The sequence below is a fragment of the Anoxybacillus andreesenii genome (assembly GCF_030813005.1).
Taxonomy (GTDB): Bacteria; Bacillota; Bacilli; order Bacillales; family Cytobacillaceae; genus Robertmurraya; species Robertmurraya andreesenii.
Window position 1 is genome coordinate 230,686 of sequence record NZ_JAUSTU010000002.1, and the last position, 57,671, is coordinate 288,356.

A 57,671-nucleotide genomic window follows, 5' to 3' on the forward strand; every position below is an offset into this window, starting at 1 on the left:
AGCGCTTCGGTCTGTGGAAGGCAGCTGGATCAATCCCTCCGGAAAGAGTACGGCCGCTTGGCGGAATCACAAGGTTATAAGCACGAGCAAGTCTTGTAATACTATCCATTAGGATGATGACATCGCGCTTATGCTCAACAAGTCTCATCGCGCGATCCAGCACAAGCTCAGCCACTTTAATATGGTTTTCTGGAACCTCATCAAACGTGGAGCTGACCACATCTCCCGCAACTGAACGCTCGATATCCGTTACTTCCTCAGGACGTTCATCGATTAGAAGAACAATTAGCTCTGCTTCTGGATGGTTGGTGGTAATGCTGTTGGCAATTTGCTTTAACAGGACGGTCTTCCCTGCTTTGGGCGGCGCCACAATTAGACCACGCTGACCAAAGCCAACGGGAGCAATTAAGTCCATAATTCTTGTAGACATATGATTTGGAGTCGTTTCAAGCTTCATTTGTCTGTCAGGATATAGAGGAGTTAACGCTGGGAAGTGGACACGTTCCTTTGCTGATTCGGGGTCATCTCCGTTAACGGCTTCCACATGAAGCAAACCAAAATAGCGTTCGTTCTCTTTTGGCGGGCGCACCTTACCAGAAACCTTATCACCATTTCTCAAATCGAATCTTCTAATTTGTGAAGCGGAAATGTAAATATCCTCAGAGCTCGGGGAGTAATTAATCGGTCGTAGGAAGCCAAAGCCTTCGGATTGAATAATTTCGAGTACTCCTTCCATAAAGAAATACCCTTCCTGTTCCGCACGTGCTTTTAAAATAGCAAAAATTAATTCTTTTTTCGTTAATTTACTATAATATGAAACTCGGTACGTCTTTGCAAGTTCATATAGTTCCTTTAATTTCAAATTCTCTAAACTTGAGATTGTCAGTTCCATTTTTACACCACTCTTTAAATTTTTGTAAAGATATACTATTTTCAACTATGTGAACGCTCTTTTCCTCTACGGAAAATAGGGAAGAATACTTTTTGAGGCTAACTGAAGTATGGGAAGAAAAATTGAATTGTGATTATGATAAAAAACAATCTCTATTGTACCCTTTTTCCCAAATATTAATCAAGGCTCTTTTCAATAAGTTTTTTGGATTTAAAATAGGAGGGGTGTAAGAGGGGCCTAACCCTAGTATATTAAATAGTTGATTTATGTACCGCCTTATACGTGTACATTCACTAAGTTATTCGTACCGAATAAAACCCGTTCACGTACACATATAAGGCTAAGAATCAACACTATACTAACTTAGGCTCCTTTTTTCTCTATCTAATCTTTAATCACTAAATGAGGTTTCTTTTTTAAGCTGTGGCGCCCTTCTACAAATCGAACCGTTCCCGATTTCGCTCGCATAACTAAGGAATGGGTGGATCCGTATGAGCCCTTAAATTGGACTCCTCTTAATAATTCGCCGTCTGTCACACCCGTTGCCGCAAAAATAGCGTCGTCCCCTTTAACCAAGTCCTCCATGAGCAGCACTTTGTTCACATCAAGGCCCATTTTTATGCAGCGTTCGATTTCCTCATCATTTTGAGGAAGAAGCTTCCCTTGAATTTCCCCGCCAAGACATTTTAATGCGACAGCAGATAGAACTCCTTCTGGAGCCCCGCCCGAGCCAAATAAAATATCCACTCCGGTGTGATCAAAGGCCGTGTTAATGGCACCTGCTACATCACCATCATTGATAAGCTTGATGCGAGCGCCTGCTTCACGAAGCTCAGCGATAATCTCCTCATGCCGTGGTCGGTTTAAAACAGTCGCTACCACATCTTCAATGTCCTTATTCTTCGCTTTGGCCACTGCTTTTAAATTGTCTGTTACCGATGCATTAATATCAATTTGCCCTACCGCTTCTGGACCTACGGCAATTTTGTACATATACATATCCGGGGCATGAAGAAGATTCCCATGATCCGCTACCGCAATAACCGCAAGCGCATTCCAGCCACCTGAAGCAACAATATTGGTTCCTTCTAGCGGATCAACGGCCACATCCACCCTTGGTCCATAGCCTGTACCAAGCTTCTCCCCAATATAAAGCATCGGAGCCTCGTCCATTTCTCCTTCCCCGATGACAACCGTTCCTTTCATTGGAACAGTGTCAAATACATTCCTCATTGCTGATGTAGCAGCATCATCTGCTTCATCCTTTTTTCCTCTCCCCATCCATCGTGCGGAAGCTAATGCGGCCCCTTCGGTTACGCGAACTAGCTCCATCGTTAAACTTCTTTCCATCGGTGTTCCTCCCCAAAAACTATGTTAGGCTTGTTTCAACTGCTCCATCTCTTCTTGTGTGAGAGCCTCTCTCCAAATGGTAGCGCCCAGTCCCTCTAATTTCTCCACTAGGTGACTATAGCCTCTATCAATATGCTCAACGCCGGTTACTTCTGTTATGCCCTCTGCCATTAATCCTGCAATGACTAATGCCGCTCCTGCGCGTAAATCACTTGCCTTCACTTTGGCTCCTTGAAGCTGAACAGGCCCGCTAATAATCGCGGAGCGCCCTTCTACCTTAATATTGGCGTTCATTCTTCGTAATTCATCAATATGCTTGAAGCGAGCACTGTAGATCGTATCCGTCACAACACTTGTCCCATCTGACTTCGTTAGAAGGGATGTAAAAGGCTGTTGCAAATCGGTTGGAAATCCAGGATAAACGAGGGTCTTAATATCTACTGCTTTAAGGGCAGCCGACTTCCCAACAAAAATTTGATCATCCTGCGCTTCAATCGGAACTCCCATTTCTCGAAGCTTGGCTATTAGCGATTCCATATGCTGAGGAATCACGTTATCTATAAGAATGCCTTCTCCAATAGCAGCACCTAGGATTAGGAATGTCCCAGCTTCAATCCGGTCCGGTATGATCGTATGTTTGCATCCATGAAGTTCGTCCACACCTTCTATCCGGATCACATCGGTTCCGGCCCCTTTTATTTTAGCACCCATATTCGTTAAAAGGGTAGCTACATCAATAATTTCCGGCTCTTTTGCGGCATTTTCAATAATCGTTTTCCCTTTTGCACGAACAGCTGCTAGCATAATATTAATCGTTGCGCCAACACTAACAACATCGAGATAAATTCTTGCACCGACAAGCTCGTCCGCTCTTAAATAAATCGCTCCCTGCTCATTTGTCACCTTTGCCCCAAGCGCCTCAAAACCCTTAATATGTTGATCAATCGGTCTTGGGCCTAAGTGGCAGCCGCCTGGCAGCCCAATTACTGCCTTCTTAAATCTACCAAGCATAGCCCCCATTAAATAATAGGAGGCACGCAGCTTTTTGACCTTTCCGTTCGGCAATGGCATGGATATCATTGAGGAGGGATCAACAGTCATTTCACCATTTGAAAATTGGACTGCCCCTCCAAGTTCCTCAAGCAACCCTTTTAATAACTCAACATCAGAAATTTCTGGCAAACCTTCAATCGTGACGGGTGAGTCAGCCAAAATAGTTGCTGGAATCAGTGCGACTGCACTATTTTTGGCCCCACTTATCCGCACAGTTCCCTTTAAAGGGTAGCCGCCTGCGATTTTAAGCTTTTCCATCTCTGACTCCCTTCTTAACCTTGATGTCCAGTGAAAAATTATATTCCCAATAGAATTTATCCCATTCATAATAGAATTACGGCATAATATCCCTATTTATATAGTTTACACGAAAAACTATAATCCATGTATCATTATTAGGAAAAGTTCAAAATCAGCCTAAATACCTATATTTCCCTACCCGCGATTATTCCAATCTGCCAAGAATGCCTCAATTCCCTTGTCTGTTAATGGGTGATTAAATAACTGCATAAGCACCTTATATGGAATCGTAGCAATATGAGCACCTCTTAAAGCTGCTTCGGTCACATGCTGGGGATGTCTAATGGATGCTGCAATAATTTCTGTTTCAATGCTGTGGATAGTGAAGATATCTGAGATTTTGGAGATTAATTCTAGGCCATCATGTCCGATATCGTCTAATCTACCTAGAAATGGTGAGACAAAGGAGGCTCCTGCTCTTGCAGCAAGCAAAGCTTGGTTCGCATTAAAAATTAGGGTTACATTGGTTTTGATCCCTTCCTTGGAAAAAACAGAAACTGCCTTCAGACCCTCTGGAGTCATCGGTACCTTGATCGTAATATTTGGAGCAATTTTGGCTAGTTCTCTTCCTTCACGCAGCATTCCCTCTGCATCAAGCGCAATGACCTCGGCGCTGACAGAACCCGGGACAAGTGCCGTAATTTCGCGTAAACGGTCTTCAAAAGTGACATTCTTCTCCTTCGCCACTAATGATGGATTGGTCGTAACCCCCGCAACCACTCCTAAAGCATAAGCCTCTTTGATTTCGTCCATATTGGCTGTATCAATAAAAAATTTCATTTCCCTTCATCCTCCTAAATTTTTTGTTCACAAGCAACTATGTTTGAGAGAAAAGCCAAATTCATAAATGCACTGAAACCGCCTCTAATGGAAAGGCGGTTTCGGTTTTAATGTATCGAGTCATTTGGGTTCAGAACCTCTTCTTACTTATTATTAAGCTTTTCCAGAGGATCCGAATTCACGCATTTTGCCAATGACGGTTTCTTTAATGGCTTCACGAGCAGGACCTAAGTATTTTCGTGGATCATACATGTTCGAGTCTGCAGCCAATACTTCACGAACCTTTTTCGCAGAAGCAATTTGGTTTTCTGTATTAACATTGATTTTCGCCGTACCTAATGAAACGGCTTTTTGAATATCCTTTGTTGGAATACCTGTTCCACCATGAAGAACTAAAGGTAACCCAGTTATTTGGCCAATCTCTTCCATTTCCTTGAAGCCAAGCTTTGGCTCGCCCTTATATGGACCATGAACAGAGCCAAGTGCTGGTGCAAGGCAATCAATGCCAGTGCGCTTAACAAGCTCTTCACATTCCTTTGGATCGGCATAGATCACGCCATCAGCTACAACGTCATCCTCTTGTCCACCTACTGTGCCTAATTCAGCCTCTACTGAAACTCCTTTTGCATGAGCATACTCCACTACTTTTGATGTAGTCTCCACATTTTTCTCAAAAGGATCATGGGAAGCATCAATCATTACTGAAGTGAAGCCAGCATCAATTGCCTCTTTACATTTTTCAAAGCTTGAACCATGGTCTAAATGAATAGCCACAGGAACCGTAATTTTATAATCTTCTAATAGTCCTTCGACCATTTTGACAACCGTTTTGAAGCCACCCATATAACGTCCAGCACCCTCGGAAACACCAAGGATAACAGGTGATTTCTCTTCCTCAGCAGCCTGCAGAATGGCTTGCGTAAACTCTAGGTTATTTATATTAAATTGACCTACCGCATAGCCACCTTCTTTTGCCTGAATAAGCATTTCTTTCATTGATACTAAAGGCATTCTATTTCCTCCTTCTTCATGGTCTATTCTTCTTAAGCATGGCAAAGATTCCTTAAAAGTGTTCCCAGAACAAAAATGAATATGTAAGAAAAATCCACAGCTTTAAGAGAATGATCCCAAACATAATTTTAACAAATTGAAAAAAGAAATGCTAATTAGGTATATCAATTTCACCAATTCTTAAAAAATCTCTATTTTATGAATTGCGTCCACTTAAATTAGCTTATCCTCTCAGCAATATATTTTTTGACAGCATCCCTTATATCATCAATATCAAAAGGCTTAGCAAAATGCGCCAAGGCACCTAAGTTCTTAGCTTCCTGGATCATATCCAACTCACCGTAAGCAGTCATAATAATAACCCGTATATCCTGATTGATAAGCTTCATTCTTTTTAAAATCTCAATTCCGTCCATTCCAGGAATTTTCATATCAAGCAATACTAAATCAGGGCAATTCTTTGTGACAATATCCAACGCCTGAATGCCATTTGCAGCTTGATATGTATCATACCCTTCTTTTTGTAAAACTTCATTCAGCAAAATCCGAATGCCAAACTGGTCATCAACGATCAATACTTTCCCCTTCATTTGAAACCACCTCTTCCTTAACATCGAATGAACTTTGGTGCTATGATTTTTTAGAAGGCTCTATATGTATATGTATCATTTCCCGTAACTTCCCAATCACTAATTCGCTTTGCCTTCTCAATAATCCTTCATTTTAAAAGTTATTTTTTTACTTCTGCTAATTTTACCTTTTTATTAGGCTTCCCTTATAATGAGGGGGCAAAGATAGGAAGGAGCTATACCATGTTAAAAATGTTTTCTACTCAATTATCCGGCTTGTTTAAAAAAATTCAGGAACAGGAGGAATTCTCCTTTGAAGATGGGGCAAGACTCATTGCTCAAGCTGCTGTTGGGGATGGAAGTGTTTATTTATTTGGCGAAGATGAAATGGGGGCTGTCATCAGTGAAGCTTTATATAGTGCAGAGCCTTTTGAAAAGGTAAAGCGATGGGATGGACAGGATGAAAGTCTCACCTCAGCGGACCGAGTGATTATTTTTTCACGTTACTCCCATGATGATGCGGCAGTTTCGGCAGGAAAGTGGCTGATAGAGCGAGAAATTCCCTTTGTGTCCGTCTCCACGCACATCACAACGGAGAAAGATAATCTAGTCCATCTCGCAGATGTCCATATTGACCTTCATCTAAAGAGGGCTCTTCTTCCAGATGATGAAGGAAATCGATTTGGCTACCCTGCTTCCATGGCGGCGCTCTTTGTCTATTATGGCCTAAAGTTTACGCTCGAGGAAATTATGGAGGACTATTAAAGAATGCCTGATTATGATACCGCCTTCTGTGTATGTGTTCGCTACGTTATTCGTACCGAATAAAACCCGCTCACAGCATACACAGAAGGCTATATCAATCTTCGACAATATAGACAAAAAATAAGGACTGTCTCATCATCTCGAGACAGTCCTTTTAATTTTATTATTTCTTAGCCTTTAATGATGCTTCGACAAAGTCTCTAAATAATGGCTGTGGTCTTGTTGGTCTAGATGTGAATTCTGGATGGAATTGGGACGCAACAAACCATGGATGATCAACCAATTCAATAATTTCGACTAAGCGTCCATCAGGGCTTGTACCAGAGAAAACAAATCCTGCCTTTTCCATCTCCTGACGATAGTGATTATTAAACTCGTAACGATGACGATGGCGCTCGTAGATCACTTCATCCTCATATGCCGCATAGGCCTTGGATCCTTCCACTAATTTACAAGGGTATAAGCCAAGTCGAAGTGTTCCACCTAAATCTTCTACATCCTTCTGCTCAGGAAGTAGGTCAATGATCGGATGAGTGGTTTTCGGATCAATTTCGGCTGAATGGGCATCCTTATAACCCAAGACATTGCGTGCATATTCAATCGATGCTAATTGCATTCCTAGACAAATTCCAAGGAAAGGCACTTTGTTTTCCCGAGCATATTGGGTCGCAAAAATCTTCCCTTCGATTCCACGATCGCCAAATCCCCCTGGGACAAGGATGCCATCTGCATCACCAAGAAGCTCCTTCACGTTGCCTTCATTGACCTCTTCGGAATTGATCCATTTAATATCGATATCCGAATCAAATTGATAGCCTGCATGCTTCAAGGCTTCAACAACAGAAATATATGCATCCTGAAGCTCGACATACTTTCCAACGAGGGCAATTCTAGTCGTTTTCGATAAGCTCTGAACCTTGTTAACTAACGCTGTCCATTCCGTCATGTCTGCTTCAGGAGCTTGGATTTTTAGATGGTCCAAAACAATTTGATCCATATGCTGTTCCTGTAAAGTAAGTGGAATGGAATATAAAGTGTCTGCATCGGGACATTCAATAACCGCATTCGCATCAATATCGCAGAAGAGAGCAATCTTATCCTTCATATCGTCCGGCATCGGCATTTCTGTACGCACGACGATGATGTTTGGCTGAATTCCTAGACTTCTTAACTCCTTCACACTATGCTGTGTAGGCTTTGTCTTCATTTCTCCAGCTGCCTTAATATAAGGAACTAATGTACAGTGAATATACATAACATTATCGCGGCCGATATCGCTCTTAATTTGACGAATGGCTTCTAAGAATGGCAGTGATTCAATATCCCCTACGGTTCCACCAATTTCTGTGATCACCACATCAACGTTTGTTTCCTGTCCTGCACGGAAGACCCGTTCCTTGATTTCATTGGTAATATGAGGGATGACCTGCACCGTTCCACCAAGATAATCACCACGACGTTCCTTTTGAAGGACGGTAGAATAGATTTTTCCAGTGGTTACATTACTGAACTTCGATACATTGATATCGACGAAGCGCTCATAATGTCCTAAGTCAAGGTCTGTTTCCGCTCCGTCATCCGTTACGAATACTTCTCCATGCTGATAAGGGCTCATCGTTCCTGGATCCACGTTAATATATGGATCAAATTTTTGGATCGTGACACTTAAGCCCCTATTTTTTAATAATCTACCAAGGGATGCTGCCGTTATCCCTTTTCCAAGTGATGAAACGACGCCACCAGTTACAAAAATATATTTTGTCATGTTCATTTTCCCCCTCTAAAGTAAGTTTTCTCATATTTGCTTCATTCCATAAGGCTGTTTTCATACGGAAGGTGGTTTTGATTACTCTAATGTTCCTGAGAAAAGAGCCTTCCATAAAAAAAGCCTTAAAATCATCCATTTCATGTTAGGGGAGTCAAACGCACTTACTCTTCACCTAGTTTTCTCTATTAGACAAAATAAAAACGCTCCTCTTACAAGAAATGTAAGGGAGCGCTAATTATGATCCAACTCGTTCCTTTTTTAAGGAGCCCAAAAATGATTCTACAAGCCTCTTCTAAAAAAGTCAAGAACCTAACAATTATAAATCCTCGTCCTCATCTGCTTCAAAATCATTATCTTCTTCAAGCTCTTCGAATTCATCTTCTTCATCATCAAGAAGATCATCCTCTAAATCCTCTTCTAACTCTTCGTCTTCAAAGTCCTCGTCTTCATCTAATTCTTCAATCTCTTCTTCATCATCAAGAAGATCGTCATAGTCGAGTTCTTCTTCATCCACATCCTCGAAATCGATATCCTCATCTTCATCAAGGACCTTCTTCGCCTTCTTCTTCTTCGGCTTTGTTTGGGTCACAACTTCTTCTTCGGTTTGGTCCACTGGATACCAAACTCTTAGACCCCATCGGTTTTCTCCTAATGAAAGAAAACGGCCATCAATATTTAAGTCTGTATAGAACTGAGCAATCTTCGAACGAACCTCTTCCTCGCTTAACCCAAGGCTAGCCGCTATTTCGTCCAAAATTTCTTTGAATGCTGCTGGTTGTTTTTGACTATTAAGAATTTCATAAGCTAATTCTATTAATGACATTTCTTTCAATTGTTCTTGTGTGAACTGGTTAAGACTCAATTTCAGCACTTCCTTTCACCATCTGGACACTTGTTGGCTTGTTCAATGAGAAAAATGTGTTAAAGTATTATGATAATTTTTAGCCTTATATGTGTACGTGAACGGGTTTTATTCGGTACGAATAACTTAGTGAACGTACACGTATAAGGCGGAAACATAGAGTAACGACTAAAGCTTCTATTTAAACAAGCCAGACTTATGCTGCTCTCTTTTCGCATATTCTTCATTATAAACAAAATTAAAGCCTTTATGCTAGTTCAACCTTGTGATTCTCCTACTTTTTTCTAACAAAATAGTTTTGCCGTTTTTTTAGCTTTTTCATAGAGGAACTGGAAAGTTGATTATATGCTATGGAGAAAAAGAAGATAGAAAGTAGAAAAAAGGAAATGGCACCAAGCTGCTTTTGATAAAGGTAATACATGCCTGCAGCTAACAGCACAATGGTAACCAGTGTTAGTACACGTCTTTTCAACGTCTCACATCCCGAAATCCGTCGTCCTTAAGGCTCTCTTCTATTATATGGAATATTGACCAATTTAAAAATCCTTTTGACTAAATCCGATTACCTTTTTTTACTGTTGTTAACCGACACAGAAGAAGAATCATCGGTTGGCATACCCTCTTTTCACTTTTATTTCAGAAGCCGGAAGAAAAGCTCGTTTAGGGATACCAACCGACATTATTAATTCAGCCTATTTACATATTCCTGCGATACTGACCGCCAACCTCATAGAGCGCACGGGTAATTTGCCCAAGGCTTGCTACCTTTACTGTTTCCATAAGCTCCGCAAAAACATTACCGCCATTTACAGCGGTTTCCTTTAACCGATTTAGGGCCGCCTCTGCTTGTGCTTGATTTCGACTTTGGAACTCTCGTAGGTTATGAATTTGCAGCTCTTTCTCCTCTTTAGAGGCTCTTGCCAACTCCATATTATTTACCTCTTCCTCTGAAGGAGGATTTGGGTTCAAATAGGTGTTCACGCCGATGATCGGCAGCTCCCCAGTATGCTTTTTCATTTCATAATACATAGATTCCTCTTGGATTTTTCCGCGTTGGTATTGTGTCTCCATTGCACCGAGAACGCCGCCGCGGTCATTTATACGGTCAAACTCCTGGAGAACGGCCTCCTCCACTAGATCCGTGAGTTCCTCAATGATAAAAGAGCCCTGTAATGGATTTTCATTCTTCGTTAAGCCATGCTCCTTCGTAATAATCATCTGAATCGCCATGGCACGTCGAACCGATTCCTCCGTTGGTGTTGTAATCGCCTCATCATAGGCATTCGTATGGAGGGAATTACAATTATCATGCAGGGCCATCAATGCTTGCAGCGTGGTGCGAATATCATTGAAATCAATTTCCTGTGCATGTAAAGAACGACCGGATGTTTGAACATGATACTTAAGCTTTTGACTGCGCTCGTTCGCACCATACTTATCCCTCATCACCGTAGCCCAAATGCGCCTTGCTACCCTGCCGATGACGGTATACTCAGGATCTAATCCATTTGAGAAGAAGAAGGACAAATTCGGTGCAAAATCATCTATATGCATCCCCCGGCTCAAATAGTACTCCACATAGGTTAAGCCATTGGCCAACGTGAAAGCAAGCTGAGAAATCGGATTTGCTCCCGCTTCCGCTATATGATAGCCAGAAATGGAGACGGAATAATAATTGCGGACCTTATGATCAATAAAATATTGCTGAATATCTCCCATCATACGTAAGGCGAATTCCGTTGAAAAAATACATGTGTTCTGACCTTGATCTTCTTTTAAAATATCAGCTTGAACCGTACCTCTGACGGTTTGTAAGGTTCTTGCCCTTACCTCTTCATATTCATCTGCTGTAAGTTCCCTGCCAAGCTCGGTTTTCCTTTTTTCTAGCTGCTGTTCAATTGCCGTATTCATGAACATCGCTAGGATAATCGGGGCTGGACCATTAATCGTCATAGAAACGGACGTTGAAGGATGGCATAAGTCAAAGCCTTGGTAGAGCTTCTTCATGTCATCCAGTGTACAGACATTGACGCCGCTCTCCCCAACCTTCCCATAAATGTCTGGGCGATGGTCCGGGTCCTCGCCATAGAGCGTAACAGAATCAAAGGCGGTGCTTAAACGCTTTGCAGCATCGTCCTTTGAAAGATAATGAAAGCGGCGATTAGTTCTTTCCGGCGTTCCCTCTCCTGCGAATTGACGCTTCGGATCCTCTCCTTCCCGCTTAAACTGGAAGACTCCTGCCGTATAAGGGAAAGCGCCTGGAACATTTTCTTTGTACACCCAGTTAAGAATCTCGCCGTAATCCTTATATTTCGGCAAGGCCACCTTAGGAATCTCCAGTCCAGATAGACTCTTTGTTTTTAAAATCGTCACAATTTCCTTATCACGAATTTTTGTAACAAATTGATTGCCTGCATATTTTTCCTTCGTTGCCTCCCAGCCAGCCAAAATATTTTTCGACTCTGGGGTAAGCTGATCTTCCACTTCCTTTTGAAGCGCTTTCAAAGAATCCAATACTTCCTTATTCACTTCACGATTTTGAAGTGCGGCGATTGTTCCTTCAATTTGAAAAAGCTTGCGGGCGAGCTCCACCTGCTCCTTCGCCCTTTGATGATACTTTCGCACGGTTTCTGAGATTTCACGAAGATAGTAGCGACGATCATTCGGGATGATGACATTTTGTTTAATGACCACTTCATTCTTAGAGTACCTTGAGGACCAATGGGTGCCCGTTTTTTCGTTAATCACTTCAAGGAGTGCCGCAAACAAAGCATTGGTTCCTGGATCATGAAATTGGCTGGCAATCGTTCCGTACACCGGCATGTCATCTAATTCTTTGTCAAAAAGCATATGGCTTCTCTGGTATTGCTTCTGGACTTGGCGCAATGCATCCTCCGAACCCTTTCGCTCAAATTTATTGATAACGATGAGGTCTGCATAATCAATCATGTCGATTTTTTCGAGCTGTGTCGGAGCCCCGAACTCACTCGTCATGACATACATGGACACATCACAAATTTCTGTAATCCCTGCATCCCCCTGTCCGATTCCGCTTGTTTCCACAACGATTAAATCATAGCCTGCTGCTTTCACGACTGATATCGCTTCTCTAATTGCAGATGACAGCTCGGATTTGGAACTTCTTGTCGCCAAGCTTCGCATATAGACACGTGGAGAGAAGATGGCATTCATGCGGATGCGGTCGCCAAGTAAGGCACCACCTGTTTTTTGTTTCGTCGGGTCGACAGATAGGATGGCGACCTTCTTTTCGGGAATTTCGTTAAGAAAACGGCGTATTAATTCATCAGTAAGAGAGCTTTTTCCTGCTCCTCCTGTACCTGTAATCCCCAAGACGGGCGCTTTCTTCTCGATGGATTTCACTTGGTTCATAACCGTCTCAACCGCTGCCGCCATTTCTGCTGTTTGATATTCTGCAAGCGTGATTAGCTTAGCTGTTGCAATCGTATCCCCGCTCTGCAATTTCTCCATATATTCAGCTGAATCCGCCGTTACGGTAGGATAGTCACATTCCTCTAACATAATATTGATCATGCCTTGTAAACCATTTACCCGACCATCCTCAGGGGAAAAAATACGGGCAATTCCATATTCGTGGAGCTCCTTGATTTCACGAGGAATGATGACGCCGCCACCGCCACCATAGATTCGGATATGGGAAGCTCCCTTTTCCTTTAACAAATCATACATATATTTGAAGTATTCTAAATGACCGCCTTGATAGGAGGAAATCGCAATCCCCTGCACATCCTCTTGGATGGCCGCATTGACGACTTCCTCTACAGAACGGTTATGGCCAAGATGGATGACCTCTGCCCCGCTTGATTGAAGAATGCGGCGCATAATATTAATCGAAGCATCATGACCGTCAAACAAACTTGAAGCTGTGACGAAACGAATATGATTTTTTGGCTTATATACCATTTGTGTACTCATTCTTCTCCTCCCCATTTATTAGGTGATGTTTGTTGCCTGTGAGACTTGATTCCCTTGCCTTAATCCTTCGAAAATCAGATTGACCTGAATATCGATATATTCCTCTAGCGTGTATATTTTTTGAATCGTCCAGCGTCTAAAAGCCCACATTTGACCAAGAACGACAATGTTATGGGAAAGCAGCTTGACCTCATTAGGAGAGAGAGAGAGTTCCCCATTTTCCACGCATCGATTAATAATATCGGCGATGAGTAGGGCCATATCGATTTCCTTTTGTAGCACATATGGCAGCGCATCCTTCGAAAGCGATTTGGCCTCCTGATACATAACGAGAACCTCATCCTGCAGGTCGTCAATGACGCGGAAATAATTCCCGATCCCAAGCTTCAAGCTTTCCAATGTACCCCGTTTCGTGTCAATATCCTGTTGGAGCCGTGTATGCACCTCGTCATAGATGCTGTCGCAAACGAGATAAAGGACATCTTCCTTTGTTCGAATGTATTCATATAGCGTGCCGATGCTGAAACCGGCTGCTTTGGCAATTTCTCTAGTTGTTGTCCGGTGGAATCCCTTTTCCTTAAAAAGTGTGACTGCCCCTTTTATCATTTGATTGCGCCTTTTGACGACAAGGCGTTCATCCTTAACAGAAGCTTGAACTTCACGCTTTTTCATGGAATGCATCAACCCTCCTTTTGATTAGGCTTTGTTTACCGCCTTATGCGCATGGGTTCACTTCGTTGCTCGTACCGAGCAAAACACGTTCACCCATACGCATAAGGCTATAATTACATTGAACGTATAGATAAAATAGAAGGCAGATAGTGTTATCTGCCTTGTATGAGTTGAAAAAAGCTAAGCTGCACGTCTGTCTGTTTGAGGTGGCAGTTATTTCGTGATCATTCTGGAAATGACGAGTCTTTGAATTTCTTGTGTTCCTTCATAGATTTGGGTAATCTTCGCATCACGCATAAATCTTTCGACCGGATAATCCTTTGTGTAGCCATAGCCTCCGAATACTTGAACGGCTTCCGTTGTCACTTTCATCGCCGTATCTCCAGCAAATAGCTTTGACATCGCTGATTCTTTGCCATATGGAAGCCCTTCTGATTCAAGCCATGCCGCTTGGTAGGTTAGTAGTCTTGCTGCTTCCACGCTTGTTGCCATATCGGCGAGCTTAAAGCCAATTCCTTGGTTCGCAGCAATCGGTTTTCCGAATTGTTGACGCTCTTTCGCATAATCAATCGCCGCATCTAATGCCCCTTGGGCAATTCCAACCGCTTGAGCAGCAATTCCATTCCGTCCGCCATCAAGGGTCATCATCGCAATTTTGAAGCCTTCTCCTACCTCACCTAGGACGTTTTCAACTGGAACCTTACATTCCTCAAAAATAATTTCCGTTGTAGGTGAGGAACGAATGCCGAGCTTTTTCTCCTTTTTCCCAACGGAGAAGCCTGGGAAGTCCTTTTCCACGATAAAGGCGGTTGTTCCTCTTGTCTTCTGGGTTGGATCGGTTAAAGCAAAGACAACATAAATATCCGCTTCGCCACCGTTCGTAATAAAAATTTTCGAGCCGTTTAAGATATAGTGATCTCCTTCAAGACGGGCCGTTGTCTTCATTCCACCGGCATCTGAGCCACTTCCCGGCTCGGTTAAACCGTAGGCACCGATTTTTTCCCCAAGCGCCATTGGACGTAAGTATTTCTGCTTTTGTTCTTCAGTTCCAAACTTGTATACTGGCCAGCCAGCGAGTGATGTATGGGCTGAAAGGGTAACTCCAATTGAAGCGTCCACACGAGAAAGCTCTTCGACTGCAATACAGTATGCCAAATAATCGCTTCCGATGCCCCCATATTCTTCTGGCCACGGAATACCGGTTAAGCCAAGCTCAGCCATCTTGTCAAAAATTTTGCGGTCGAAGCTCTCCGCTTCATCACGCTCGGCTGCGGTTGGTGCGACTTCATTTTTAGCAAAATCACGGACCATTTTTCGAATCATTTCATGCTCTTCAGATAATTGAAATCTCATTTTCCTAGCCTTCTTTCTTTTTTAATATGAGTAGGGTAGTTATTTGCGCTGTAATTCAGGGTGAGAAACATTATATCGGCGATACACCTTTTAAGAATGATCACAACTGCTTGCTGATGACGATGCGCTGAATTTCACTTGTCCCCTCGTAAATTTCTGTCACTTTGGCATCACGGAAGAAGCGTTCAACGGGATAATCCTTTGTATAGCCATAGCCTCCAAACACTTGAATCGCCTCTGTTGTGACTTCAACTGCAGTTTTCGAGGCAAAAAGCTTGGCCATCGATGCCTCTCTTCCACAATTTAAGCCCTGGGCACGAAGGTCAGCAGCACGATAGATGAGTAGTTTGGCTGCTTCAATGGCGGTTGCCATATCGGCAAGCTTAAATCCTATACCTTGCTGAGTAGCAATTGGTCGACCGAATTGCTGACGCTCTTTGGCGTAGGCTACCGCTGCTTCATAAGCAGCTTCTGCAATCCCAAGTGCTTGGGCAGCAATTCCAATCCTCCCTACATCTAAGTTTCCCATCGCAATTTTGAAGCCTTGACCTTCCTCCCCAAGCAAATTCTCCTTTGGTATTTTCATATTTTCAAAGGTGATTTGCACCGTTCTGGAGCCGTACAGCCCCATTTTATGCTCATCCTTCCCGATAATAAGACCTGAGGTCCCCTTCTCCACGATAAAAGCAGAAATCCCCTTTGTCCCTTTTGCTGGGTTTGTCGAAGCAAAAACAATGTAAATATCTGCTTCACCACCATTGGTGATAAAGACCTTTGAACCGTTTATCGTGTAATGATCTCCATTTAAGACTGCCCTTGATTTGAGGCCCCCCGCATCTGAGCCGGCACCTGGCTCCGTTAAGCAAAAGGCTCCCAAATAGTCACCAGCTGCGAGCTTTGGTACGTATTTTTGCTTTTGTTCCTCCGTCCCAAAATAAAGAATCGGGTTAGTACCCACTGAGGTATGGACGGAAAGAATCACACCTACCGTCGCACTTATCTTAGATAACTCATGGATGGCAATAATATAAGAAGCAAAATCCATTTCAGAACCGCCATATTTTGCTGGGATAGGGATACCCATTAATCCGAGTTCACCCATTTTCTTAAGAATGTCTCTTGGAAACTCCCCTTGTTCCATTTTTTCTATGAATGGGGCGATTTCCTTTTGAGCAAAGTCTTTGACCATTTTCCGCATCATATTCTGCTCTTCGGTAAAACGTAAGTCCATGCTTTTGCCCCCTTTCATGCTGACATATATGTTCTTGCTAATCTGTTTGATTGGTAGTTTACTCGTATATATAGAATCCTCGTCCTGACTTTTTGCCGAGCCAGCCAGCACTCACGTATTTGCGCAGCAATGGACATGGGCGATATTTGTCATCCCCAAAGCCTTCATGGAGGGTTTCCATAATATATAGACAAGTGTCTAGTCCAATGAAATCAGCCAATGTGAGCGGGCCCATTGGATGATTCATCCCCAGCTTCATCACCTCATCGATGGCTTCCTTCGTTGCCACCCCTTCATAAAGTGTATAAATCGCCTCATTAATCATTGGCATCAAAATTCGATTGGATACAAATCCTGGAAAGTCATTCACCTCTACTGGAACTTTTCCTAGTCGTATCGTGATTTCTTCAATCGTTTTGTACACTTCATCAACGGTGGCTAACCCGCGGATAATTTCAACGAGCTTCATGACTGGAACAGGATTCATGAAGTGCATCCCAATCACTTTTTCCGGTCTGTTGGTTGCTGCAGCAATTTCCGTAATTGGCAAGGATGAAGTGTTACTGGCCAAAATGGCATGGGCAGGAGCTATTTCATCCAGTTGCTTAAACAGATCTGTTTTGACCTTCATATTCTCAACCGCTGCTTCAATCACGAGGTCGACCTGGCCTGCATCATTCAAATCAGTGGAAGCCGTAATATTTCCAAGGATCGCTTCCATTTCTTCGCTCGTCATTCGTTCTTTTGAAACCTGCCTTGAGAGATTTTGTTGAATAACGGCGAAACCACGCTCAACAAATTCCTGCTTGAGATCATTTAGAATAACCTTGTAGCCTGCTGTGGCACAGACCTGAGCGATTCCCGAACCCATCTGCCCAGCTCCGATCACCATAATCTTTTCTACGTTCATTTCATTGCCCCCCATCTATTATTTGAGAAAAGAGCCTTTCGGAACCTCAATCATAATTGCATCCCCCTGACCGCCACCACTGCAGATAGCCGCTATCCCAATACCGCCACCTCTTCTTTTTAGCTCATACATAAGAGTGAGGATGATTCTTGCTCCGCTCGCTCCAATTGGATGCCCGAGGGCAACAGCACCACCGTTAACATTTACTTTGTCAGGATTTAGACCTGCGAGCTTACCGCTTGTGAGTGCTACAGCCGCAAAGGCTTCATTAATTTCGAACAAATCGATTTCCTCGAGTGTTTTCCCTGTTTTCTTTAGTAGCTCGTTAATCACGAGTCCGGGTGTCTTTGGAAAATCCTTTGCTTCCACGGCAATTGCTGCATGCCCAATGATGATCGCTTCAGGGGTTCTTCCTTCCCTTTCCGCACGTTCCTCGTTCATGAGCACGAGGGCAGCCGCACCATCATTGACTCCAGGCGCATTTCCAGCGGTAATGGTTCCATTGGCTCCAAATACCGGTCTTAATTTTGCTAGCTGTTCAAGAGAGGTATCCCTTCTTGGAGCCTCATCCACTGAGACGACAATCGGATCTCCTTTTCTTTGTGGAATTTCAACAGGTACAATTTCCTCTGCCAGCTTCCCAGCATCAATGGCAGCTAGTGCGAGCTGATGACTTCTTAATGCCCACTCATCCTGTTCTGCTCTTGTGATCCCCATTTCTTCCGCTACTTCATTTCCGTAGGTTCCCATATGAACGCCAGTAAAGCTGCATGTTAAGCCGTCATGCACCATAAGGTCTTTGACGGTGGAATCCCCCATTCTTAATCCAAACCGTACCTTTGGTAAAAAATACGGAGCATTGCTCATGGATTCCATTCCACCTGCAACCACCACCTCTTCATCACCAGCACGGATGATTTGGTCAGCTAAGGTTACACTTCTCATACCAGAGGCACAGACCTTGTTGATTGTTTCTGTTTTTACCTCCCATGGTAGGCCCGCTTTTTTTGCTGCCTGACGAGAAGGGATTTGCCCTTGGCCTCCTTGAAGAACATTTCCTAAAATCACTTCTTGGACATCCTCCTCATGGATTCCCGCTCGCCCTATTGCCTCCTTCATAGCGATCCCGCCCAATTCAGAAGCTGAAAGGTCGCTTAGGGCTCCTCCGGATTTGCCAAAAGGAGTTCTTGCTCCGCTAAGGATGACAGTTCTTCCCATCTACATCTCTCCTTATCTATTAAATCGTGTAATCATGTTCTGGTTGACTGAACGCTCGCTCGAAGCTTTTCCTAAAGAAATGGGAATCTACTGTTCCCATTGAAAGCGCTTTACTATATGTTTCCATTTTACCGCAATATTAGAAAAATTTAAATATTCTTTTGAATATTTTTAACTATGAATTGGAGGTTGAAAATATAAGTCGCCCGTACAAAACAACCAGCGGGAAACCCGCTGGTATACTTTTTGTCTAGCTACGGCAGCTAGCCGCCTCCGCTTTTCTTGTTAAGACGCCACTTCCTGTGCTTCTCCACATACTGCTTTTTCAAGAAGCTCCGCTACATCATAGGTTGCGACCTTATCTTCCACTTCCTTCGCCTTCGTTCCATCGGAAAGCATTGTTAAGCAATAAGGACAGCCGGAGCTGATCACAGTTGGATTCACTTCTAGTGCCTGCTCGGTACGGGCCACGTTAATACGATGTCCTGTTTCTTCCTCCATCCACATGAGGCCACCACCCGCACCACAGCACATTCCTGTGTCGCGATTTCTTTCCATTTCCACAAGCTTGACGCCTTGAATGGATTTTAAGATTTCACGCGGTGGATCGTACACTTCATTGTAACGGCCCAAATAGCAAGAATCATGGAAGGTAATCGTTTCATTAACCGCATATTTCGGTTTTAGACGGCCATCTTTTACAAGCTGGTACAAGACCTCTGTATGGTGATAGACCTCTGCCTCTAAACCAAAATCAGGGTATTCATTTTTGAAAATATTATAGGCATGAGGGTCAATCGTCACGATCTTCTTCACATCGTTCTTTTCAAATTCATCGATATTATTGGTTGCAAGCTCCTGGAAGACGAACTCATTACCAAGGCGACGCGCTGTGTCCCCAGAGTTCTTTTCCTTATTACCAAGAATGGCAAATTTTACTCCTGCCTCATTCAATAGCTTGGCGAAGGATAAAGCAATTTTCTGGCTGCGGTTATCATAGGATCCCATCGAGCCAACCCAGAATAAATATTCAAATTCCTCGCCTGCTTTTTTCATTTCTTTGACGGTTTTGACTTCCACATCAGGACGAGCGTCACGCCAGTTTTCTCGCTCTTTACGGTTTAATCCCCAAGGGTTGCCCTGGCGTTCGATGTTTTGCATCGCACGCTGTGCATCCGCGTCCATCTTTCCTTCTGTTAGCACTAAGTAACGGCGCAGGTCGATGATTTTTTCAACATGCTCGTTCATAACTGGGCATTGATCCTCACAGTTCCGGCATGTTGTACAAGCCCAGATTTCTTCCTCTGTGATGACATCCCCAATCAGGCTTGGACTGTATTCAATTGTTGCCGCACTTTCTTGTACGCCCTTACCAGCTGCAGCAAGAGCTAGCTGGTTGCCTTGCGTGTTGGCGAAGGCAAAGGTTGGAACCCATGGCTGCTTAGATGTAACTGCCGCACCATGATTGGTTAAATGATCGCGAAGCTTTAGAATTAAGTCCATTGGCGAAAGCATTTTTCCAGTGCCTGTTGCCGGACACATATTCGTACAGCGACCGCACTCTACACATGCATATAAATCAACAAGCTGGAGCTGGGTGAAGTCCTCAATTTTTCCGACTCCAAATGATTCCTGTGTTTCATCTTCAAAATCGATTTTCTTTAATTTCCCTGGGTTCTCCAAGCGATTCAAGTATACGTTTGCAGGTCCAGCTATTAAGTGGGCATGCTTTCCTTGTGGAACGTACACGAGGAATGAAAGTAGGAAAATGAGATGTAGCCACCAAGCGAAATAGAACACGACGATGGCAGCCGTTTCTCCAATCCCTGCAAAGGCTGTTCCAATAAGTGAAGCAACTGGCTCTGACCATGATGCTTCATGTCCGTGCCAAATCATGCTCATTCCATTTCCAAGTAATACAGACAGCATCAGACCGCCGATAAAAATAAGAACAAGTCCTGATTTAAAGCCTCTCTTTAAGCGAACAAGCTTTTCAATATAACGGCGATAAAATGCCCAGACAACCGCAACTAATATGATGAGCGTCACGATCTCCTGGAAGAAGGTAAAGCCAGCATACAAAGGGCCAAATGGCAAGTGCGCCCCCGGCTTAATTCCTTTAATAATAAAATCAATAGCTCCGAATTGAACGAGAATGAATCCGTAGAAGAACATCACGTGGATAGCGCCGCTCTTCTTGTCTTTTAATAGCTTCTTTTGCCCAAACACATGCACCCAAATTTTGTTCATCCGCTCTTTGACGTTGTTATCAAACTCTTCTTTTTTGCCGAGCTTGATGTATTCAATTCTTGTCTTTACCACATACACAAACAGACTCACGCCGTAAGCGATTACAACAAGGGTTGCGATGAGGTTAATCCATAATAATCCGTTCATTATGAAAATAACGCTCCTTTCTTTATTTTTTGGTATTCTCGACCGCGATTGAAAATTTCCAAAACAGTGAAATTTTCTGAATTTACCTACCTCCATTATATAATGAATGAGCATTCAGTCAATATTTTTCTTTTAATTTTGATCATGGTTTCCAAAATGATTATAGAAGCTCTATTTATGGAAACAATAAAAGAGCCTGATACTTTATAGGCTAAGTACAATCAAGATCGAGAAAAGACCTATGTGAAGGAGTGGATAGCATCTGAAAATTATTGTTTCTATTTTAATTGCTATCTCCATCTTCAGTATCTATTTGTTCCTCGATTATAAATTGGGGAGAAAAAAGCAGCGACTGACCGTCAAGAGCAATGTCTTTCCGTTCCGGCATAGCAATCTAGAGATCTTTACGCAAGGGACTGCCTTATTTAAGGATATGTTTAAGGAATTTAGAAATGCCAAAAAGCATATCCATGTCCTATTTTATATTTGTAAGAACGATCCCATCAGCCAGGAATTTCTCAACATCCTCATGGAAAAAGCAAAAAATGGGGTTGAGGTGCGATTGCTGCTCGACTGGGCTGGAAGCTTGAAGATTAAGAGAAGCAAGATCAAAGAATTAAAGGACGCTGGCGTTCATTTTTCATTTTCTAACCTTCCCAAAGCACCCACTTTCTTTTATACTTCTCAAACCCGGAATCATCGGAAAATTACCGTTATTGATGGAAAAATTGGGTATATGGGTGGCTATAATGTTGGCAAAGAGTATATTGATTTAGATCCAAAGCTCACACCTTGGCGTGATTATCATCTGAAATTGAAGGGAGAAGGCGTAGAGGATTTGCAGCGGCAGTTTCTCCTTGATTGGTCGGAAGCTTCAAAAACAAATCTGCTTCAAAATGAGATTTATTTCCCTAAGCTTATGAAAGGGGAAGTATGCCATAAAATCATTTCGACTGAGGGTTTCTTATTAGAAGAAACCTTTTCTGACCTCATTCATCAGGCAAAGAAATCGATTATCATTGGATCTCCTTATTTCATTCCAAGCAAAAAATTACTGAATGATCTCATCCTTGCGCTCCGTCGAGGGGTCACACTCACTTTGATTGTCCCCTATCATTCAGACCATTTACTTGTTAAAGAGGCCTCCTTTCCATACCTTAGACAAATCCTTTCGAATGGTGCAAAGGTTTATCAATATAAAAAGGGCTTCTATCATGCAAAGGTTTTTATGATTGATGAGGAGGTATGCGATTTAGGGACAGCCAATTTTGATAACCGAAGCCTTTTCTTAAACCATGAAATCAATTGCTTTATTCATGAAAAAAAAACACTTAACGAAGTGTTTGAAATTCTTAAACAGGATATACAGCATTCCCAGGAGCTTCGTTTGAGTGATTTAAACTCATTAGGTTTTTCTACGAAAGTAAAAGAATGGATTGCGAAATTATTTGTCCACTTTTTATGATGGCTGTATGTACATTTTTGCTCCATGTTCAGCAAGGTATGGGAACAGATCCTTCATAATGGAAAGCAAATAAAGGGCGGCAATGGACCGCTCTTTATTTCGTCACTTCATGTGGGGCTGAGGGATAAAGATTTTCTACAAAGGTTACAATTTTGTTGACAGCCTCTTCTAAGGAATCATTCTCTACTTCAAATGCCGTGTTCAATGTTTCATTAATTTTGTTATCGTAACGAGGATCGTAGTAATGAATGATGAGGAGACGTATCATCTCTTTGTAGTTTCTTTGTTCTAAGGAGTCCAACAATTCCTGCTGAATTTCCGGTTGTTTAATTCTCTTCATAATTCTGCTTAGTGCATCTCTCACTCGTTCTTGGAAGGCATCCGTATCATCTACATATTGCTTATAAATTCTCTCGACCCTTGACTCAAGATTTGAAACAACATGGATATGAATCCCATTTTCCTTTTTCTCATATAGCTCTGGAGGCTGAACAGCATGACCAATCCTCCTGCTTTCTCCCTCCATGAAAAAATAAGGGCTGCCTTGGATTTTCTCCAAAGCCTCAAAAAGAAGAGCATCAAATGTCTTTTGATTATGAGGGGTCTGTCCAGATACGGCGCCAAATACCGAGCCCCGATGATTGGCATAGCCCTCAAGGTCTAATACAGGATATCCCCTATCCTGAAGAACCTGTAAAATATCCGTTTTCCCCGTGCCGGTTAACCCGTAGATAACGATGGCCCTTTCAGGAAGCATATCTGGAATTTTATCAATCACATATTCACGAAATGCACGATATCCCCCGTCTAGACGTTGGATATGCAGCCCTGCCATCATCGCAAAGTGGGAGATGGATTGACTGCGCTGTCCTCCTCTCCAGCAATAAAGAAGGGGCTTCTTCCCCGTTTCCTCGATTTCTTTAATTTCATTAAGCAGCTTAGGTAGCTTTGGCGAGACAATTTCCATTGCTCTCCACTTCGCTGCCTTCTGGCCTTCTTGCTTATAAATGGTCCCGATTTCAGCCCGTTCCTCATCGGTAAAAAGGGGAACGTTGACAGCATTCGGAATATGGCTATCTTGATACTCAATAGGAGACCTCACATCGACTGGGATGTAGATTTCCTTATGATTGATAAACTCGTCAACTGTCCGATCATAGTTCATGAGTATTCCTCCGATATAGATGACTATAAAACGGGTCTCTTGAGGAGACCCGTTTCCTGTTACATTTTCTCAGGAGCTGAAACTCCAATTAAAGAAAGTGCGTTTTTCAATGTGACTTGTACCGACTTGATCAGAGAGAGGCGTGCTTTTGTCCGCTCTATATGCTCTGAATCCAACACCTTCTCTGCATTGTAAAAGCTATGGAAAGTAGAGGCCAAGTCAAAAATATAATTTGTAATTCGGTGTGGCATGCGCTTTTCTGCCGCTTCTGCAACAGCCAACGGGAATTCGCCAAGCTTTTTCAGAACTTCAATTTCTTTTTCAGCTTCGATTTGTGCTAAGTCAATGTTTTCGTTAACCGTTAATCCCTGCTCCTCCCCTTGACGCAGAATGCTGCAAATTCGGGCATGGGCATATTGGGCATAATAGACTGGATTTTCATTTGATTGGGACACCGCCAAGTCCAAGTCGAAGTCCAAATGGGTATCCGCGCTTCTCATCGCAAAGAAATAACGGGTTGCATCTAACCCTACTTCCTCCACAAGATCCCGCATTGTCACAGCTTTTCCAGTCCGTTTGCTCATCTTCATTTTCTCACCGTTTTTGTATAGGTGGACGAGCTGAATGATTTCAACCTCTAATGCGTCCTTGTCATAGCCGAGTGCTTGAATCGCTGCCTTCATCCGTGGAATATAGCCGTGATGGTCCGCACCCCAAATATTAATCAGTTTCTCAAAGCCCCGCTCAAGCTTGTCCTTATGGTAAGCAATATCTGGAGTAAGGTATGTGTAGGAGCCGTCCTGTTTGATGAGCACCCGATCCTTATCGTCCCCTAACTCCGTAGATTTGAACCAAGTAGCCCCATCCTGCTCGTAAATATAGCCATTATCCCTTAAAGACTTAAGGGCTGCATCAATTTTTCCATTATGATAAAGAGAGGTTTCAGAGTACCATACATCAAAGGACACACGGAATTCCTCTAAATCCTTCTTTAGTTTTGCCATTTCATACTTCAGTCCATACTCACGGAAAAATTGAAAACGCTCCGCTTCATCAACCTTCACATACTTATCACCGAACTCTTCTGCTAGATCTTTCCCAATCCCAATAATATCCTCACCATGATAGCCGTCCTCCGGCATCTCCTTGTCCAATCCGAGTGCTTGGAAGTAGCGAGCCTCCACCGATAGAGCAAGATTATTAATTTGGTTGCCGGCGTCGTTAATGTAATATTCACGGGATACATCATAGCCAGCCTTTGCTAATATATTGCATAAGGAATCACCAACGGCTGCACCACGGGCATGACCTAGATGAAGATCGCCTGTAGGATTGGCAGAGACAAACTCAACCTGAACTTTCTGCTTGTTTCCAACGGTTGTTTCCCCATATTTTTCTCCGGTCTTAAGGATGGTTGGAATCAGGTTTGTGAGATAGCTATTATCCATATAAAAGTTGATGAATCCAGGTCCAGCAATCTCCATTTTTTTGATCGATGCCTTTGTCTGATCAAAGCTTTGAATCAGCTCCTCTGCAATCATCCGCGGAGCCTTCTTCGCCACTCTTGCAAGCTGCATAGCCATATTGGTCGAATAATCTCCATGTGATTTTTCCTTTGGCACCTCCAAAATGACGTTCGGGATTTCTGCCTCTGTTGCTAAACCAGCCTTGACAACGGCTGCTTTGATTTCCTCTTTTAACTTACTTTGGACTTCCTCAACAATGTTCATTTTTCTCCTCCTCAAATGAGATTTCCAAATGGTATGTACCTGCTAGCGCACCCTGCATATGTAAATCGTATAAGATATCCATTGACCCCGTATTTGAACCAACTTGATGATCCAATCTTTTCGTCATTGTCTCGATTCTCATTATACCAAAAGGTGTTTCGTATCGACCTGCATGCTTTTTGTCTTCTTCAAAGACCATTCTCATATTAACAGCGCCGCTTCTTAGTATCAATGCTTCCTTTTTTGAGACCTTTACAATGGACTTAACCGTTCCTTCTTCAATAACTTCTTCATACTGAAGAAAGATAGATTCATTTTTTTCATAGTATCGTCCAAAAGTGGTCAATTCAAAAGCCTCATTTTCCCCATCGTTCCAAATGGTCGTCTTGACTCTTATTTTAGCAGATTTCTGCTCAACCGCACGTACCAAAACTGCTACACATCCTCTGATTATATTGTTGCTACCTTTGTTGGTACCTGTCACTTCCCTCCGGTCAGTGACCAGCGGGTACCGCCCGTGGACTTTCCCCCGAAAATGTCCATCTCCAGTGGACATTAATAAAAATTTCTTAAGAAAAAATACAACCGGACAATGGCCGATTGTATGAAATAGAGCTTTACTTCACAAATCCCAGAATCATTTCGCGAATGAGCTTGCTGGCTGTATTCGCCGTTTGTTCAGAAGGGTCATAAATTGGAGCCACCTCTACTAAATCGGCCCCAACCACCTTAACATTCGAGCGTGCAATCTCATGGATCGAAGCAAGCAGCTCCCTCGAGGTAATTCCGCCCGCATCCACCGTCCCTGTTCCTGGTGCATGGGCCGGGTCTAATACATCAATATCTATCGTAACATAAACAGAACGTCCTGAAAGCTTTGGAAGAATTTCCATTAGCGGCTTGTGGACATCAAATTTTGATATATGCATACCAACTTCCTTGGCCCATTCAAACTCTTCCTTCATGCCAGAACGAATGCCAAAGGAAAAAACGTTCTCCGGACCGATAAGCTCTGCTGCCTTTCGAATTGGCGTCGAGTGCGAAAGGGGCTCTCCTTCATAATCCGAACGCAAATCGGTATGGGCATCCATATGGATAATGGCAAGATCAGGGTGCTTTTTATAAATCGCTTTAATCACTGGCCAGGAAACGAGATGCTCTCCTCCCATCCCAAGAGGAAATTTCCCCGCAGCTACCACCTGATCGACAAATTCTTCAATCATGTCTAAGCTTCTTTGCGCATTTCCAAAAGGAAGTGGGATATCCCCAGCATCAAAGTACTTAACCTCTTCCAGCTCACGATCCAAATAAGGACTATATTCTTCAAGGCCTATCGAAACCTCACGAATCCGAGTAGGACCAAAACGAGACCCAGGGCGATAGCTTACCGTCCAGTCCATCGGCATCCCATACAGTACGACTGTACTTTCCTCAAAATTCGGATGACTTTTTATAAAAACATTTCCTGAATAAGCTTCGTCAAAACGCATTCATTTCTCCTCCATTTTTAACGGAATTTCAAGCTTTTTTCACTAAATCCTGAACAAACTTTGGAAGGACAAAAGCAGCTTGATGCAATTCCTTCGTATAATATTTCGTTTCAATATCATGGAAGCGATCAGCTGGGATCGCTAATGGATCATATTTTTTTGAACCAATTGTGAATGCCCATAGACCACTTGGATAGGTTGGGATATTCGCGAGATAGAGCCGTGTAACCGGAAAAATCTCTCTAACATCCTTCTGTACATTCCGAATTAAATCACCCTTAAACCACGGGTTATCCGATTGGGCCACAAACAGCCCATCCTCCTTCAGAGCTTTGGCAATTCCCGCATAAAACCCTTTTGTAAAAAGGTTAACGGCAGGACCGACTGGCTCTGTGGAATCCACCATAATCACATCGTACTCATTCTCACTGTTCGCAATATGCATGAAACCATCATCGACCTTCACTTCCACCCGTGGGTCATCAAGCTTGCCAGCAATTTCCGGCAGAAACTTCTTTGAATACTCAATCACCTTGCCATCGATATCGACGAGGGTAGCTTTTTTGACGCTTGGGTGCTTAAGGACCTCACGTATGACACCACCATCTCCCCCACCAACAACAAGAATTTCTTCAGGATGTGGATGCGTAAATAGCGGAATATGCGCAACCATTTCATGATAGACAAATTCATCTCGCACCGAGGTCATCACCATATCGTCAAGAAGAAGCATATTCCCCCATTCTTCTGTCTCAATCATATCTAATTTTTGAAACTCTGTTTGCTCTGTATGTAGTGTTTGTTTCACTCTCATCGTAATGCCAAAGTTCGCCGTTTGTTTTTCTGTAAACCAAATGCTCATAAGCTCCACCTTTCCAATTGTCTTTCGCCATGAACAATCTATTCATCCCACTAGTATTCCCAGCCAAACGACAAACATGAGAAAAGTATAAGTGAATCTAGCAAAATTGCAAGAAAAAATTCACTGAATTAGGCTCCTTGATGATCATTCCTTCACACCGAAAATGAATTTACCTCGAAAGGTTTAAAAACCTTCCATTAATTTCATACTAATAAAAAGTTAACCTGTTAAAAAGTGGGTGGCACGATGGAGATTATCACGGATCAAAGGTTCAGACGAACAATTAAATATTTGCGGGCATTTCTCATTATTGGGTCCATTGGGCTTGCCCTTGCACTCCTACTCTATATTGGCATCCTTCTCTATGCCAAAATCCTAGGTCCCCCACCCCTCGCTGTTCCTCAATCCACGCTCTATTATGCGGATGATGGAGCAATTATCGGGGAAAGTCATAGTGGACAAAAGCGGTATTGGGTACCGCTCGAGGAAATTTCCCCTGAGCTAGTGAAAGCAACCCTAGCAATTGAAGACAGAAGCTTCTATGACCATCATGGCTTTGATTACAAGAGAATCGCTGGTGCCGCATTGGCTGATTTAAAAGCCATGGCGAAGGTTCAGGGGGCAAGCACGATCAGTCAGCAGTACGCTAGAAATCTCTTTCTGGAGCATGAAAAGACATGGAAGAGAAAGCTACTTGAAGCGTTCTATACCATTCGAATTGAAATGAGCTACACGAAAAATGAAATACTAGAAGGCTATTTAAATACGATCTATTACGGGGAGGGAGCCTATGGCATTCAAGCAGCCAGCCAGTTTTATTTTGGCAAAAATGCGGCAGACATTAGCTTGCCCGAAGCGGCGATGCTTGCAGGAATTCCGAAGGGACCGAGTATTTATTCTCCTTTAGCATCCATGGAGAAGGCGAAGGAGCGGCAGGAGCTCATTCTAAACCTGATGGTTCAGGATCGTATCATCACTGAAGCCAAAGCAAAAGCCGCTGCCAGTGCTAGGTTAGATATTAAAGGGGAGCATTCAAATTCCGTTGTAAAAATTGCCCCTTATTTTCAGGATGCCGTCAAAAATGCTTTAAAGAGCGTCCTTAAATTGGATGAACGGACCATAGAACTAGGAGGGCTAAGGGTCTTCACTACCTTAAATACGAAACAGCAGGAGCTGGCAGAAAAAAATATCGCCAGACTTATCGCAAAGGATTCAGAAATACAGGCAGGCTTAGTCGCCATGAATCCGAAAACTGGTCATGTGAAAGCCATGGTAGGTGGGCGAAATTATGAAGAAAGTCCATTTAACCGGGCAACCCAGGCGATCCGTCATCCTGGTTCTACCATGAAGCCGCTTCTCTACTATACAGCGATTGAACAGGGCTTTACCCCTTCGACAACGATGCGAAGCGAATTAACCACATTCCGGTTTAATGATCAGAAAGAAGACTATACACCACATAATTACAACAACCTCTATGCGGATAAAGAGATCACCATGGCTCAAGCGTTAGCCCTTTCTGATAATGTATATGCCGTTAAGACTCACCTCTTTCTCGGAGAAGAGGCACTTGTAGATACAGTAAAAAGATTTGGAATCACAACAAAAATGAAGGCTGTCCCTTCATTAGCCCTTGGGACGTCTGGTGTTCGAGTGATAGAAATGGCGAATGCCTACAGTCATTTTGCCAATGGTGGGAAAAAAGTAGATCCTATTTTCATCACTCGGGTTGAAAATCATCAAGGTGAAGTGATCTACGAGCATAAAGCAAAAGACGAGCCTGCTCTTAAACCTGAAGCGGCCTTCGTGACAACACATTTGATGACAGGCATGTTCGATCGAAGGTTAAATGGGTACACGGCGGTTACGGGAAACTCCATGGTGAACAAAATCTCGAGAATCTATGCGGGGAAATCAGGATCCACCAATACGGATAATTGGATGGTCGGCTTTACGCCTCAGCTAGTCACAGCTGTTTGGACTGGCTATGATCAAGGAAAGCCGATTGAAATGGTCGCTGAAAAAGGCTATGCGAAGAATATTTGGATTCACTTTATGGAGGATGCCCTTAAGGGAGAACCGGTTCAATCCTTTAAGGCTCCAAAGGGAACAGTTAGTGTCTATATCAACCCGGAAAATGGCAAGCTTGCCACGGAGGATTGCCCTGTCCAAAGGCTCACCTATTATGTAGCCGGAACCGAACCAACCGAGTATTGCACAGAGCATATCATGGATGAAAAGCATGACCATAAGAAGTCGAAGAAAAAGAAGAAAATAAAAATGCCGTGGTATAAGAAACTATTTGACTGGTAATTGGAACCTTTTATGAAGGCTCTGCTCTATACCCGCCTTATACGTGTACATTCGTACTAGTTTTCGTACCGAATAAAACCCACTCACGCACAATATTAAGGCTAAAATCAGCATTGTACATGAACTGAAAAACCTCGGGGCAGGATACCCCGAGGTTTTTCATGTCCTAGTTCTATAGCATGAATACGCTGACAATAGTTTACTGTTTTTATGAAAAAACAGCAAGAAACGACAGTGAAATTTCTCAAAATGTCACAATTTAGCCACAATTACATCACTATTCAGGAGAATATAGCAAAAGCCAAGGCACCTTACCTTACCTCCAAATCATCCTTTAGCTGCTGAGCCGATCTTTCCCACATTCCTGGATCATGATTTTTCAAAAAGTTAGAAAGAATCACCTTTGATTTATCGTCCATATGCTCAACAATAATATGCCTTTTCAGCGATTTATCCATCCGATTCACATGTTCAGGCAGTGATTTGTAGCCCCTGCGAATTCCCCGATCAACCGTCATTTCACAGGCAGTCACTCCTGCATAATAAGGGCCATCCTGCTTTCTATCAATCGTCACCCAAACGAGCCAGTAAGGCTTGGCATTGGGAACATCCTCTTTGTTCGGCAAAAATTTGATTCCTTTTTCCACTACACTTCTCGCATGCATCGCACCGATATCTACAATCGCGCTTCCTTCTTCTACATCGATAATAACTGGTGAAACATTATCTAAGCTTAAAGCACCGATGCCAAATCCTTTATGTCCATCTGTAGGATCACTCTTTAAAATATTGAAGCCAATATTTTTTTTCTTTTCCGTCATGGAAACCCCTCCTCTAAGTCTTGTAAGCTGTCTTACGCTAAGCATCTTACGTTAATAACTGATAAAAAAAGTCATTCAAGCCCCCAACAAGGGTCGGAAGAACATTATTTAAGATCGGGTGGATCGTGTATTGATCTAATGGTGTGATCACGAGAATGATAAAGATAAGGGCACCGTATTGCTCAAACTGTGTTAATTTTGGACGAATATGAGCTGGAACCAAGTCCTCTATAATCCGAAAGCCATCAAGAGGTGGAAAGGGCAACAGATTAAAGACAAATAAAAGTAGGTTCAATTGGATAAAGATATCGAGAAAATTCGGGACTGCCTCTGGTAGACCCGCTGAAAGTCCACTTCCAACCAATCCATACCAAATGATAAATCCTAGCATTCCCAGCAATAAATTACTGACGGGACCCGCAACCGAAACCATAATCCCTGCCAGCCTCGGCTTTTTGAAGAAAAAGCGATTAACCGGTACCGGTCTTGCCCAGCCAAAGCCTGCGATAAAAATAAGGAGCGTTCCGATCGGATCTAAGTGATGAATAGGATTCAAAGTCAAACGCCCTTGATTCTTTGCTGTGGAATCCCCAAATCGATAAGCCACATAAGCATGGGCGAATTCATGGAATGTAAAAGCGATCATGAGCGTAATCGCCACATATGGAATTTCCTTTAATGAGAATGCCAAAAACTGTTCCAACCGCAAAACCTCTCAACCTAAATAATTTTTTATGTACTTTCTCTTCTAAGAGTATACATGATTCTCCTCCTAAAGTGAAAAAAGACAATGCTCTTGCATCTGTCATTAAAATATGAAAAACTACAGAAGAAAATAACGAATTACATAATGAGGAGGACACATCATGCCATATGTCACTGTCAAAATGCTGGAAGGACGTACAGAGGAACAAAAAAAGGCGCTTGTAGAAAAAGTCACTGCTGCGGTGACCGAAACAACCGGGGCACCTGTTGAAAATGTTGTCGTTTTTATTGAGGAAATGAAGAAAAATCATTATGCGGTTGCTGGAAAGCGATTAAGCGACCAATAATCATATGAACAAACAAAAGCTAAGCCCTTATTGCGGCTTAGCTTTTGTTTGTAGATGGTGAACATACTGATAGGCCTGTTCAATCTCATCTGGCGTATAGTTTTGTTTCTTTTTCAGGGTAAATACCTTTTCGGTAACCTCTTCCTTTTCTAGATTATCAAAATATAATATCGTCGACACGAGCTCGAGAAATCTAGCACTTTGACCGTTCATATCAATTAAGCAATCCTCTAAATGAGGCATGTTCACCTCATTTAAGCTCAAAAACTCCTGACCTGACTCGGTTAACGCATAGCGGTATTGATAGTATCCACCTTTTTTCTCCTTAATTTCCTCCAAGAAGCCCATATTACAAAGCTCCTCAACCCGTAAAGTCAGCTCCTCAGAATAGGGGCCGTAAAAGTGAAACTGAAAGCGCTCCTGAAAGGGAAAGGCCACCTTCTTCGCAATATATATCATTTTTTGCAGCTTCTTGCGGCCAGTAATCTCTCCCGAAACTTTCAAGGCATACATTAACTTGGCATGATCTTTTAACAAATCAGGTCAACTCCTTATATATCTAACAGCGTTCTTATCTGCTTCTTGATCGTCTTCATGGTCGAATCATCCATCAGAAAATCCTCCGGATAATAGAGCTTGTGGTCTGTTCTTCTTTTACCAGAAATCGCATCGACAATCTCGGATTCCCTTGATAGCTCCCGAATTTCCCCATTCTTCATTAGCAAATGGATCGGCAGTCTTTCCTCTTCTTCACCAGGACGGTAAAAGTCATACGGCAGATCAGAGGAAGAGTCGACGACTAAATAATAATCAGGAGCAAGCCCTGCCTTTTCAAATAAAACGGATAGCTCTGCAAGCTTCTTGTATTCCTTTGCAGGATCAAATTCAACATATTTAAAAAGATTACGGTTAACAAATCTGCGGCATAAATCTCGCAGAATTTCATCCTCTTCCGCTTCCCACATTTGAAAATAGTAGAGAATCACTGCTTCATCGAGCTTTAAGTAGTCTTCTAATGTAAGAGTATTTTCAAATAAGGAAATAAAATGGGTCGGCTCTTGCCTGAAGGAATAGCCGTTTTCATATAATTCCTTTGCCCGATGGAGAATTTTTGTAAGAATAACCTCCGCACTCCTTGTAACGGGGTGGAAATACACCTGCCAATACATTTGGTAGCGACTCATAATATAATCCTCCACCGCATGCATCCCCGTTTGTTTAATCACCACTTGCTCCTCATGCGGACGCATCACTCTCAGGATTCTTTCCATGTCAAAATGTCCGTAGCTCACCCCTGTAAAATAAGCATCTCTTTGGAGATAATCCATGCGGTCCGCATCAATTTGACTGGAGATTAAGCTAATGACAATCTTTTTGTCCGAGGTTTTCGCAATAACCTCCGCAACCTTTTTTGGAAAGTCCTGTTCAACCCGTCGTAATACAGCATTTACTTCTGTTTCACCAAGGATGGTCGCTTGAGTGTAATGCTCGTGGTCAAGATCAAACACCTTTTCAAAGGAATGTGAAAAAGGGCCATGCCCTAAATCATGAAGCAATCCAGCACAAAGAGCTAAAAGCCGATCCTCTTCACTCCATTTCGGCCGGTCATCAAAAACGTCATCCACAATCCGGCGGATGATCTCATACACACCTAATGAATGATTAAATCGGCTATGCTCTGCCCCATGAAAGGTCAAAAAAGTCGTTCCCAGCTGCTTAATTCTACGTAGCCGTTGAAACTCCTTCGTACCAATCAAATCCCAAATCACTTGGTCACGTACATGGACATAGCGATGAACAGGGTCCTTAAAAACCTTTTCTTCCTGCAGTTTTTGTTCAGAGTAACCCATTTTTACCCCTTCTTCCTGTAAGAAAAGCGCCGGAGCTAAAAAAATCTATCTTCATTATAGCTTTGTTTCGTTTACAAATCATTACAATTTTAGAAAAAATCATCTGATAACCGACAAAAACCAACAAGAAAAAATCACCCTTCATCTCATGATAAAAGGTGATTTTATTTGTTGAGTTTTTTGTTAATCTTCTCCATGAGCTCCTCTTCCGATAAAGCAGCTAATGGTCGGTTATTGACAAATGCGAAGGTTTTCTTACGTCCAGGGCCACAATAGGATTGACACCCTATTTCAATGGTTGCATCTGGGTCCATTTCCTTTAGCTTCGGAATCAATGTCTTCAAATTAACGGCCTGGCAATCATCGCAAACCCGAAATTCGTTTGCCATCTTGATTCAACCTTTCATGCTTTTCTAGTCTATTCGCCATTTTACCCCTTCTGAATCGCGAATGCAAGTTACACATTTTTCTGAACCTCTCTACCGATTTGGAAAAAATCTACTATCCTTTTAATCACTTTTGTATAAATCTCAAAAATCTGGTCATCCTGTGAATAAGCAAGATTACAACAGAAACACTCAAGGAGTTGAAGAAGATGAAAGTACGTCAAGATGCATGGACAGATGAAAATGATTTATTACTAGCGGAAACCGTCCTTAGACATGTGCGCGAGGGGAGCACCCAGCTAAATGCCTTCGAGGAGGTCGGGGACAAGCTCAATCGAACATCAGCAGCCTGTGGATTCCGCTGGAATGCAGTGGTCAGGCACCGCTATGAAAAAGCTCTACAGCTTGCAAAAAAACAACGCAAGCAACGCCAAAGAATGCTAGGAAAGGAGCAGGGTGGAAAGAAAAAGCTCTTATATTCTCCTCCAGTGCCTTCATTGGATGAAATAAATTATATTGCGCAGACTGCTGAATCTGGGACTTCCTTCATCGAAGAAATGGAAGCACCGGTTACCCAAGCCTTGCCAAGCACGACAATCATGCAAAGCCATGGTCGAGAATTAAATCTTGAGACGGTGATCTCGTACTTACAAAATCTAGGTAGTTCGAATTTGCAGGTTGATATTTTAAGAAGCGAGAATGAAAGATTAAAGCGGGAAAATGCCGAAATCCGTAAGAATAACCAAGAGCTCGAGAAAAAAATCGAGCAGCTAGAACAAAACACGGAAACGATTCAGGAAGATTACGAGACCTTGATGAAAATTATGAATCGTGCGAGGAAGCTCGTTCTATTTGATGAAGAGGAGCGCCCTGCGACCACGTTTAAAATGGACCGCAACGGAAATTTAGAGAAGCTTGCGGAATAGATGAAGTGGAGAAAAGGTTGGCAGCAACAGCTTCATGAAGAAAGCCACACCCTTACAAAAAGGGCTGTGGCTTTTCATCGTAAGCTTTCGAAAACCTTATCATTTCTCTCCACGACCCGCTCATAATAGCTTTCAAAGAGAGGAAGCTCCTCCGCAGTCAACGTTCCAGAGTAGAGCTTTTTTGTTTTGCCATGCAAGACTTTTAAGGCAAGAAGCATCACATCTGCAATCGTTAAGTCCTCTTGCAGCAATTCTGATAACGAGGCCATTACATTTCTATCAATTTGAGGATAGGAGAATTTCGTCTCGATGTCTTTTTTGGCAAGAGTATAGAAATTCTTGATCAGCTCGGCCCGCTCACTGCCACTCCCGCTCACACAAAGATAGATTTGCACAGCGACCCCGTGCTTGAGCCTACGCTGGGAAATTCCTGCAAATTTCTTCCCACCGATGCTTAAATCATAACTTCCTGGACAATAAGAGCCCACGATTTCCCTCGCCTCGATTTTCCCCTTTTCCTCAGGAAACATTTCCTCTATTAAGGCTAGCATCGTGTCATAGCCACGGTTAATGTCGATTCCCTTATCACCCTCTTGAAATATGAGAGAAAGATTAAGCACCCCTTCATCAAGGACAACAGCAAGCCCACCAGAATTTCGAACGATATATTGATAGCCTTCCTTTTTTAAATAGTCCAAGCCATCCTGCAAAAAAGGAAGCTTCGTATCCTGAATGCCCAATACCACCGTCTTTGAATGAACCCATGAGCGCAAAGTCGCCGGAGCAAGCCCTGCCCCGACGGAGGCGCACAAAGCATCATCCATCCCGAAGGATTGGAGAGCATTGACATGCAGCCCTACGACCGATTGATCAATGACTCTCCATTCTTGTTGACTTAATAGTTTGTCCGAACCGTTCATTTGCTTAAAGCTTGAGCTGCGGTGATTAAGGAGAGCTTATATACGTCCTCGTCATCACAGCCTCTAGATAAATCATTTACAGGGCGATTTAATCCTTGAAGAATCGGCCCTACTGCTTCAAAGTTTCCAAGTCTTTGTGCAATTTTATACCCGATATTTCCTGCTTCTAGGCTTGGAAAAACAAACACGTTGGCGTCACCTTTAAGCGGGGAATCCGGTGCCTTTTTCGCAGCGACAGATGGCACAAAAGCTGCATCAAATTGGAACTCTCCATCTAAGACGAGCTCGGGGCTACGCTCCTTGGAAATCTTTACGGCTTCTGCAACTTTTTCCGTTTCAGGCGATTTGGCTGAACCCTTTGTTGAAAAGCTTAACATCGCCACTCTTGGATCGATATCAAACATTTGGGCAGTTTTCGCACTTTCAAGGGCAATTTCCGCTAAATCCTGGCTGTCTGGAGAAATATTGATAGCGCAATCAGCAAACACATATTTCTCCTCGCCCCGAACCATGATAAAAACCCCAGACGTTTTTTTCACGCCTTCTTTTGTTTTGATGATTTGCAGCGCTGGTCTTACCGTATCCGCTGTAGAATGGGCCGCACCGCTGACAAGTCCCTCTGCTTTATTTGTATGTACAAGCATCGTTCCAAAGTAGTTCTCATCAAGAAGAATTTTGCGTGCATCTTCCTCGGTTGCCTTACCCTTTCTGCGCTCAACAAAGGAAGCAACGAGCTCGTCCATGCCTTCATAGCTCTTCGGATCATAAATTTCCATGCCCGCTACTGACACATTAAGCTCCTGCGCCTTCGATTCAACAGCTTGCTTATCTCCTACCAAAATCGGTGTTAATATTTTTTCATCTGCAAGTCTTGCAGCCGCTTTAATAATCCTTTCGTCTAACCCTTCAGGAAAAACAATTTTTATATTTTGACTACTTACCTTCTCTTTTAAGCCTAAAAATAGGTCACTCATGAAAATCCTCCTTTTAACTGTCTTTCAGTATTTAGCATACCCTTCCCATTCAAAATTTCAAGAAAACTCGTCAATGACAACGTTTTCTCCCAAAAAGTTCATTTTTTCATAATATTCATCCTAATGGCTTCTAGCTATATTTTAATATAGACGAAAATAGATCCAATTAGCCACATGAGCTTGCTTCCTATTTTTTGAATCCTATTTAATATTTGGGAACTGGCTATGTTTATTCATGGGTTTAATGGAAAAACTATGATATAGTATTATGTGAAGTTAGTACATATTTAGGAGTGATTGAGATGAGTGAAGCTGCAAAAACACTCGATGGATGGTATTGTCTGCATGATTTCCGTGCTGTTGACTGGACAAGCTGGAAAATGCTTTCTAGTGATGAAAGACAAGCCGCTATTTATGAATTTTTGGGCCTTGTTGAAAAATGGAACAAAACACAAGCAGATAAAAAAGGCAGCCATGCCTTATATACAATTGTCGGTCAAAAAGCTGATTTCATGATGATGCTTCTTCGTCCAACAATGGAGGAGTTGAATGAGCTTGAAACTGAATTTAATAAGACGAAGCTCGCAGAATATACCATTCCGACAAGCTCTTACGTGTCCGTTGTGGAATTAAGTAACTATCTCCCATCTGATCAGGACCCTTATCAAAGTCCGGAGGTATTGGCTCGCCTTTATCCAATTCTTCCTAAAGCAAAGCATGTCTGCTTCTATCCAATGGATAAACGTCGCCAAGGCGATGATAACTGGTACATGCTACCAATGGAGGACAGACGTAGCTTAATGCGTAGCCACGGAATGATTGGACGTAACTATGCTGGCAAGGTGAAGCAAATTATTACCGGTTCCGTTGGTTTTGATGATTATGAGTGGGGTGTGACCCTTTTCTCTGATGATGTCCTTCAGTTCAAGAAGCTTGTGTATGAAATGCGCTTTGATGAAGTAAGTGCACGCTACGGAGAATTCGGTTCCTTCTTTGTTGGAAATATTTTAGAAGAAGACCGTGTGGAAGCTTTTTTGTATGTTAATTAAATAGTTGATATATAGCCCTCAGTTGAACTGAGGGCTTTTTTTGTCATAAAAAATAAAACTCACGCATATCGATTATTAGAGCAGGTTATGTAGAGCGATACTGGAAATCTATTTTTCATTCTGGAGGGGAATCATTTGACGAATCAAGGTTATTATTACCCACGGCAAAACCCTTATGGGCACCAACCTTATCAATGGGGAGGAGCGACAGGAGGTCAACCACCAACAACTCCGCCTGTGAGCACTGGCACGATGTTTCCAACACCAACACCACAACCGCCTACACCACAAATCCCTGGTATGCTCCCACTAGAGCAATCCTATATTGAGAATATTTTTCGCCTCAACAAAGGGAAGCTAGTCACAGTCTATGCCATGTTTGATACAGTTTCTGCAGAAGGACCTAGAGCCCAAACCTTTCGAGGAGTCGTCGAAGCAGCAGGGAGAGATCACCTAATTATCAGTGACCCGGAGACGGGCAAAAGAATCCTGCTCCCCATGGTTTACTTCGGGTATGCCGTCTTTGATGAAGAGTTGGATTACGAATATTCTTTTGGAGTTCCAGGGGCAACAACATATCCGCCTCGATAAGAAAAAGGGAGCCCTTGTGGTTCCCTTTTTCTTGTTAAGACCTCATTCCGTTTTTCACCGACAGATTACAAAGGACCTTTATTCCTTTTAGAAAAGCTTTACCGCCGCGACTACAATTAATGCCCACGCCACCAAGAATGAGACGCCACCTAGTGGTGTAATGGCCCCAAGTACGGAAATACGAGTGACCGCTAACACATACAGGCTTCCAGCAAAAAGGACCGTCCCAATAAACATCAGCCAGCCGGACCAGTTAAGTAAGGAGCTTGCAGGAAATTTCCCCAGTAGAATGCCAACAATTAATAATCCTGTTGCATGGAACATTTGATATTTCACTGCTTTTTCCCAAATATCCATGTATTTAGGCTCTAGCTTCCCTTCCAGTCCATGGGCACCAAATGCCCCTAATGCTACTGATAAAAAGGCATTAATGGCCCCCAAAATAATAAATATTTTCATTTCTTTTCTCCTCCCTAGAAATCAAACAGCGAGTCCCCATTTGCTTCCTCATCAATCTTTATTTTTTGCGATTGTTCGTATGGTAGTTGCGAAATCGACTGTGGGATGGATGCGGAAGCTGTTTTCTCAGCTGTGGAACCCTCGTCTAGAATCAGTTCGCATAATGCCTTAATCGCATGAATTCGCTCTCTTATCCGGGCCTCACCTGCACAAAGCTTGGCCTGTTGCACTTCCTCCTCAATTTTCCTTAGCAGTTTCTCCATGGAAATGTTCAATCTTACCACCTCGACTCTATCCTACACTATAATGGAGTTTTTTAACTAATATTAATATTTCTCCATGGGGAAAGTAACCTTATTTTTTTTCATATTTTAAGCATACCTGTCCAGAAGCCTTTAATACTTCCTGAGAAGGAAGACGGTTCGTTTTAAACTGAAATGCCTTGCAGCCCTTAGGAAACTTTGGATCCCAGGTTACATAAAAATGCCGGCAAGAAAAACAATTAATACGTTGATTTTGACTCATTTATTAGATCCCCGTTCAATCCTCATAATGAACCTTCACTTCATAGCCCATCTGTGCAAAAAATTCCCGCAATGTTTTTTCCGCATTTTTTTCAGCCATGTCTAGTAATCCTTGGGCAATTGCCTCCTCTTTCACGAGTGCCTTTGCCTCTGCTGCAAGCTCATAGGCTTCCTCCCAATTGACCTCTTCTCGAAAAATACCTTCGACCGAAAATGCCTGAACCTGCTCAAATTCCAAGGATGGCTCCTGCAGAATCGTCGCATGAGGGAGAGTAATATCCAGCTTTTTCTTTTCCTCGTCTATTTTCACACGACCCTCACTCACATTTTGCAGGTCCACCCCAGCGGTCACGGTACCAGGTACCACTAACAGAAGCTTGCGCTTTGTTCCTGGGATATTCGTTTTAATTTCCTTGCCAAAAAGCTGGTTGTCTTCCTTTTCGATAACGGCCTTTACAAAGGCTTGCGAGGTAGCAAGGGAGGAAAGCTCCCGCATATGCTCTATGAAACTACCTTTTTCCATCTTTGGTTCTGCACCTGAAAGCATTTTATAAGCTCCCACTCCGAGCAATGCGCCGACGAGTATAAAGGCTAGAAGAAAGATGATAAGTTTGACATACCCCTTTTTAATTCTAAAAAAACCTCTGAGTGAAGGTGTACTCTTTCTATTTTCAATCGCAATCGCAGCCGATGTTTGCTGCTTGCTCTCTTTTAATTCATGCATAATCGCATCCAGTTGCGCTAGAATTTCATCCTCTTTTTGTCCCAACATCATCATCCTCTCGATTACTTCCTCCCTATTATAAGGGAAAATACTTATTCATGAGGATCTTTTGATTGATTTTCCAATTTTTCGTTAGGTTGCTGCTTCTTATGCCGCCAGTACGTCTCTAGCAAAAATAACATAATGTTAGAATCTACACTACATAGACCAAAAATAAAAGGCTAACCTGGTACAGAACTCGTACCGATTAGCCTTTCGTTTTATCCTAATATACGTTGATAAATTGATCTTGCCTGTGAAATATCCTTCGTTCCATGGATAAGGGCTCTTCCGTCCTTGAAGATAACCATGCGGTTGGTGCCCATTTCGACTGAGAGCAAATAGGGATTTCCCTTTACCTCATAGTGAAGTCCTGATAAATGCGTTGATAATTCATTCAGATCGATTTCCCCATGTTTGGATGGACGAATTTGAACGGTGTCACGTCCACATAGCACCTCTGACTTCATAAGATTTTCCTTTTCTAAATAAGGATAGGTTCGTGCCGTACCACAGGATAGACAGCCTTCATCCTTGGCCTTGGACATTTTGATACTGCTATACTGGTTTCTCCAGAGGTCAAAGCTGACGAAGCTATGTCGAATTGCATCCCAATCCTCTACCAGTATTTTTAGGGCCTCTGCTGTCTGATGAGCAACCACCATCTGTACGGTTGGTGCAATAATTCCTACCGTATCACAAGTCTGACCTTGGACAGGAATCGATTTGAGGAGACAGTTGAGGCAGGGGGTTTGACCTGGGATAATCGTAAAGCTCATTCCAAAGCTGCCGACACAGGCGCCATAAATCCATGGAATTTGAAACTTTTGCGAAATATCGTTAATGGCCATCCTCGTTTCAAAATTATCAGTCGCATCTATAATTAAATCTATGTCCTTTACGAGCTCTTCCAGCATTTCCGGGGTCGCATCGCCAACGATCGAACAGATATCTACATCAGAATTAATCGCTTTTAACCTTCGTTCAGCCGCTACAGCCTTCGGGAGCTTTCGTTCAACGTCCTCTTCTGTATAAAGCTGCTGTCTTTGGAGGTTGCTTGCCTCCACATAATCTCTATCCACGATCGTCAGCTTCCCGATCCCTGCCCTTGTTAATATTTCTCCGTTGCTCGAGCCGAGGGCTCCAGCACCAATCATGAGCACATGCTTTGTGCGAATCTTCTCTTGGCCGGATGGACCAATTGGTGTGAATAGCATCTGTCTAGAATAGCGCTCGTACATGATTCTACCTCCTCGTCAGTAACAGGTGCCGAAAAAAGACACTGTCCACCAAAGACGGACAGTGTAAATACTTTATGAAAGTTAATCTGGCCCGCCGATGGGCAAGCGCTCTCCGCTTTTCTACTTACCCACCACTTACAGGTGGGATAAAGGCTATTTCATCGCCTGACTGAATTAAATCGTCATCCGAGGAGAATTCCTCGTTGATTGCTGCCATGGCTGATTCAAGCTTGCCTAGCTGATATTCTTTAGCAATCAATTCCTTGACCTCGGAAACCTTTTTTCCCGAAACATCCATCTGGATAAATTCTTCTCCAACAGCATCCTTCAAATGAGCAAAAAAGAGAATCTTATTCATTTAAATCACTCTCCTCAGGCTTTCCTGTCGGATAGGCAACCTTCTCTAATTGATCGCCAATCCATTCTTCTCCATCCTCCCAATGCTCTTTCTTCCAAATTGGGACAATTTCTTTAATTCTTTCAATCGCATGGCGGTTTGCCTCATAGGCATCGGCACGATGTGGGGTTGAAACAGCAATGACAACGGCAATATCAGTTATATCAAGGCGACCCACACGATGGGTAATCGCAACCTTTGCTCCTGGCCAACGTTCCTCAATCTCTGCACCAATCTGTTCAAGCTTCTTGACTGCCATTGATTCATAAGCCTCGTAGATTAAATAGAGTGTCTTCTTTCCTTTTGTTAATTCCCTAACCGTACCAATAAAAGTCGTAATCGCTCCAGCATTGCGCTGAACGACCTTGTCAATCACTGATTGAATATCAATCGGATCCTTTGAAATCTCAAAGTTCATTATGGACACCCCCTGAATAAATTCTTGTTTAGTGATTGTCTTAATAAAAGACTGGGGTTGGATCTATCACAACAGAGTAGCCTCCGATGGCTTCAACTCGTGCTCTAAACGCTTCAGATTGAATAATCCGCACTAATTGCTGACCCATCTCACTTTCAAAAAAGGCTTTGGTCATTAATAAATCGTACTCTTCATCTGCAACAGGAATAAAATCCAATCCCATTGATTTTGCCGCAGGGTAAATGCCAAGACCAACAGCTGAAGGGCTTCCTTTGACTTCGGCTGCTACACTTAAATGAGAGAACATTTCCCGATCATAACCATTGATTTGCTCAGGATCAATCCCATTCTCCCTTAATAATAAATCAAATAGGATTCTTGTGCCGGCTCCTTTTTGACGATTTACGTACAGTGCATGGCTTTTGGAAATATCCGTCACATCGTGAATTGATAATGGATTTCCTTTTGGAAGAAGCCACCCTTGTGTTCTCCTAAGAAACGGATAAAGGACAACATCCCCGCCCGCTAAGAACTTCTGAACATAGGAGCGGTTATATTCCTTCGTTTCTGGGTCCAGTAAATGAATGCCAGCGATATGGGCCTCTCCTTTTCGGATGGCCATAATCCCCGCCATGCTCCCTACGTGGGATGAGATAATTTTTGCCCCCTTCAATTCGCTTCGTAAAAAAGAAGATAGAATATCGATGGTTAGATCGTGACTACCATTAAAAACGACAGCGGTAGCAATTTCATCGACAGGCTTTAGAAGCTCAAGCTCCACCTCATCCCCCTGCTCATACCCGAGCTTATCAGGAGGAACAATCAGCATGCCATCTGCTTTGACAAGGGACATCGTAACCCCTGCCGCTCTTGTTAATGGATTGGCGATGTACTCCCCGTTCACATGGCCAATGGTCATGCGAACGAAATCCTCTGCACCCATTGTCGAGACGATTCTTCGACCAAGCTTTACCTTTAACCGTTGTCTTTTCGGCTCAGTAATACCCAAATAATCACAAACCAGCGGTCGAACAAACCACTCAAGTGCTAAATAGGCTGAAACGGGATATCCTGGAATTCCAACAACGATCGTATCGTTGATTTTCCCTAATACCACTGGCTTTCCTGGTCTTGTTGCAACCCCATGGGTAAAGACCTCGCCAAGCTCCTCGATTAAGTGCACTGTATAGTCCTTTGAACCTGCCGATGAGCCTGCGTTAATGACGACAATATCGGATGAATCAACCGCTTGTAATAGCGCTTCTTTTATTTCACTCGGATTGTCCCTAACGATACTGTGCAGCTTTGGTTCTCCGCCCCACTCCTTAATATAGCTCGCAATAACCGTCCCATTAAATTCAATTAACTTCCCGGGTGCTGAATTCTCACTCGGCATGACAAGTTCATTTCCCGTAGGAATAATCATGACGGTTGGCTTTTTCATAACCTTGATCCTTGTGGTCTGAGAGGCTAACAAGACGCCGATATCAACGGGACGGAGCTTATGTCCCTGTGGAAAAAGCATTTCCTCTTGGACAATATCCTCGCCAATGGGCCGAATATGAGCCCATGGTGCGGCCGGTTCAATGATCTCCACTACGTCGTCAGCGATTTCATCGACATTCTCAATCATGATCACCGCATTAAACGGCGAAGGAATTTCATTCCCGGTATCTACGTAAATAAAATCTTCATTTCGTTTTAGCTGAATTGGATTTTGCTCATGTGCGAGGAAGGTATCCTCCGCCCTCACGGCAATTCCATCCATTGCTGAAGCATGATAATGGGGCATGGAATTATGAGCAAAGACAGGCTCTGCAGTAATTCTTCCGAGCGCCTCACTACTATCCATCCACTCGAATTCTCTTTGCGGATTAAAATGGGCTAGGATTTCTTTCACCGCAACCTCTCGAGGCTTATCTTGTAGGTATATGATTCGTTTGTATTTTTTATCCATTCTCCCCACACCTTATTGAAATAATGTTACTGGTACTTGGTCTCCCTTATGAACTCCTTCACTCTCAGAAGCGATTTCAATCATTCCTTCACTTTTGACTAGAGTTGAAATCAACCCGGATTTCCCCAATATTGGCTCTGCATACCATTCATTATCTTCTTCAAAAAGTCGTACGCGTATGTAGTCCGTGCGCCCCGGGCTTGAGGGGATATTCTTCGTTACCTTTGCATACGTCAGCTTGAGATGGTTCATTTTTACACTGCGAAGCGTATCGATGACTGCCTTTCCAAACAAGTGGAAAATAATCATGGCCGAAGCTGGATGTCCAGGTAAACCAATAATCGGCTTATGATTTGCCGTCGCAAGAATCGTTGGTTTTCCAGGCTTAATCGAGATCCCATGCACGTAAACACCTGGTGCACCCAATGAATCAATGACCTCAACGGAATAGTCCTTCGTGCCCACAGAGCTGCCGCCAGAAAGGATTAGGCAGTCTGTCCTGTCTAATAGATCGCGCGTCCTTTGCTCGAGCTCTTCCCGGCTATCCCTCACAATTCCTCCGTATATGAAGTCAAGCCCCCATTCTGCCACTAATGCTCCGACGGTAGCAGCGTTAATATCCCTTACCTCTCCAAGCTCCAAGCTTGGTGCCTCCATGGGAACAATTTCATCTCCTGAGGATAAATAGCCAATGACAGGCTTTCTCCAAACAGACACCTCTGTAATCCCTTGAGACGCTAAGGCGCCAATTTCTTGAGAACGGAGTTTGGTTCCTTTCGCAAGGAGAATTTCCCCTTTTTTCAAGTCCTCACCAATAGAAATCACGTTCTCTCCAGGTGCGACCTGGCGATAGAGATTTAACAATCCGCTAATATCCTCGCAATGCTCAATCATGATGACCGCATCACTGCCCTCTGGCAGCATTCCACCTGTTGGTACATACATGGCCTCTCCTGCCTGCAGTCCCCTTGGAGGTTCTTGTCCCATTTTCACCTCACCGGAAACCGTTAGAAACCCCGGCATATTTTCGGATGAACCAAAAGTATCTCGAGCTTTTACGGCATAGCCATCAACAGAGGAGCGACGAAAATTGGGGACATGTTCCCGTACAACGATATCTTCAGCTAAAACGAAATGAAGCGCTTCAAATAAAGGCTTCCTGATGGTCTCAGTAATAGGTGTAACCATTTCACTTATTAATTGAAATGTCTCTTCTACGGTTTTGACCTGAAAAAATTTCATGTTTCATCTCTACCCTTTACCTGTTCATTTATTGAAAGTGTATGCCTTGACATGTTCTTTGCCTGCTCATATTCCTCTGGATGATTCATATTAAAAAGATCTGATTCCCTAAGGAATATACCCTTCCTGCAAATTTCCATATTATCCATAATCTTAACATGAATGTTCTGAAAAATCCCTCTTATTCGCAGTTGGTTTTGATCCAGGGACTTTTCAATTTCTACACTTACCTCTTTACGATAAGCAGCGAATAAGGGGTGGAGCTGGCCGTTGATTTCAGGGACTACCGCTTGGTATTCAGATAATTCCCGAAGAAGAACGCCCCCAAGCTGAGACGAAATAAACGGCATATCGCAGGCAACAAGCAAATTCCTCTCTGTCTTTGAGGTATTCAATCCAGCATGAATGCCAGCAAGCGGCCCCATACCTTTCCACCTATCCTCCACCATAGGAAGTCTCAAAAACTCATATTCTTCAAATGAATTTGTCACAATGAGAATATTATTTACGATGGATCGGAGTTCTTCAACTACGTTTTCAATCACCGTTTTTCCATTAATCTTTAATAAAGCTTTGTTCGTTCCCATCCGACTTGATTTTCCACCAGCTAAAATAATGCCCGTAGCCTCCATTGCGTCACCTCAGTTACATAGGCTGATGCCTAAATCAATGAGTACCTTTCATCTCAGGAATCCCAAAACCATTCTCCTGAGCAATATAATCTAAATGGATTGATTTGATATCTAGAAGCGGAATCGGATCTAACTTAATTAATTTCCGTGTATCGATAACCTTCGTATATCCTTTACACTGATGGCAAACATAGACTTCCCCTCGTTCATCCTTCTCAATCTTAAGGATTTCAATCTTACCAGGCTCTTCACAGCCACAATGGGCACATGTAATTTTCTTTATCTGCCAAGAATATAAACAGCGTGGACAGGTTAGTTCCTTTTTGCCACTCTTATTGATCACACCGATTCTAGGCGGTTCCCCACAAGCAGGACATGCCCCTTGTGCATTCGCCTGATGAAGTTGTTCACTTAACTCAGAGGAGAGCTTCTGCAGGAATGGTCTAGCGGCATGTTCAGCAATAAAAAATGGCAGCCATTCAGCTATCCCGTGATCCTTTGCCAATTTTTCAAAGTAAAAATTATTGACCGAAACAGCCTCTGTAAACCATTTCTCTAGAATTTCATTTGTAAGTAATCTACGTATTTTATTAAATTGCTCTGTTAATGAAGGCTGGGATTCCTCTAATAGAGTGAAAAATTCCTCGATAAAACGATTATACTGCTCTACATTAATCGTAATATGCAAATGTGGAATAGCCGGAAAACTCTTTATAGCCAAACGCTGCTCTGGCGTTGTCAGCGTATCTTTCTCTAGTGATTTGCTCCATTTTTCACTCAAGGTTTGTATATTTTCTTCAAGTTGTTGGTATTCTTTATTTAGTACATTCATGCTTTTCACCTCGTTGGGCAGAGATAGAAGAAAGGCTACCCAAGTTTTAGGGTAGCACTCTCCAATTATTACTATTAACCATTTTACTATAATTATTTCTTTTAGGCATGTGATAGATCACTTAGGCATGCTTTTTCTTTTTCTCTTCCTGCTTTAACTCTTCATACCAGCGTCCGTGGTGGTCTTTCGCATACTCTTCCGAAACCTCTCCCTTGAAGATCCCTTGAAGAGATGGTTTCGCAAGTGCAACTGACATGTAGATATGTCCAACTACTACTGCTGCAGCAAGCCCTAAGCCAATATTATGAATCGGATAGGCCCACATAACCACAGTTTGTGAGAATTTTTGCGGGAACCACATGATGAGACCTGAACCAATGAGCATGATCGTCGTGATAATCATTAACCAAGAGTTTGCTTTCTCCCCAGCATTAAAGAAATCTTGTTTTGGAACATTGGCTTTGCGTCCAAAGAATTCCTTTGCAAATTCAGGGAAAAACTTTAAGTCATGTTTCTTCCAAGAGAAAATATTCTTCATCCAATTGATGAACCCCTTTAAATCAAAGAAGATCATAATTGGAAGTGGTAACATAAAGCACACAGCTGCAATCCTATGGACTAGTCTTGCTCCAGCTGGGCCACCGAATACTGGATAAAGCCAATCAAAGAATTCCGTATACATTGGTAGAGCAGAGATGTAAAGGACAAAGAATGCAAGTGCATTGACCCAGTGTGAGATAATAAAACCTTTATTAAAACGCTTTACCATCCTTCCATTCTTCTTACTCATGGTCTCGGCCTCCTTCTTCATGTCCGCCTTTATCCTTCTTCATCGCATTCGCAATGACAGCACCGACTACTGCCATCGTTGTTGCTCCAAACATGGCTTTGCCAAGTGGCTGTGCATAATCCTTCCAGACAACTTGAGATAGTGGAACCTTCGGATTCTCTGGTAGGCCATAGACAGACGGCTTGTCTGCTAGAAGATACACGGTTGTTGTTCCTTTAATGCCTTGTGGATTGTAAATATTAGCATTAGGGAAACGCTCTTTAATTTTTGCCAGACGCTTTTCTGCTTCAGCCAAAACGGTTTCCTTCTCATCATACACTAGGCAATCCGTATGACAAGCTACAACACAAGCCGGCTGTAAGCCTTGCTCAAGACGATCTGTACAAAGGGTACATTTTTGCGCTTTGCGGTATTCTTTTCCGTTCTTATCTTTATATGTTGCTAATTCAACAACATCAAACGTACAGTTTGTCGTACAGTAGCCACAGCCAACACATTTATCATGGTCAATGACAACCGAACCAAATTTTGTATGACTAATTGCATCTTCAGGACATGCTTTCTCACAAGCAGCTTCAACACAGTGTAAGCAGGATTGATGTCTGAATAACCATTCAAATCCACCATTTGCCGTCGTATGCTCATTGTAGGTAATGACATTCCATGTATGAGCATTCACCTTTTCGTGTGATTGATAGGAGCCGGAATATTCCTCTGTTACAGTAGGTAGGTCGTTCCAGTTTTTACAAGCCACCATACAAGCACGACAGCCATCACATTTCGTAACGTCAACAAATTTAATATAATCTGCCATTCTTACGCCCTCCTTACATCGCATAGGAATGCTTTATATTCTGGTATATGTGAGTTCGGATCCCCAATATGCGGTGTTAAACGGTTGGCAGTTGCTCCTGTAGCAATTCCCTTGTAACCGAAATGCCATGGCATACCGATATGGTGAACTGTTTTATCCTTAAGCTTATATGGCTTGAAACGTTTCGTAATCATTGCGTAGGCCTCAATCTCACCACGTGCAGAGGACACGATGATCTTGTCCTTTTCCTTAATACCCTTTTCTTTCGCGAGCTCTTCACTAATTTCAACGAACATATTATTGACTAGCTCTGCTAACCAAGGAACATTACGTGTCATGACTCCAGACTGCCAGTGTTCAGATAAGCGATAGGTTGTCGCAATGATTGGATACTTAGAGAAATCACCCTGTGCATTCATCGCTTTTTCCCCGAACTGAACAGCTGGGTTTAATTGAATGCTTGAGAATGAGTTATCCATTGGATTCTCAAATGGCTCATAGTGCTCTGGGAACGGACCTTCGTTCATCATCGCAAAAAGGGCACCTTTTCCATCAGTCTGCATAATAAATGGACTATTAAATGCCGGATCATCTGGACCTCTATCCTTCACAAAGTCAGGAACGTCATTTCCAACCCATTTTCCTTGAGCTGCATCCCAATAAATTCCTACACGATCCTTGCTCCAAGGCTTACCATTTAAGTCTGCACTTGCGCGGTTGTATAGGTTACGACGGTTCGCAGGCCAAGCAAATGACCAATTAAGGAAATTACTCATGCCTTCATTTGTATTATCACGGCGTTTTGCAAGGTTCTCATTTTCTGGATAGAAGCCGGTATAAATCCAGCAGCCAGCTGTTGTAGAACCATCGTCCTTTAGGTCACCAAATGTTTTAATTTGCTGCTTCGTCTTCCAGTCATAACCATTAATATCTCGACAAACGAGATCAATATCTGGATGATCATGATCCCCATACGCCCAATATAAAGCATTAATTTGTTTGGCAGCAGGAGTGGATTCATTTTTGTACATTTCCTTAAGACGACGAGCTAAAATATGGACAATCTCCAAATCAGCCTTTGCTTCACCTTTTGGCTTGATGGCTTGCCAACGATACTGCATCCACCGTCCAGAGTTGGTTACAGATCCTTCCTTTTCAAAGGAGGCACATGCTGGTAAGAAGATGACCTCTGTTTGAATCTTGGATGGATCTCCACCAGCTTCTTTTTGCCAGAAGGCAGAAGTTTCCGTTTCAAATAAATCAACAGCGACCATCCATTTGAGGTTAGACATTGCCGCTTGTGATTTAAAACTGTTTGGTCCTCCGACAACAGGGTTCGAACCAAACATGATTAGTCCTTCTAATTCCTTCCGATACATCGCATCAAATAGACGCATGAAGGAATAGTTCTTACCGTCATCAATTTTTGGTAAATAATGATAGCCAAACTCATTTTCTGCTGTCGCATTGTCTCCATAGAAGGACTTCAGCATACTTGTATAAAATTTAGGGAAATTCGTTTTATAACCTGTTTTTGGCGTAATTCGCTCTAGGAAGCCCTTATAGGTTCTGTCTCCCTCAGACGTAGTTGGTACCTCCATATATCCTGGAACATTATGATAAAGAAGACCAAAGTCTGTGGAACCTTGAACGTTAGATTCTCCACGAAGGGCATTTACTCCGCCACCAGCAATTCCGATATTTCCAAGTAAGAGCTGGAGAATGGCATAAATACGGATGTTTTGAGAGCCAGTAGTATGCTGTGTTCCACCCATTGCATATAGAATCGTTCCAGCTTTTCCAACTTCCCCAGTCGCACCGTAGGTTTTACAAATTTCTAAATAAGTCTCTTTATCAGTTCCTGTTACACCACAAACCGTATCGATATCATAGCGGGAGTAGTGTTTTTTCAACAATTGGAACACACATCTTGGATCCTGTAGGGTTGGATCCTTAAGAACATTTTCCTCAGCATCCTTCTTGAAGCCCCACTGAGTCTTGTCATATTTTCTTGTTTTTTCATCATAGCCACTAAACATGCCATCTTCAAAATCAAATGAATCAGCAACGATGTTCGCAGCATTTGTATAGTTGACAACATATTCTTTATGATAAAGCTCGTTTTCTAGGACATAATTAATCATACCGCCGATGAATGCGATATCTGTACCAGAACGAAGCTGAGCATAGACATTAGCCATTTGTGATGTTCTCGTATAACGCGGGTCAACCGAAATGAGTTTTCCACCCTTTTCAATTGCTTTTGAAATCCATCTAAAACTAATTGGATGATTTTCCGCTGGGTTTGCACCAATAACCATTAATGCATCTGCGTACTGAAGATCATTCCAGTGATTGGTCATTGCTCCACGACCGAATGTAGGTGCCAGACCGGCAACCGTTGAACTGTGTCATATTCGGGCCTGGTGCTCAATATAGGTTAACCCTAAACCAGCACGGAAAAATTTGTGTAGTAAATGACATTCTTCATTATCTAAAGCTGCTCCACCTAAATAGGCAATATTATCTGTTCTATTAACTGGATAGCCATCTTTCATATGGGTGAAAGCTTTATCACGGGATTCCTTAATGTTTTTGGTTACCTTGTCTAAGGCAAACTCCCAATCAACCTCTTCCCATTTACTGCTTCCTGGAGCGCGATACATAGGTTTTGTTATGCGCTTCTCCGAAGTGTACACCTGACGAACCGTTGTCCCCTTACTACATAAAGTACCCTCATTGATTGGATGATCTGGGTCACCCTCTGTGTAGACAACATCATCTTCAGTTGCATAGACTAAAATACCGCAGCCCACAGAACAATAAGGACAGATTGTAGGTGTTGGCTTAATCTTGGCAATCTTGAATTCACTTGATTTCGCTTTAGCTGACTTTTCGTCGAATCCAAGCTCAACAACTGCTAATGTTGCAGCGACTGCACCAGACAATTTCAAGAACTGTCTTCTAGTAACATTCACTTCCATCACTTTTCCCCCTCCGTTATTTTTTTCTTTTCTTGAATGGATAGAATCATAATTTATAGATAATCCTAGACAGGATGTATCTCCAAAGCTCGTACCTCTAAATCGTTAACCACTCTTCCAAATGAGGTATAAGGAATGGCCATTTTCCCTCTTAAGTATCCAACCACTTCAATATTTAAATATTTTGCAAGTTGGATGGCTTGTTTTGTGGCAGCAGTTCTAGAACCTATTACCGCAAAGCCAAACTTTGCAGCCTTCGATAACATTTCATAGGAAACCCTGCCTGTCGTGAGCAAGAGAAGTGTGGATGGATCTAGCTCATTTCTAAGCGCATAGCCGATGATCTTGTCTACAGCATTGTGGCGCCCAATATCTTCTCTAACCGTTATTTCTCCTTCTTCATTCACGATGCAAGCACCGTGCATTCCACCTGTTTCAAGGTAAAGTGGAGAGTTTTTCGAAAACTCACTTCGTTTTTTCAATAGGTAACTTAGTTGGTATGTTTTTCCTACAACTACCTTGTTAAACGTTTTCACATCTGTCATTGAAAAGAAAGTGACTCCTCTGCCACACCCTGCAGTATAGTGCTTCTTCTTGGAAAACATCATCTCTGTATCAAAGTCACTTGATAAAGTAACATTGATCATTCCCGAATCTTCATCGACGATTAGCCCCTCAACATCACTCGCTTGATCAATCATTCCTTCAGAGAATAGGTATCCATAGACCCAATCCTCTAAATCAAACTTTGTTAATTGAAAAACCGCCACTTCAAAATCGTTTACAACAAGGGTGATAGGGTATTCCTCGGGGCAGCCTTTTCGATTCATCTACTTTTTCACCTCATTAGCAAACAAAATTTGTTCACTTTTTTCATTGTAAAAAACAAATTCACACAGTTCTGCGACAAATGTCACATTTTTGTCATTTTATATCGAAAATTTTTCTTATTTTCTTTGTCGTACCATCAAATTTTGTCGAATTTCACAAAATAAAGGCCAAACGGCTTATAATTCTATAACAAGTATTAAAATAGTGGAAAAACATTTTAACCATTCTGTCTAATTGAATCTTAATTCTTTCTCCCTTTCTGTTCTGTAACTTTTGTCACACCCACATAGTGTTAATGATTCCCTTACTAAGAAAATATGCCATTTTACTAACCTGTTATTTTAAGATAAAATGGAAAGAAAAAATCTTCTCAAGGGGGAACACCCGAAATGAAAAAGGTTCTGACAATTGCTGGTTCTGACACGAGCGGAGGAGCTGGTATACAAGCCGATTTGAAGACATTCCAAGAGCTTGGCGTATACGGAATGACAGCGATAAACGTCATTGCTACGATGGATCCAAAGAATAATTGGAGACATAGTGTATTTCCAATCTCTATTGAAGCTTTTGAAGCTCAAATGGAGACCGTCCTATCGGTTGATCTTGCCGCAATGAAGACGGGAATGCTGGCAACCGTTGAGGTGATTGAAAGAATCGCTAAAGCGATTGATGAACATCAATTTAAAAATGTAGTAATCGACCCGGTTATGGTTTGTAAAGGTGAAGATGAGGTGCTGAACCCTGACAACGCCAATGCACTTCGCGATTTACTAGTGCCAAGAGCTTTAGTTGTAACCCCGAATTTATTCGAGGCATCCCAGCTAGCAGGTACCGCTCCAATCAAAACCATTGACGATATGAAAGAAGCCGCAGCCAAGATTCATGCATTAGGAGCAAAATACGTTATGATTAAAGGCGGTAGCAAGCTTGAGCATGATAAGGCTGTTGATTTGCTGTTTGATGGAAAAGAGTACAAGCTCTACGAAAGTGAAAAAATTGCTACAACCTATGTGCATGGAGCAGGCTGCACCTTCTCTTCCGCCATTACGGCAGAGCTTGCCAAAGGAAAATCCGTCTTAGAAGCGATTGATGTAGCGAAGGATTTTATCACGGCAGCTATTCGCCATGGATTTAAATTAAATGATTTTGTGGGACCAACCATGCATGGAGCTTACCGTACATTTGGTGTAGAAACAGCTACAAAATAATAATTGAACGGAGCCTAATGGGCTCTGTTTTTTTTTGAGCAATTCCATATCTGAAGCGAACTATTTCTTTTTTTGATTTCATTTTAGTAGAATGAATTATTGAAGAGTCTTATTTTAAGGAGGAATGACAATGGAGCCTGTGATCGTCGAAGCGGTACAAAAAGAGCTAGACCGCCTTTCCAATAAAGAAGTCTATATTCATCTCGAAACCACGAACGGGGCGTACGCGACGCACAATGATGAATCCCTTTTTTCCTCTGGAGCCTATATTCGCAATGCCAAAATTCGGTATGAACAGGGGAAAATAACGGGTCCCAACCCTTATCGAATTGGGCTTAGAACAGAGATTGGCTGGGTATATGCAGAGGGTATTACTCATTTTGAAGTCGATGAGAAAAACAGATTATTGTTAGCGGGACATGATTTTCAAGGAAAGCTCGCTGTTGCACTTGAAATTAGTGAAACACCATTTAACTAAGAAACATGCCCAGACAGCCTATTTAAAACAGAAAGGAGACAATATTAATGGAAAAAGAACGGCATTTGCTTGTAATATTCCCCCATCCAGATGATGAAGCATTCGGTGTCTCTGGTACCATTGCAAGCCATATTAACAATGGCACTCCTGTTACCTACGCATGTCTAACATTAGGCGAGATGGGGCGTAATATGGGAAACCCTCCATTCTGTAACCGGGAAACCCTCCCTAACATTCGTAGACAAGAGCTCCAGAATGCTGCAGATGTTCTAGGGATCAAAGATTTAAGAATGTTAGGATATCGCGATAAAACAGTGGAATTTGAGGATCAGGAAAAGCTGATCAGCCACCTTGGTTCCATCATTCAGGAAGTAAAGCCTTCTTTAATTATCAGCTTCTATCCAGGATATTCTGTTCATCCGGACCATGATGCCACTGGGGCTGCTGTGGTAGAAGCAGTAAAACGCCTGCCGCAAAACGAAAGACCAAAGCTGAACCTTGTGGCCTTTGCGAAAAACTGTGTCGATGAGCTAGGGAAGCCAGATATTATCAATGATGTGACAGAGGTCATTCCTACAAAAATTGCTGCCATCAAGGCCCATCGTTCCCAAACTCAACTAACCGTTGCCAATATGGAAGAAAAGTTTAAGCAAAATGATCCGCAAATCATCGCATGGCTCCAAAATGAACGCTTTTGGACCTATCATATAAATTAAAGAAAAAGAGAACGGAGCCCGTTCTCTTTTTTTAATTTATAGGCTTCACATACGAGGAACAGAATTTACACCAATCTGTTATAATAATTTGCTTATCTTTAATATCTATTAGTCCATCATTGCGTAGCCTTGAAAACACACGACTAACACTTTCCCTGGAAGTACCCACTAATGTGGAGAACTCCTGAACCGTAATCGGAAGCTCAATGAACATCTTATTACAACGATTGGCGCCAAATTTATCAGCAAGTCTCACTAGTGTTTTAACCGTTTTTGTATACACATCCAAAAGAGCGATATCCCTCATGACCGATGTCAAATCTCGAAGCGACTCACTCATATAACGGATCATTTGCACTGCTAGCTCAGGTGAGAGCAAAAGCTCTTGCTCTAAATCATCCGTTTTTAAAAAGTAAACCTCTCCCTCCTTTAACATCGTCCCTGTAGCAGGATATGTGGTTTCTCCATAATTAAAAAGACATGCCTCCGCAAATATATCTCCCTTTTTTTTCACACAAACAATCAGTTCATTTCCATGCTCGTCTTGCTTGGTCAGCTTAACAATGCCTGAATGAATAAAATAGACTCCCTTAGCTGTTTCAAACTCAGACATAATGACTTCGCCTTTTTTATATGCCAGTTTTCGAATACGCTTACTTAATAGCTGAAGGGCTTGTGCAGGTAGCTCTTTAAACACATCCACCTTACTCAAGAATTCATTCATTTGAGGACTTATGGAAACATCTTCGTTCAAGTCCATGACATCATGGCTCATGCTTCTCCCTCCTAATCCAACAACTACATATCATTCTAGCGAAGCTCCTTCAATAATAATGTGACAATTATCACATATTATTTTCCCATTTTCGTCATTTCTTTTTATTTCCATCTGCGCTTCACAAAACAGCCACATTCAGTCGATATTTGTGTGAAGTGCATCACTATTAGCCCTTTGTAAAAAAAGTAGGATGAACATGTGAAAAAAATTGCCGCAACATAAGGGGGGAATACCGTGAAAAATCCAATCATTCAATTCATTCTCTGTGCAATTATTGGTCTTGGACTTGGTTATGTCGTATTTGATGTAGTGCTTGCTGATGGCGGCAACAACAAAGAGGTTGCTAGCAGCGCAGAAACGGCAAAAAGCACTACCAAAGCTACGAAAGAGGAACAAAAGACAACCAAGACGGAAGATATCGCAACTGCTTCAGGGGAAGAAAATATTCTTCAATCGAAAGGTTGTATCGGCTGCCACGCTGTTAAAGGCTTAAACCTTGATGGTGGAGCAACGGGTCCGGACCTTTCGCAAGCATATAACAATGTTGAAGGCAAGCATGGCAAGCCTATACAAGAATTCTTAAAAGAACCAACATCCGCAGTTATGTCATCTGTCATTGGCGGCAACCCACTTACAGACGATGAAATTGCTCAAATCGTTGAACAATTGAAGAAAGCATCAGAAGCTAAATAAAGGAAGGAGAAACAAGCATGAAAAAATGGGTACCTGCTGTATCAGGTTTAGCTGCTGGACTTCTAGCCGCAACTGTGTTTTTCGCTGACTTCTCATCAGGTCCATCTGGATCCGCTTCAACAGATACAGCGAACAAGAATAAATCCAATGCTGAAAAGGTCTATGTCCCATTCGGAGAAAAAGACGAATATTATCTTATGGCTTCAGGTGGTCACTCTGGACAAATGTTCGTCTACGGAGTTCCATCCATGCGTAAAATTCGTACCATTCCAGTATTTTCTCCAGATTCAGCAACTGGGTATGGCTACGATCAACATACAAAGGAAATGTTAGGTAATTATACTTGGGGCGACCTTCATCACCCAGCGATTTCTGAAACAAACGGAGAATATGACGGGAAGTACTTATTTGCAACGGACGTAGCGAATAGTCGTGCGGCTGTTGTAAATCTAGAAACATTCACGACAAGAGATATTATTGATGTCCCTAATACAAGTGGTCCTCACTGTGCAGCATTCGTTACTGAGAACACTGAATACATGTTCCTTCCAACACGTTTTGCTGTACCAATTGGAAGTAAATATGAATCATTAGATGACTATAGTGAAAAATACCGCGGAGTTATGTCAGCGGTAACCTTTGATGAGAAAAACGAAAAGCTAAACATTGCTTATCAAGTAGCACTTCCACCATGGTCTTATGACTTATCTGACGCTGGTAAGAAAATGTCTAAAGACTGGGCGGTTATGACTACCTATAACACAGAGGAAGCAACAACGAACTTAGAAATCAACGCTTCTCAAGCGGACCGTGACTATATTGTTCTTTTCAACTGGAAAGAGCTTGAGCAAAAAGTTAAAAATGGCGAGTACGAAGATGTAGATGGTCAAAAAATGATTTTCCCTGAAAAACAAAAAGGCGGCATTTACCTTGTACCTGTTGCCAAATCACCACATGGTGTAGACGTAACTCCTGATGGTACGCGCTTTATTGCTTCAGGTAAGCTTGCACCAGCCATGACTGTGTTCTCTTTTGAAAAAGCATTCAAAGCAATTGAAAACAAAGAATTTGATGGCGAACGTAACGGAATTCCAGTTCTCAAATATGAATCCGTAATGGAAAGAGAAGTGAACCCTGAGAATGCCCTTGGACCACTTCATACACAATTTGATGATAAGGGTATGGCCTATACAACGATGTTCATTTCTTCTGAGATTGTCAAATGGAATCCAAAT

The 57,671-nt window shown here is 42.5% G+C and carries 55 protein-coding genes and 1 pseudogene (2 of these 56 only partly in view); 12 read left to right on the top strand and 44 right to left on the bottom strand.

Annotated features, from left to right (window positions below; translation table 11 throughout):
• The 6 genes from rho to J2S07_RS03125 form a co-directional block, all read right to left on the bottom strand.
• Positions 1–892, bottom strand: the 5' portion of a protein-coding gene (rho, locus tag J2S07_RS03100) for a transcription termination factor Rho (protein WP_307148934.1). Its footprint begins 374 nt before the window's first position; 892 of the gene's 1,266 nt are visible here — the first part of the coding sequence; it begins with the start codon at positions 890–892; the stop codon falls past the left edge of the window.
• A 384-nt stretch (positions 893–1,276) separates the two neighbouring features.
• Positions 1,277–2,242: a class II fructose-bisphosphatase gene (glpX, locus tag J2S07_RS03105; RefSeq protein WP_307148935.1), complete on the bottom strand. Its 966-nt coding sequence runs from the start codon at positions 2,240–2,242 to the stop codon at positions 1,277–1,279.
• Positions 2,243–2,266: 24 nt separating this feature from the next.
• Positions 2,267–3,553, bottom strand: a complete 1,287-nt coding sequence (murA, locus tag J2S07_RS03110; RefSeq protein ID WP_307148936.1) for a UDP-N-acetylglucosamine 1-carboxyvinyltransferase — start codon at positions 3,551–3,553, stop codon at positions 2,267–2,269.
• Between the two features lie 177 nt (positions 3,554–3,730).
• Positions 3,731–4,375: a fructose-6-phosphate aldolase gene (gene fsa / locus J2S07_RS03115; RefSeq protein ID WP_307148937.1), complete on the bottom strand. Its 645-nt coding sequence runs from the start codon at positions 4,373–4,375 to the stop codon at positions 3,731–3,733.
• 153 nt (positions 4,376–4,528) lie between these two features.
• Positions 4,529–5,386, bottom strand: a complete 858-nt coding sequence (locus J2S07_RS03120; RefSeq protein ID WP_307148938.1) for a class II fructose-bisphosphate aldolase — start codon at positions 5,384–5,386, stop codon at positions 4,529–4,531.
• 218 nt (positions 5,387–5,604) lie between these two features.
• A complete protein-coding gene (locus tag J2S07_RS03125) occupies positions 5,605–5,976 on the bottom strand; it encodes a response regulator (RefSeq protein ID WP_307148939.1) in 372 nt (123 codons plus the stop codon).
• A gap of 222 nt (positions 5,977–6,198) precedes the next feature.
• Here J2S07_RS03125 and J2S07_RS03130 point away from each other — a divergent pair, with 222 nt between their 5' ends.
• On the top strand, positions 6,199–6,720 hold the full coding sequence (locus J2S07_RS03130) for a DUF2529 domain-containing protein (RefSeq protein ID WP_307148940.1): 522 nt from the start codon (positions 6,199–6,201) through the stop codon (positions 6,718–6,720).
• A 163-nt stretch (positions 6,721–6,883) separates the two neighbouring features.
• Here J2S07_RS03130 and pyrG read toward each other — a convergent pair whose 3' ends face one another.
• The 10 genes from pyrG to J2S07_RS03180 all read right to left on the bottom strand — a co-directional run bounded on the left by pyrG (position 6,884) and on the right by J2S07_RS03180 (position 21,085).
• Positions 6,884–8,485 (bottom strand): CTP synthase, encoded by a 1,602-nt coding sequence (pyrG, locus tag J2S07_RS03135; RefSeq protein ID WP_307148941.1) that lies wholly within the window; start codon positions 8,483–8,485, stop codon positions 6,884–6,886.
• Positions 8,486–8,804: 319 nt separating this feature from the next.
• Complete coding sequence (rpoE, locus tag J2S07_RS03140; RefSeq protein ID WP_307148942.1) at positions 8,805–9,350, bottom strand: DNA-directed RNA polymerase subunit delta; 546 nt, start codon at positions 9,348–9,350, stop codon at positions 8,805–8,807.
• 274 nt (positions 9,351–9,624) lie between these two features.
• Positions 9,625–9,822, bottom strand: coding sequence for a hypothetical protein (locus J2S07_RS03145; protein WP_307148943.1), 198 nt, complete (start codon positions 9,820–9,822; stop codon positions 9,625–9,627).
• Positions 9,823–10,046: 224 nt separating this feature from the next.
• Positions 10,047–13,304, bottom strand: a complete 3,258-nt coding sequence (gene icmF / locus J2S07_RS03150; protein ID WP_307148944.1) for a fused isobutyryl-CoA mutase/GTPase IcmF — start codon at positions 13,302–13,304, stop codon at positions 10,047–10,049.
• Positions 13,305–13,322: 18 nt separating this feature from the next.
• A complete protein-coding gene (locus J2S07_RS03155) occupies positions 13,323–13,976 on the bottom strand; it encodes a TetR/AcrR family transcriptional regulator (protein WP_307148945.1) in 654 nt (217 codons plus the stop codon).
• Between the two features lie 213 nt (positions 13,977–14,189).
• Positions 14,190–15,329, bottom strand: coding sequence for an acyl-CoA dehydrogenase (locus tag J2S07_RS03160; protein ID WP_307148946.1), 1,140 nt, complete (start codon positions 15,327–15,329; stop codon positions 14,190–14,192).
• Positions 15,330–15,429: 100 nt separating this feature from the next.
• A complete protein-coding gene (locus J2S07_RS03165; protein WP_307148947.1) occupies positions 15,430–16,560 on the bottom strand; it encodes an acyl-CoA dehydrogenase in 1,131 nt (376 codons plus the stop codon).
• 58 nt (positions 16,561–16,618) lie between these two features.
• The gene (locus tag J2S07_RS03170) at positions 16,619–17,470 is read right to left on the bottom strand and encodes a 3-hydroxybutyryl-CoA dehydrogenase (protein WP_307148948.1); all 852 of its coding nucleotides are present in this window, start codon (positions 17,468–17,470) and stop codon (positions 16,619–16,621) included.
• 18 nt (positions 17,471–17,488) lie between these two features.
• Positions 17,489–18,688, bottom strand: coding sequence for an acetyl-CoA C-acetyltransferase (gene mmgA / locus J2S07_RS03175; RefSeq protein WP_307148949.1), 1,200 nt, complete (start codon positions 18,686–18,688; stop codon positions 17,489–17,491).
• A 285-nt stretch (positions 18,689–18,973) separates the two neighbouring features.
• Positions 18,974–21,085 (bottom strand): (Fe-S)-binding protein, encoded by a 2,112-nt coding sequence (locus J2S07_RS03180; RefSeq protein WP_307148950.1) that lies wholly within the window; start codon positions 21,083–21,085, stop codon positions 18,974–18,976.
• A 331-nt stretch (positions 21,086–21,416) separates the two neighbouring features.
• Here J2S07_RS03180 and cls point away from each other — a divergent pair, with 331 nt between their 5' ends.
• Entirely contained in the window at positions 21,417–22,550 is a 1,134-nt protein-coding gene (gene cls, locus J2S07_RS03185) for a cardiolipin synthase (RefSeq protein WP_307148951.1), read from the top strand.
• Between the two features lie 94 nt (positions 22,551–22,644).
• Here the strand turns inward: cls and mnmH are convergent, their stop codons facing one another.
• The 5 genes from mnmH to speE all read right to left on the bottom strand — a co-directional run bounded on the left by mnmH (position 22,645) and on the right by speE (position 27,797).
• The gene (mnmH, locus tag J2S07_RS03190; RefSeq protein WP_307148952.1) at positions 22,645–23,715 is read right to left on the bottom strand and encodes a tRNA 2-selenouridine(34) synthase MnmH; all 1,071 of its coding nucleotides are present in this window, start codon (positions 23,713–23,715) and stop codon (positions 22,645–22,647) included.
• Positions 23,716–23,774: 59 nt separating this feature from the next.
• On the bottom strand, positions 23,775–25,445 hold the full coding sequence (argS, locus tag J2S07_RS03195; protein ID WP_307148953.1) for an arginine--tRNA ligase: 1,671 nt from the start codon (positions 25,443–25,445) through the stop codon (positions 23,775–23,777).
• Complete coding sequence (locus tag J2S07_RS03200; RefSeq protein ID WP_307148954.1) at positions 25,432–25,875, bottom strand: YwiB family protein; 444 nt, start codon at positions 25,873–25,875, stop codon at positions 25,432–25,434. The genes argS and J2S07_RS03200 overlap by 14 nt, the downstream gene beginning before the upstream one ends.
• 187 nt (positions 25,876–26,062) lie before the next feature.
• A complete protein-coding gene (gene speB / locus J2S07_RS03205) occupies positions 26,063–26,935 on the bottom strand; it encodes an agmatinase (RefSeq protein WP_307148955.1) in 873 nt (290 codons plus the stop codon).
• A gap of 28 nt (positions 26,936–26,963) precedes the next feature.
• Positions 26,964–27,797, bottom strand: a complete 834-nt coding sequence (gene speE, locus J2S07_RS03210) for a spermidine synthase (RefSeq protein ID WP_307148956.1) — start codon at positions 27,795–27,797, stop codon at positions 26,964–26,966.
• A 246-nt stretch (positions 27,798–28,043) separates the two neighbouring features.
• Here speE and J2S07_RS03215 point away from each other — a divergent pair, with 246 nt between their 5' ends.
• On the top strand, positions 28,044–30,110 hold the full coding sequence (locus tag J2S07_RS03215; protein ID WP_307148957.1) for a transglycosylase domain-containing protein: 2,067 nt from the start codon (positions 28,044–28,046) through the stop codon (positions 30,108–30,110).
• A gap of 311 nt (positions 30,111–30,421) precedes the next feature.
• Here J2S07_RS03215 and J2S07_RS03220 read toward each other — a convergent pair whose 3' ends face one another.
• Positions 30,422–30,931 carry a YwhD family protein gene (locus tag J2S07_RS03220; protein WP_307148958.1) on the bottom strand — a complete coding sequence of 170 codons (510 nt, stop codon included), beginning with the start codon at positions 30,929–30,931 and terminating at the stop codon, positions 30,422–30,424.
• Between the two features lie 46 nt (positions 30,932–30,977).
• The gene (locus tag J2S07_RS03225) at positions 30,978–31,634 is read right to left on the bottom strand and encodes a site-2 protease family protein (protein WP_307148959.1); all 657 of its coding nucleotides are present in this window, start codon (positions 31,632–31,634) and stop codon (positions 30,978–30,980) included.
• Positions 31,635–31,797: 163 nt separating this feature from the next.
• Between J2S07_RS03225 and thmT the strand changes: the two genes are divergently transcribed.
• On the top strand, positions 31,798–31,983 hold the full coding sequence (gene thmT / locus J2S07_RS03230; protein ID WP_307148960.1) for a 2-hydroxymuconate tautomerase: 186 nt from the start codon (positions 31,798–31,800) through the stop codon (positions 31,981–31,983).
• A 27-nt stretch (positions 31,984–32,010) separates the two neighbouring features.
• On the opposite strand, the gene J2S07_RS03235 is transcribed toward thmT, so the two are convergent.
• From J2S07_RS03235 to J2S07_RS03245, 3 genes are all read right to left on the bottom strand, one after another.
• Entirely contained in the window at positions 32,011–32,520 is a 510-nt protein-coding gene (locus tag J2S07_RS03235) for a YwgA family protein (protein ID WP_307148961.1), read from the bottom strand.
• 14 nt (positions 32,521–32,534) lie between these two features.
• Entirely contained in the window at positions 32,535–33,833 is a 1,299-nt protein-coding gene (locus J2S07_RS03240) for an HD domain-containing protein (RefSeq protein ID WP_307148962.1), read from the bottom strand.
• A gap of 164 nt (positions 33,834–33,997) precedes the next feature.
• Positions 33,998–34,222 carry a YuzB family protein gene (locus J2S07_RS03245; protein WP_307148963.1) on the bottom strand — a complete coding sequence of 75 codons (225 nt, stop codon included), beginning with the start codon at positions 34,220–34,222 and terminating at the stop codon, positions 33,998–34,000.
• Between the two features lie 206 nt (positions 34,223–34,428).
• Between J2S07_RS03245 and J2S07_RS03250 the strand changes: the two genes are divergently transcribed.
• Positions 34,429–35,145 (top strand): RsfA family transcriptional regulator, encoded by a 717-nt coding sequence (locus J2S07_RS03250; RefSeq protein ID WP_307148964.1) that lies wholly within the window; start codon positions 34,429–34,431, stop codon positions 35,143–35,145.
• A gap of 74 nt (positions 35,146–35,219) precedes the next feature.
• Here J2S07_RS03250 and lipL read toward each other — a convergent pair whose 3' ends face one another.
• Both lipL and pta read right to left on the bottom strand, forming a co-directional pair.
• Positions 35,220–36,065: an octanoyl-[GcvH]:protein N-octanoyltransferase gene (gene lipL, locus J2S07_RS03255; RefSeq protein ID WP_307148965.1), complete on the bottom strand. Its 846-nt coding sequence runs from the start codon at positions 36,063–36,065 to the stop codon at positions 35,220–35,222.
• On the bottom strand, positions 36,062–37,039 hold the full coding sequence (pta, locus tag J2S07_RS03260) for a phosphate acetyltransferase (RefSeq protein ID WP_307148966.1): 978 nt from the start codon (positions 37,037–37,039) through the stop codon (positions 36,062–36,064). The genes lipL and pta overlap by 4 nt, the downstream gene beginning before the upstream one ends.
• A gap of 302 nt (positions 37,040–37,341) precedes the next feature.
• Between pta and hemQ the strand changes: the two genes are divergently transcribed.
• Positions 37,342–38,088: a hydrogen peroxide-dependent heme synthase gene (gene hemQ / locus J2S07_RS03265; protein ID WP_307148967.1), complete on the top strand. Its 747-nt coding sequence runs from the start codon at positions 37,342–37,344 to the stop codon at positions 38,086–38,088.
• 135 nt (positions 38,089–38,223) lie between these two features.
• Positions 38,224–38,679 (top strand): spore coat protein GerQ, encoded by a 456-nt coding sequence (gerQ, locus tag J2S07_RS03270; protein WP_307148968.1) that lies wholly within the window; start codon positions 38,224–38,226, stop codon positions 38,677–38,679.
• An 87-nt stretch (positions 38,680–38,766) separates the two neighbouring features.
• On the opposite strand, the gene J2S07_RS03275 is transcribed toward gerQ, so the two are convergent.
• From J2S07_RS03275 to fdhD, 15 genes and pseudogenes are all read right to left on the bottom strand, one after another.
• On the bottom strand, positions 38,767–39,138 hold the full coding sequence (locus tag J2S07_RS03275) for a DUF423 domain-containing protein (RefSeq protein WP_307148969.1): 372 nt from the start codon (positions 39,136–39,138) through the stop codon (positions 38,767–38,769).
• A 14-nt stretch (positions 39,139–39,152) separates the two neighbouring features.
• Positions 39,153–39,413 carry a YwdI family protein gene (locus J2S07_RS03280; protein ID WP_307148970.1) on the bottom strand — a complete coding sequence of 87 codons (261 nt, stop codon included), beginning with the start codon at positions 39,411–39,413 and terminating at the stop codon, positions 39,153–39,155.
• A 265-nt stretch (positions 39,414–39,678) separates the two neighbouring features.
• The gene (locus J2S07_RS03285) at positions 39,679–40,434 is read right to left on the bottom strand and encodes a DUF4230 domain-containing protein (RefSeq protein WP_307148971.1); all 756 of its coding nucleotides are present in this window, start codon (positions 40,432–40,434) and stop codon (positions 39,679–39,681) included.
• 212 nt (positions 40,435–40,646) lie between these two features.
• Positions 40,647–41,666: a thiazole biosynthesis adenylyltransferase ThiF gene (locus J2S07_RS03290; protein WP_307148972.1), complete on the bottom strand. Its 1,020-nt coding sequence runs from the start codon at positions 41,664–41,666 to the stop codon at positions 40,647–40,649.
• 124 nt (positions 41,667–41,790) lie between these two features.
• Positions 41,791–42,024 carry a molybdopterin converting factor subunit 1 gene (gene moaD, locus J2S07_RS03295; RefSeq protein WP_307148973.1) on the bottom strand — a complete coding sequence of 78 codons (234 nt, stop codon included), beginning with the start codon at positions 42,022–42,024 and terminating at the stop codon, positions 41,791–41,793.
• Positions 42,017–42,481 (bottom strand): molybdenum cofactor biosynthesis protein MoaE, encoded by a 465-nt coding sequence (locus J2S07_RS03300; protein ID WP_307148974.1) that lies wholly within the window; start codon positions 42,479–42,481, stop codon positions 42,017–42,019. Before J2S07_RS03300 ends, moaD begins: the two co-directional genes overlap by 8 nt.
• A gap of 40 nt (positions 42,482–42,521) precedes the next feature.
• Positions 42,522–44,438 (bottom strand): molybdopterin biosynthesis protein, encoded by a 1,917-nt coding sequence (locus J2S07_RS03305; RefSeq protein ID WP_307148975.1) that lies wholly within the window; start codon positions 44,436–44,438, stop codon positions 42,522–42,524.
• Between the two features lie 12 nt (positions 44,439–44,450).
• Positions 44,451–45,680: a molybdopterin molybdotransferase MoeA gene (locus J2S07_RS03310; RefSeq protein WP_307148976.1), complete on the bottom strand. Its 1,230-nt coding sequence runs from the start codon at positions 45,678–45,680 to the stop codon at positions 44,451–44,453.
• Positions 45,677–46,312, bottom strand: a complete 636-nt coding sequence (gene mobA, locus J2S07_RS03315; RefSeq protein WP_307148977.1) for a molybdenum cofactor guanylyltransferase — start codon at positions 46,310–46,312, stop codon at positions 45,677–45,679. Before mobA ends, J2S07_RS03310 begins: the two co-directional genes overlap by 4 nt.
• 34 nt (positions 46,313–46,346) lie before the next feature.
• The gene (locus J2S07_RS03320; protein ID WP_307148978.1) at positions 46,347–47,144 is read right to left on the bottom strand and encodes a formate dehydrogenase accessory protein FdhE; all 798 of its coding nucleotides are present in this window, start codon (positions 47,142–47,144) and stop codon (positions 46,347–46,349) included.
• 121 nt (positions 47,145–47,265) lie between these two features.
• The gene (locus J2S07_RS03325) at positions 47,266–47,934 is read right to left on the bottom strand and encodes a formate dehydrogenase subunit gamma (RefSeq protein ID WP_307148979.1); all 669 of its coding nucleotides are present in this window, start codon (positions 47,932–47,934) and stop codon (positions 47,266–47,268) included.
• Positions 47,927–48,748 (bottom strand): 4Fe-4S dicluster domain-containing protein, encoded by an 822-nt coding sequence (locus J2S07_RS03330; protein ID WP_307148980.1) that lies wholly within the window; start codon positions 48,746–48,748, stop codon positions 47,927–47,929. Before J2S07_RS03330 ends, J2S07_RS03325 begins: the two co-directional genes overlap by 8 nt.
• 2 nt (positions 48,749–48,750) lie before the next feature.
• Positions 48,751–51,147, bottom strand: a pseudogene (gene fdnG / locus J2S07_RS03335) (formate dehydrogenase-N subunit alpha); the annotation flags it as partial.
• Between the two features lie 12 nt (positions 51,148–51,159).
• Positions 51,160–51,732, bottom strand: coding sequence for a twin-arginine translocation signal domain-containing protein (locus J2S07_RS22050; protein ID WP_510182023.1), 573 nt, complete (start codon positions 51,730–51,732; stop codon positions 51,160–51,162).
• A 65-nt stretch (positions 51,733–51,797) separates the two neighbouring features.
• A complete protein-coding gene (gene fdhD / locus J2S07_RS03340; protein ID WP_307148981.1) occupies positions 51,798–52,562 on the bottom strand; it encodes a formate dehydrogenase accessory sulfurtransferase FdhD in 765 nt (254 codons plus the stop codon).
• Positions 52,563–52,952: 390 nt separating this feature from the next.
• On the opposite strand from fdhD, the gene pdxK reads away from it, so the two are divergent.
• From pdxK to bshB2, 3 genes are all read left to right on the top strand, one after another.
• Positions 52,953–53,771 carry a pyridoxine/pyridoxal/pyridoxamine kinase gene (pdxK, locus tag J2S07_RS03345; RefSeq protein WP_307148982.1) on the top strand — a complete coding sequence of 273 codons (819 nt, stop codon included), beginning with the start codon at positions 52,953–52,955 and terminating at the stop codon, positions 53,769–53,771.
• A gap of 130 nt (positions 53,772–53,901) precedes the next feature.
• Positions 53,902–54,249 (top strand): YojF family protein, encoded by a 348-nt coding sequence (locus J2S07_RS03350; protein ID WP_307148983.1) that lies wholly within the window; start codon positions 53,902–53,904, stop codon positions 54,247–54,249.
• A 47-nt stretch (positions 54,250–54,296) separates the two neighbouring features.
• Positions 54,297–54,965 carry a bacillithiol biosynthesis deacetylase BshB2 gene (gene bshB2 / locus J2S07_RS03355; RefSeq protein ID WP_307148984.1) on the top strand — a complete coding sequence of 223 codons (669 nt, stop codon included), beginning with the start codon at positions 54,297–54,299 and terminating at the stop codon, positions 54,963–54,965.
• 31 nt (positions 54,966–54,996) lie between these two features.
• Here bshB2 and J2S07_RS03360 read toward each other — a convergent pair whose 3' ends face one another.
• The gene (locus tag J2S07_RS03360; protein ID WP_307148985.1) at positions 54,997–55,740 is read right to left on the bottom strand and encodes a Crp/Fnr family transcriptional regulator; all 744 of its coding nucleotides are present in this window, start codon (positions 55,738–55,740) and stop codon (positions 54,997–54,999) included.
• A gap of 237 nt (positions 55,741–55,977) precedes the next feature.
• On the opposite strand from J2S07_RS03360, the gene J2S07_RS03365 reads away from it, so the two are divergent.
• A complete protein-coding gene (locus tag J2S07_RS03365) occupies positions 55,978–56,436 on the top strand; it encodes a cytochrome c family protein (RefSeq protein ID WP_307148986.1) in 459 nt (152 codons plus the stop codon).
• 17 nt (positions 56,437–56,453) lie between these two features.
• Positions 56,454–57,671: the 5' portion of a Sec-dependent nitrous-oxide reductase gene (gene nosZ / locus J2S07_RS03370; protein ID WP_307148987.1), read on the top strand. The gene runs 663 nt beyond the window's last position; the window shows 1,218 of its 1,881 coding nt (coding positions 1–1,218); it begins with the start codon at positions 56,454–56,456; its stop codon lies beyond the right edge, outside the window.

What these genes read in the sequence shown, in the direction of transcription:
- glpX (WP_307148935.1), bottom strand. Translation starts at nt 2,242, where the DNA reads ATGGAAAGAAGTTTAACGATGGAGCTAGTTCGCGTAACCGAAGGGGCC.
- murA (WP_307148936.1), bottom strand. Translation starts at nt 3,553, where the DNA reads ATGGAAAAGCTTAAAATCGCAGGCGGCTACCCTTTAAAGGGAACTGTG.
- fsa (WP_307148937.1), bottom strand. Translation starts at nt 4,375, where the DNA reads ATGAAATTTTTTATTGATACAGCCAATATGGACGAAATCAAAGAGGCT.
- J2S07_RS03120 (WP_307148938.1), bottom strand. Translation starts at nt 5,386, where the DNA reads ATGCCTTTAGTATCAATGAAAGAAATGCTTATTCAGGCAAAAGAAGGT.
- J2S07_RS03125 (WP_307148939.1), bottom strand. Translation starts at nt 5,976, where the DNA reads ATGAAGGGGAAAGTATTGATCGTTGATGACCAGTTTGGCATTCGGATT.
- J2S07_RS03130 (WP_307148940.1), top strand. Translation starts at nt 6,199, where the DNA reads ATGTTAAAAATGTTTTCTACTCAATTATCCGGCTTGTTTAAAAAAATT.
- pyrG (WP_307148941.1), bottom strand. Translation starts at nt 8,485, where the DNA reads ATGACAAAATATATTTTTGTAACTGGTGGCGTCGTTTCATCACTTGGA.
- icmF (WP_307148944.1), bottom strand. Translation starts at nt 13,304, where the DNA reads ATGAGTACACAAATGGTATATAAGCCAAAAAATCATATTCGTTTCGTC.
- J2S07_RS03155 (WP_307148945.1), bottom strand. Translation starts at nt 13,976, where the DNA reads ATGAAAAAGCGTGAAGTTCAAGCTTCTGTTAAGGATGAACGCCTTGTC.
- J2S07_RS03160 (WP_307148946.1), bottom strand. Translation starts at nt 15,329, where the DNA reads ATGAGATTTCAATTATCTGAAGAGCATGAAATGATTCGAAAAATGGTC.
- J2S07_RS03165 (WP_307148947.1), bottom strand. Translation starts at nt 16,560, where the DNA reads ATGGACTTACGTTTTACCGAAGAGCAGAATATGATGCGGAAAATGGTC.
- J2S07_RS03170 (WP_307148948.1), bottom strand. Translation starts at nt 17,470, where the DNA reads ATGAACGTAGAAAAGATTATGGTGATCGGAGCTGGGCAGATGGGTTCG.
- mmgA (WP_307148949.1), bottom strand. Translation starts at nt 18,688, where the DNA reads ATGGGAAGAACTGTCATCCTTAGCGGAGCAAGAACTCCTTTTGGCAAA.
- J2S07_RS03180 (WP_307148950.1), bottom strand. Translation starts at nt 21,085, where the DNA reads ATGAACGGATTATTATGGATTAACCTCATCGCAACCCTTGTTGTAATC.
- mnmH (WP_307148952.1), bottom strand. Translation starts at nt 23,715, where the DNA reads ATGAACTATGATCGGACAGTTGACGAGTTTATCAATCATAAGGAAATC.
- argS (WP_307148953.1), bottom strand. Translation starts at nt 25,445, where the DNA reads ATGAACATTGTTGAGGAAGTCCAAAGTAAGTTAAAAGAGGAAATCAAA.
- speB (WP_307148955.1), bottom strand. Translation starts at nt 26,935, where the DNA reads ATGCGTTTTGACGAAGCTTATTCAGGAAATGTTTTTATAAAAAGTCAT.
- speE (WP_307148956.1), bottom strand. Translation starts at nt 27,797, where the DNA reads ATGAGCATTTGGTTTACAGAAAAACAAACGGCGAACTTTGGCATTACG.
- J2S07_RS03215 (WP_307148957.1), top strand. Translation starts at nt 28,044, where the DNA reads ATGGAGATTATCACGGATCAAAGGTTCAGACGAACAATTAAATATTTG.
- J2S07_RS03220 (WP_307148958.1), bottom strand. Translation starts at nt 30,931, where the DNA reads ATGACGGAAAAGAAAAAAAATATTGGCTTCAATATTTTAAAGAGTGAT.
- thmT (WP_307148960.1), top strand. Translation starts at nt 31,798, where the DNA reads ATGCCATATGTCACTGTCAAAATGCTGGAAGGACGTACAGAGGAACAA.
- J2S07_RS03240 (WP_307148962.1), bottom strand. Translation starts at nt 33,833, where the DNA reads ATGGGTTACTCTGAACAAAAACTGCAGGAAGAAAAGGTTTTTAAGGAC.
- J2S07_RS03245 (WP_307148963.1), bottom strand. Translation starts at nt 34,222, where the DNA reads ATGGCAAACGAATTTCGGGTTTGCGATGATTGCCAGGCCGTTAATTTG.
- J2S07_RS03250 (WP_307148964.1), top strand. Translation starts at nt 34,429, where the DNA reads ATGAAAGTACGTCAAGATGCATGGACAGATGAAAATGATTTATTACTA.
- lipL (WP_307148965.1), bottom strand. Translation starts at nt 36,065, where the DNA reads ATGAACGGTTCGGACAAACTATTAAGTCAACAAGAATGGAGAGTCATT.
- pta (WP_307148966.1), bottom strand. Translation starts at nt 37,039, where the DNA reads ATGAGTGACCTATTTTTAGGCTTAAAAGAGAAGGTAAGTAGTCAAAAT.
- hemQ (WP_307148967.1), top strand. Translation starts at nt 37,342, where the DNA reads ATGAGTGAAGCTGCAAAAACACTCGATGGATGGTATTGTCTGCATGAT.
- J2S07_RS03275 (WP_307148969.1), bottom strand. Translation starts at nt 39,138, where the DNA reads ATGAAAATATTTATTATTTTGGGGGCCATTAATGCCTTTTTATCAGTA.
- J2S07_RS03285 (WP_307148971.1), bottom strand. Translation starts at nt 40,434, where the DNA reads ATGTTGGGACAAAAAGAGGATGAAATTCTAGCGCAACTGGATGCGATT.
- J2S07_RS03290 (WP_307148972.1), bottom strand. Translation starts at nt 41,666, where the DNA reads ATGTACGAGCGCTATTCTAGACAGATGCTATTCACACCAATTGGTCCA.
- moaD (WP_307148973.1), bottom strand. Translation starts at nt 42,024, where the DNA reads ATGAATAAGATTCTCTTTTTTGCTCATTTGAAGGATGCTGTTGGAGAA.
- J2S07_RS03300 (WP_307148974.1), bottom strand. Translation starts at nt 42,481, where the DNA reads ATGAACTTTGAGATTTCAAAGGATCCGATTGATATTCAATCAGTGATT.
- J2S07_RS03305 (WP_307148975.1), bottom strand. Translation starts at nt 44,438, where the DNA reads ATGGATAAAAAATACAAACGAATCATATACCTACAAGATAAGCCTCGA.
- J2S07_RS03310 (WP_307148976.1), bottom strand. Translation starts at nt 45,680, where the DNA reads ATGAAATTTTTTCAGGTCAAAACCGTAGAAGAGACATTTCAATTAATA.
- mobA (WP_307148977.1), bottom strand. Translation starts at nt 46,312, where the DNA reads ATGGAGGCTACGGGCATTATTTTAGCTGGTGGAAAATCAAGTCGGATG.
- J2S07_RS03320 (WP_307148978.1), bottom strand. Translation starts at nt 47,144, where the DNA reads ATGAATGTACTAAATAAAGAATACCAACAACTTGAAGAAAATATACAA.
- J2S07_RS03325 (WP_307148979.1), bottom strand. Translation starts at nt 47,934, where the DNA reads ATGAGTAAGAAGAATGGAAGGATGGTAAAGCGTTTTAATAAAGGTTTT.
- J2S07_RS03330 (WP_307148980.1), bottom strand. Translation starts at nt 48,748, where the DNA reads ATGGCAGATTATATTAAATTTGTTGACGTTACGAAATGTGATGGCTGT.
- J2S07_RS22050 (WP_510182023.1), bottom strand. Translation starts at nt 51,732, where the DNA reads ATGGAAGTGAATGTTACTAGAAGACAGTTCTTGAAATTGTCTGGTGCA.
- fdhD (WP_307148981.1), bottom strand. Translation starts at nt 52,562, where the DNA reads ATGAATCGAAAAGGCTGCCCCGAGGAATACCCTATCACCCTTGTTGTA.
- pdxK (WP_307148982.1), top strand. Translation starts at nt 52,953, where the DNA reads ATGAAAAAGGTTCTGACAATTGCTGGTTCTGACACGAGCGGAGGAGCT.
- J2S07_RS03350 (WP_307148983.1), top strand. Translation starts at nt 53,902, where the DNA reads ATGGAGCCTGTGATCGTCGAAGCGGTACAAAAAGAGCTAGACCGCCTT.
- bshB2 (WP_307148984.1), top strand. Translation starts at nt 54,297, where the DNA reads ATGGAAAAAGAACGGCATTTGCTTGTAATATTCCCCCATCCAGATGAT.
- J2S07_RS03360 (WP_307148985.1), bottom strand. Translation starts at nt 55,740, where the DNA reads ATGAGCCATGATGTCATGGACTTGAACGAAGATGTTTCCATAAGTCCT.